This window comes from Shewanella sp. POL2, assembly GCF_000282755.1.
Classification (GTDB): Bacteria; Pseudomonadota; Gammaproteobacteria; order Enterobacterales; family Shewanellaceae; genus Shewanella; species Shewanella xiamenensis.
This window is the reverse complement of the sequence record NZ_AKZL01000019.1, coordinates 1-57671: the sequence shown is the minus strand read 5'-3', so window position 1 is coordinate 57671 and position 57671 is coordinate 1. Positions and strand designations below refer to the sequence as shown.

The following is a 57671-nucleotide window of genomic DNA, read 5'->3' as shown; positions in this document are numbered from 1 at the left end:
GTAGCCTGACGCTAAAGCAAATAGACTGAGTCCTGCCACAGGCACAAATAGCCCTGGCTTTTGATTAGATTGAGCTGACAGCATATTTTCCACAAGCGGTACCAAAATAGGTAAAAAATGAACAGGAGACGAGAATACGGGCGCGACTCTAGGTTGGATTGCTCGCGGGGTAAAGTGAGTTAGATTGACTGAGATGGTGAATAATATTTGTGTTTATTATTCATATAGATATTGAAGTTTAAATGTTATTGGTTTGGGTGAAAAAGCAACATTCAACGCGTTGTTTGGTGATCACTTACTTATCAGAACGAACAAAATCTAATCTCGAAATATTAACACGCTCTAGTGCTCATAAGCTTTGTTATTAGCGATGAAAAGTCAGTGGGATGATTATCTGGATGTTATGCAATTAATTAGCATTTTATATTGTTAAAAATTAATATTAAATTAAGGTTTTTATCACTTTGAATTACGCTGTGATTTGATCTTTGTCACAGTTTTAAATATTTATTTAGTTACAGCTTTATCAAGCTTTTGCAGTATTTTTATCCGTTTGAAAGTTTTGTTCATCACTTAAGATCAAAAATAGGTGGTTTTTATCGCGAAAATGGTTTTTTTGCGTTTTAAGTCTTAGCATTTTGTTGTTGCTACGTAGCTAAAGTACAAAATAAACTGCTTTTACTAGTGTGACCTATGCCCTAAATTTGCTAGAAAAAATAATGGTATGAAGGTAGTAGTCACCATGTCCTTAACGCAATCAACGTCGGTTCCCCCTAATCATTCGCCCGCCAATACAGGGCTTGAAAAGAAAAATATGCTGGTCCTAATGGCGGATATTGTGCTGCTATTTGCACTGTATTACGGATTACCCTTTGAGCAGGGAGTGAATACGGGGCTTGCGATTTTAGTCTTTGCGGCCATTCTGTGGTTAACCGAAGCGATTCATATCAGTATTACTGCGATTTTGGTGCCTATTTTGGCGGTATTCTTTGGGGTATTTGAAACCAAAGAGGCCATGAGTAACTTTGCTAATCCAATTATCTATCTGTTTTTCGGTGGTTTTGTGCTTGCAGCTGCATTGCACAATCAAAAGATTGATACCTTAATCGCGCAAAAATTGCTGCTGGCCTCTAAAGGCAAGCTGAGTATTGCCTGCTTAATGTTGTTTGGGGTAACTGCGCTGCTGTCGATGTGGATCAGTAATACCGCAACCACGGCTATGATGCTGCCACTGGCACTGGGAATTTTGCAGCAATTAGATCGTAAAACCTATCACAGTACCTATGTGTTCCTATTATTGGGGATTGCCTATTCCGCTAATATCGGCGGCATTGGCACTTTAGTGGGCAGTCCGCCCAACGCGATTGCCGCAGCGCAGGTGGGGTTAAGTTTTAGCGATTGGCTAAAATTTGGCATTCCAACCGTGATCTTAATGCTCCCTATGATGCTCATTGCGCTCTATTGGTACTTTAAGCCAGACTTGTCGGCTAAATGCGAGCTTGCACTTGAAGATCAAAAGCTTACGTTCCAAGGAAAACTGACGCTGGTTATTTTCCTTGCGACCGTATGTTGCTGGATTTTCAGTGTGCCCTTGGCAAAAGCACTTGGCGGAATAACCCAGTTTGATACCGTCGTTGCACTCGGTGCTGTGGTATTACTGGCGGGGCTCGGTTTAGTTGGTTGGAAGAAGATTGAATCGACTACCGACTGGGGCGTGTTGATTTTATTCGGTGGCGGTTTGACCTTGAGTGCCGTGCTCAAAACTACCGGTACCAGTGTGTTCCTCGCGCACTGGATGACGGATATTTTTGGCAGCACCCACATGTCGCTGTTTGTGTTTGCGGTGATCGCCTTTGTGGTAATGCTAACCGAATTTGCCAGTAATACCGCGAGTGCGGCGCTGTTAGTGCCTGTATTTGCGGCGATTGCCGAAGCATTGGGGGTATCCCCCGTCATGCTATCCGTGCTAATTGGTATTGCCGCATCCTGCGCCTTTATGTTGCCAGTGGCGACGCCGCCTAACGCCATTGTTTATGGCTCTGGCCATATCAAGCAGTCGGAAATGGTGCGAGTGGGCATGATAGTTAACTTCCTCAGCATGATAGTGCTGGGCATTATTGCTCACACCTTCTGGGAAGTGTAATCGCCTCTGATTCATCCAAATAAAAATACCCAGCTCAGCTGGGTATTTTTATGGGCGAAGCACACACATTAGCTATAACGTTTTAACCATTGATCGAACGCTGGCTTAGGTAAGGCGCCGGCTTGCTGCGCGAGGAGTTGTCCCTGCTTGAAAATCATTAAGGTGGGAATGGAGCGAATATTAAATTGAGCCGCAAGGGCTTGTTGTTCTTCAGTATTGATTTTACCGAAGCGGAATCTTGGCTCCCATACTTTTGCGGCCTCAGAAAATATAGGCGCAAAACTCTTACAGGGACCGCACCAGCTGGCCCAAAAATCAACAACTAAGGGCAACTCTGATTTATGGGCATGATTGATAAAATTGGCACTTGTGAGTTCAATCGGAGCCGCCGCAAACAGATTCTGTTTGCATTTGCCGCAGGTCGGCTGCTCAGTTAACCGCTCTTGGGGCACGCGGTTTAAGGTGTCACAGTGGGGGCAAGCGATAATCATAATCTGGCTCCTAAGCTCGGGGATGATCTAGATATGGGGTTGAATAAGTGGAATTTAAAGGAGGATAGGATCAAGCAAGATTGGTATAAGCCACAAAATCCCCACGGCACGCCGACAAGTAGGAGTGTCGATGTTAGAATAGACACTTTGATAAATCACTGTGTTAAGTGAAGAGTAAGAGATTAATTAAATGACTGAATTAGAAATAATCGATCTGGTTGTCGGTGATGGAAAAGAGGCTGTAAAAGGCGCGTTGATCACTACCCAATACCGCGGTTTCTTGCAGGATGGTACGCAGTTCGATTCCTCCTATGACCGTGGTCAGGCATTTCAATGTGTGATTGGGACTGGCCGAGTGATTAAAGGCTGGGACCAAGGGATTATGGGGATGAAAGTGGGCGGCAAACGCAAGTTATTGGTGCCAGCTCATTTAGCCTACGGCGAGCGCCAAGTTGGGGCTCATATCAAACCCAATTCTGATCTCACTTTTGAAATCGAATTGCTTGAAGTACTGACTCGCGACTAAGTATGACAAGATAGTAAGAGTCTGTGTAAGCTCGATAGGGCGAGTATGATCTAGGGTTTTCTCGCCCTCCTCACTATGTCACTTCGGCATTGTTTGTTTTACACTGGACGAGGTTTCCCCACGTTAAGGAAAGAGATTTTTCTGTGGCATCGGATACGGCAGCAGAACAGATTAAGCAACTTCAGGCCGAAATTGCACAGCTTAAACGTGAAAACGCTCAATTAACGGCGTTGAATCGTCGTGCCGAAGAGAAACTATTCGCCGCCCTTGATGGCAATGGTTTGTGCTTATGGGAACAGCATATTCCAAGTGGGAATTTAACCATTTTCAATATGCGCTGGGGCGAAATGCTCGGTTTTAGCCCCGATGAGTTAGCAGCCCATGTTGATATCTGGAAAAGCAAATTACACCCAGAAGATAAAGACTGGGTAATCCAAGCCTTTGAAGATCATGTGAATGGCAAGGCCGATTATTACCAGGCCGTGCACCGAATGCTGCATAAAGATGGCAGCGTTACTTGGGTGTCGGATCGGGGCCGCATTGTAGAACGTTTACCTGATGGTACACCGCTGCGGATGATGGGCAGCCATATCGATATCACCCAAGAAAAGCGTTATGAACTCGATTTAGCGCTACTAGCCCATAGCGACCCACTTACCAACCTGATGAATCGCCAAGCTATAGCCAAGGCCTTCGATGAGTGCTTGCAGCCCGGCATGAGTGGTGCGTTATTTTTTATCGATCTTGATGGTTTTAAAGCCTTAAATGACCGTTACGGCCATAAATTTGGCGACAATTTATTAGTGCACGTTGCAGATTCTTTGGTCGCTCATTCGGGGGAGCAAGCGAAGATCGCACGGTTAGGTGGTGATGAGTTTGTGATCATACTGCCATCCACCGAAATTGAATCATTAAGCATGCTTGCACAATCCTTGCTTGATGTTTATCGACAGGTTTTTTTACTTGAAGGTCATGAAGTGGCGATTGGACTGAGCATCGGCATTGATATTTTTAGTGATGGTGATAGTTTTGCTGAAAGTTGCGAACGTGCAGACGCCGCCATGTATCGCATTAAACATCAAGGGAAAAACGGCTACAGCTTCTCTCGTTAAGAGCATTATTGAGCGCTAATGGGCAGCATCGCGCCTTGCTTGCGCGTCTCTATAAAGTGATCTTTCACTGCTCACAACTCCATACCTCAACAGCGGCATCTTGCTTATTTGGAGGGCCAAGCCAATGACTCATGGCTTGGCATTGCACTTTACCAGTGGCGTTGGCGAAACACAGCTCAAAATCTCCCGCTTCGGGGATGCGACCTAAGCGTAATTTGGGCAGCACGGGCAGCTTGGGCTGATAATGCCAACTTCCATTGTTAAACACCGCATCATCAGGGATTTCCATACCCGCACCTGTGCCTTTCACTCTGGCTTCAACTAACACTAAGCCTTGCGGTGTGAGCTGATAATCTTCTTCCCAGCGGATTTTTTCGATGCTGTGGTTCCAGGCCAAAGTAAAGTGCTCTGTGGGCACTTGTGCCCACAGTGTGCCAGCTAGGCCTAAACATAGACCTAGCATGTTATTGCCTTACCTTCGCATAAAATTCCAAAACATTACCCCTGCTCGGCAAGACGTTTCAGTTTGCGGGCTCTGAGGCTGTGCTGCACGATAAACAGTAGCGCCAGTCCAAAGCCAATTTCATCACTGAGCGGGGTGGCAAGGATCAAACTGGCTCCAGCGAGGAAGCCGATAACCCGTTCCCACCAATAGAGTTTTTGCAGTAAGAAACCCGTAAAAATTACGCCCCAGATACCAATACCAACGGTTGCTTTTAGCACTACAAAACCCGTTGCCAACCAGCTATCGCTTTGCAGCATTAGTGCGGGGTCATAAACCGCCATAAAGGGGATCACAAAGCCCGCGATAGCAATACGAATCGCCCACAGACTGATTTTAAGCCCCGACTCCTTTGCAATCGGCGCGGCCGCAAAACAGGCTAAGGCAACGGGTGGTGTTAAGTCAGCCATAATCCCAAAGTAAAACACAAACATATGGGAGACGATCAGCGGCACGCCTAAATCCAGTAACGCCGGTGCGGCAATTGAGCTGGTAATAATATAGTTAGGGATGGTGGGTATTCCCATGCCTAATACCAGACAAGTGAGCATAGTTAATACTAAGGATAAGAACAGGTTATCCTGCCCGACAGCGAGAATATAGCTGGCAAAAGTGGAGGCTATTCCCGTGAGCGAGACAATACCGATGATCGCTCCCACTAAGGCGCACGCAATCCCAACTGGTACGGCATGGCGTGCACCTTCGACCAATGCATGTAAGCAAATAGTCAGAGTATCTTTACCGCCCTTGATAAACCAACAGATGGCCACGAGTATGGCAATGACTCCAAATACCACGCCAATCCCCATCTGGAAGAAGCCTGCGCACAGCACGCCAAGGGCAATCCAAAAGGCAAAACGTAAGGCATTAGAAGGCAGGCGCAGCACAATGGCTGAGCCTAAGATCACTATCGAGGTCAGCGCTAAACCGACCATGCCCGAGAACAGCGGTGTTCTGCCAGAAAACAGTAAATAAACCAAAATAAACAACGGAATAAGCAGATACCAACGCGCTTTAACCGCCGCCCAAGGATCGGGACACTGATCTTTGGGCAAGCCACAAAGATTGGCGCGTTTGGCTTCTAAATGCACCATCCAAAAAACGGAGCAAAAATACAGTAACGCTGGCAGCAAGGCGGCTTTGGCGATTTCAATAAACGGCACGTTAATGGTTTCGGCCATGATAAAGGCCACTGCGCCCATAATCGGCGGCATGATTTGGCTACCCATACTGGATGTGGCTTCAACACCACCGGCAAAGGCAGGGCGGTAACCAAAGCGTTTCATCAGAGGAATGGTAAATTGTCCAGTGGTCACCACGTTGGCGACGCCCGAGCCTGTGATTGTTCCCATCATCGCCGAGGAAACCACGGCGACTTTGGCCGGGCCACCCAGTTTATGGCCGAATAAGCCCATCGCAAAATCGGTAAACAAACGGATCATGCCTGCTTGTTCTAAAAAGGCACCAAACAAAATAAACAGGAAGATATAAGTGGCCGACACATAAGTTGGAGTGCCATAAAGCCCCTCGGTGCCAAAGGATAACTGGTTGATTATTTGATCAACGCCATAGCCGCGGTGCATTAAGTCGCCGGGGAGGTATTGGCCGAATAAGCCATAGGCTAAGAAAATACAGCAAATGATTGGTAATGCCCAACCCATCACCCGCCGTGCAGCTTCAAACACTAAGACAATCAACACCACGCCAATCACCATATCGGCATCGGTTAATTCACCCGAACGTTGGATCAAGTCGGCCTCAAAAATCCATTGATAGGCGGCCGTTGCCATGCCCGCAAGGCCAAGCAACCAAGCTAAGGGTTGCCAAGGTCGAGCTTTGCCCACGGCGGGATAACTTAAAAAAACCACTAAAAGTAAAAAACCAACGTGGGTTGCCCGTAGCACTTGGGTCGATACGGGGTGAAATGCGGCGGTAATGATTTGAAAAATGGAGAAAATAAGTGCCGTATAAAACAGCGCTTTGGGCCAGTCACTGGTGCTTGCACCTAGGCCTTGTTCGGAATCGCTCATATTTATGCCTCACAGCATTAGACAACAGAGGTCGACGCAGCACTTGGGTAAATCACCCAAGTGCTTAGTTGGAAAAGGGGCGCTCAGATTGAGGTTACACCCTTAGAGTGCGCCAACTTCTTTGAAATAACGCTCCGCACCAGGGTGCAGTGGCGCTGGTAGGTTTTTGGTCGCTTTGTCTAATTGAATCGCTTTTGCCGCTGAGTGCGCATTACCGAGACGATCTAAATGTTCAAACATCAGTTTGGTCATCTGATAGGCTAAATCGTCTGACACTCCCGCGTGAGTGACAAATAGGTTTTGAATCGCAACCGTTGAGACATCAGCAGTTTGACCTTCGTAGGTCGACGCGGGGATGACTCCATGCTGATAGGCAGGATTATTTATTTTGAGGATCACATCTTCGGGAACTTCAACAAAGTTGATTGGCATCGTCGCAGCTAAATCACGGATCGCCGCCATCCCTAAGCCCGAGGATTGTAAGGTTGCATCTAACTGACGGTTTTTAATCAGCTCAACGGATTCAGCGTAAGGTAAAAACTCAACCTTGCCCATATCCTCATAGCTTAAACCAGCCGCTTTGAAGATGGCGCGAGCATTGAGTTCAGTACCCGACTTAGGTGCACCGACAGAAATACGTTTACCTTTTAAATCAGCTAAGGTTTTGATACCTGATTCTTTACTCGCCACTATTTGAATATAGTTAGGATAAGCGGCTGCGAGCACGCGAACCTTATCTAACGGTTTTTTAAAGCCTGCATCGGCATCGCCCTGATAGGCCGCAGCCACTGAATCACCTAAGGCTAAGGCCAGCTCACCACGACCGGCTTGCAGCAAGTTAAGGTTTTCAACCGAGGCTTTAGTGGCTTGTACTGAGGTCTTCGCGTCTTCAATACCTGTACCATAAAGTTGCGACAGTGCCACACCAATCGGGTAATACACACCACTGGTACCACCGGTCAGAATATTGATAAAGGCAGGTGCGGCCGCCATCGTGGCTGCACTGAGTGAGAGAGTTAAAGCTGCGCCCACGGCGATAAAACGTTTGTTGATTTTCATGCTTAAATATCCTTATTTTTTATTGTGTTATATAGGGTAAGAACAATATATACCATTGATTATTTATTTTAGTATCAGACCTTATATACCCAAAACTGTTCAAAATACAAGCTTTGACACGCCTTTCGATACAAGCTAGACAGTGAGTTTTTACGGCTAATGTGCCGAGTTAATCGGTGTAACCATGAGTCGATAATGCGTAGATTACATCTGCATCTAGGAACATATCGGCAAGTGTGTTGCGTTCAGAATGTGTGGATTTAGGTGAATAAAACCATAGCAAAAGACTCAAGCATTGTAGATATTGCTTTAGTCTAGGTGAGGTCCTAAATAAAGGCGTTCTAGCTTATTAATGTTTAAAAAATCAGTATGTTAGCGTTTTTGTGTTTGCGAAATAAATTATCGTTAAGTGGGTGAGAATAAAAAACGGGCTAATAAAAAGGGCTAACCGTAGTTAACCCTTAATCAAGATATTGGAAGCGCACCCTAAGGTGTCACAATATTACTTAACGTTATCGAGGAGGCCTTTAGTCGCGTTTTTGGCGTGCTTTGCAGCGCGTTTTTCCTTGATCGACATTAACGGCTTTTTCTTGGCCTCTTTGCGATTTTTTTGCTCTTTACTCATAGTTAACTCCATGTACTTTCAGTGGTTGTTCATCAGGCTAATCATGTAAGCCATTTGCATAAAACCCGTTCCATGATGTCCTGATTAAAGCGAAACGTTTAAACTCGAATTACACCATTTTTAAATCACAACTATTTAAAACGATTGGTAATTTATTTGAATTTGTTTGCCTCTCTGAGCTGTACTCGCAAAATAATCTTATCACCGAAATCCTAAGGAAGATCCACTCGCTGCTTAGAATAATTCACGCTAATGCTAGTGCTAATCTGTATATAAAATATGCGGTTCAGAACACGGTATTTACACATTTCATTACCTTACCTGCGCGTCGATTTTCCGAGTATACCGCCGAGTAATCCGCGTAAAATTTGTTTTCCGAGTTGATTACCAACGGTTCTCGCCGCTTGTTTCGACAAGGTTTCGGCTAATCCTTGGCGGCGTTTATTACCAAAGATAAGCTCGCTAAACCAGCCTTGCTCAGCTGCTTTGGTCGTTGGCGTACTGGTTGTTTGCGCAGTACCGCTGCCATTCGTCTGTTCGGTATGACGTTGATTCAGTCGCTCGTAGGCGGATTCGCGATTGACTAAAGTATCGTATTTACCACCAATCGGACTCTGATGACGGATAGCGGTTAACTCCTCGGTCGTGGCTGGCCCCATCCGGCAGCGTGGTGGTGCTATTAAGGTGCGCTCAACCATAGTCGGCACACCTTTCTCGGCAAGGGTTGACACTAAGGCTTCGCCCACGGCGAGTTGTGAAATTACCTCGCTGACCACCAATTTAGGATTCGATACAAAGGTTTCGGCTGCGGTTTTAACGGCTTTTTGATCCCTTGGGGTATACGCCCTGAGGGCATGCTGAATGCGATTGCCGAGTTGACCGAGAATTTCATTGGGAATGTCGTCGGGGAATTGCGAGCAGAAATATACCCCGACGCCCTTGGAGCGGATAAGCCGCATAATTTGCTCTATGCGTTTAAGCAAACTTGCTGGGCAGCCCTCAAATAATAGGTGTGCCTCATCAATAAAGAAGACTAATTTAGGTTTATCGAGATCGCCGACTTCGGGTAAATTTTCAAACAGTTCTGATAGCAGCCAGAGTAAGAAGCTGGAATAGAGGCTAGGGGTCAAGATGAGTTTATTGGCGGCTAACAGGTTGATAATGCCGCGCCCTTGCAAATTAGTGCGCATTAAGTCTTCGAGTTGCAATGCTGGCTCGCCAAAAAAGTCTTTGCCGCCATCGCGTTCTAAACCAAGGACTGAGCGTTGAATCGCGGCAAGGGATTGGGCGCTGATAAGCCCATATTTGGCTGAGATGTCTTTGCGCTCATCGGCCACTAAGTTCAGCATGGCGCGCAAATCGTCAAGGTCGAGTAACAATAAACCTTGGTCGTCGGCCAGTTGAAACACTATGTCTAAAATGCTGCTTTGGGTGTCATTGAGTTCGAGAATTCGCCCGAGTAAGGTGGGCCCCATTTCACTCACTGTGGTGCGCAGTGGATGTCCTTGAATCCCTGCTAAGTCCCAGAACACAACAGGATTTGCCTCGGTTTGATAATCCACAATCCCGATTTCAGCGGCCCTTTTTAGTAGCTTATCGTTTGGAGTACCTGCAACCCCGAGTCCTGAAATATCGCCTTTGATATCGGTGATAAATACTGGCACCCCTTGGCGCGAGAAACCTTCGGCTAGGGTCATCAGCGAAACGGTTTTGCCTGTGCCTGTGGCGCCAGCGATAAGTCCGTGGCGGTTGGCATATTTAAGATTTAAGTGAACCTGTTGCTCACCTTTACCTAAGAGTAGAGTATTCAAGCGCAGTCCTTGTCTTCATTAATGCCGTAATGAATCGATGGAGCATCGATCGTGGCTGGATAAAAAATCATCATCCAGTGTTTGCCTTTAGCCAATTTCTGTCAATGCTGATGAATGCATAATCGATACAGCTCAAGTAAAGCTTGCCAATGTTAGTTTGGCTAAGTGTAGTTATTTTGTTGCATTTGTTGAGGCGCCGAAGATGAAAACCCCATTGATTATGTTAGTCTTGTCCACATTATTGTTGACCTCTGGCTGTGCTGAGTTGGCCTGCTCCGCAAGGACGGATGTCGACCCCTACGAGCCAATGCTAGATAAGCAGCGCTGCGTGGCTGAGGCGGATAAGCAGTTAGCTGCCCATGAAAAGGTCAAAAAGGCTGAAGAGGAACAACAGCTTAAAGAAGCTGTGGATCGGGCGATCAAACAACGTCAATAAAAGGATTGATATGAAGGGAGCGGGTGGAACACAGGGCGGTATTGGCCAGTTCTTTATTGGGCTTGCCATGATGTGTGCAGGATTTTATCTGTTATTTAATGCGATACAGGTCAGTTCCAGTTTTGGCTTGGGCTATGGCCTCTACCGCATGAATGCCTTTGGGCAGGGATTTTCGATCACCACAGGTATGGTAATGCTGCCGTTTATCCTCGGGATAGTGATGGTGTTTTTTGATGCCAAGACTAAGCTCGGTTGGCTGCTTACCTTAGGCTCCTTAGTCGCCTTAATTGTTGGCGTGATCAGCTCGATTCAGTTTCACTTTAAAGCCATGTCGGCCTTCGATTTGATCGTGATTTTAGTGTTAGCCTTTGGTGGGCTAGGGCTGTTTTTGCGCTCGTTAAAAGCGGCGCCTACTGAGCAGAATGATCCCAAATAACAGCTAAACTGAAATGTCTATTGCATACCCATAGCCGAGGAAATCCAATGCGTTGGCGTGACAGTGATCGCAGCTCCAATATCGAAGACAGACGGGACCAACAGATGGCGTCGGCGGGTGTGCCCAGCGCGCTCTTGCTTAGGTTATTGCCTTTTCTGCTGCAAACTAAAATCGGCCGAGTGGTATTGCTGCTGGGCGGGTTATATTTTGCGTTTCAATACTTTACCGGCGGATTATCCCTCGAACCGAGTAATCAAGCGGGGTTTAGTCAGTCTCAATCGGCCAGTAATACCGCGGCTCAAGATGAAAATGCCCAGTTTGTGGCGGCGATTCTTGGCACGACGGAGACCGTTTGGAATCAATTGCTACAAGGGCGATATGTCGAACCTAAGCTAGTGCTTTATCGCAATATGACCTCAACCGGATGCGGTTTGGGGCAGGCGCAATCTGGGCCTTTCTATTGCCCCGCTGACGGCAAAGTGTATATTGATTTGAGTTTTCTCGAGGAGTTGAAAAAACTCGGAGCACCGGGGGATTTCGCCTTCGCCTATGTTATCGCCCACGAGGTCGGTCACCATGTACAAAACCTACTCGGCACCAGCACTAAAGTGCGTCAGGCCCAGCAAGCTGCTGGCAAGGCGCAGGCCAATCAACTGAGTGTTGCCCTCGAATTGCAAGCCGACTGTTACGCTGGCGTGTGGGGGCATTATGTCGATAGACAGCTCAATTTGCTTGAGCCTGGCGATGTAGAAGAAGGCATTGCCGCCGCTAGTGCTGTGGGTGATGATCGCCTGCAAAAAATGGCGGGCCTAGCCGTACAACCCGAAGCCTTTACCCATGGTAGTTCGGCTGACAGAGTGAAATGGTTTAATATCGGCTTTGCCTCCGGCAAACCTGCCAGCTGTAATGCTTTTAATAGCAAATAGCGAGCTGGTAATCGCGCCAACGTAGGATGGGTAGATGGCATTTGAAGATAGGTTTCGGCTCAGTAGTCATGCAGTTATCACCAATGAATTAGGGCAAGTGCTGCTGCTCAAAGCGAACTATGGCAATTTTGCTTGGGGTTTACCCGGCGGCGCCTTAGAGCTTGGAGAGACCATTCACGAAGCGCTGCTGCGCGAATGCCAAGAGGAATTGGGATTAGAGGTGAACATTCACTATCTTAGCGGCGTTTATTATCACAGCGCCTATCAATCCCAAGCTTTTATCTTTCGTTGTGAGTTTGCATCTGCCGATGTGATGATTCGCTTAAGTCATGAACACTCAGAGTTTGCCTTCCATGATATCGACACGCTTAGCGCGGTTCAGCAGCAAAGAATCAAAGATTGCCTTAATTTTAACGGTGTCGTCGTGAGTGCAAAGTTTTAAGGCTTTGCCAGTAAGTATCTACAACAATAAAAAGAGACAGCAATGAAACTCGGTCGTAACGATCCTTGCCATTGTGGCAGTGGTAAAAAGTTTAAACGTTGTTGTATGAACAGCGTTTTCCAGCAACATGCCCAAGTGTTCGATGATGTTGAGGCCATGTTGGCAATGAACCCAAATTTGAGCCTTGATGAACTTAACGCAGCTTTACAATACAAAGTGCAAGACCGCAATAATCAACCTCATCCCGATTTTTGTGGCGTAACACCAACACAAATGGCCAATTGGCTTTATGCGCCGTTTGAGCAATTACAGTGGGTGACAATCAGCACACCAGACGATCTTTCAACCAGTCCGGTGATGCGTTATCTAGCGCTAATTCTTGATGAGGCCATGGCGCAAGAAGGCTCCTTCAAAGCCACAAGTAAAGGCAGCTTACCGACTAAGTTGGTTAAACAGGCCAGTGAGTTATTACCTGAGTTTGCCGTTGCTCAGTTTCCAATAAATATTAGCATCAGCGAGTTTGCGGGCAGTAACGAAGATAAATTTAATGCCTTGCACTACACCCGAGTGTTAGCCGACATTTGCGGTATTATTTACCTTCGTAGTGGCCGTTATCACGTTAAAAAGTCAGCGCAAAAGCAGTATCAAGCTCTAGGCATACAGGCATTTTTTAAACCTATGTTAGAGGCCGCCATCAGCCAATATAACTGGGGATATTTGGACGGTTTTGAATACGATATCGACTTGCGACCCTTTTGGCTGTTTATGCTGTGGCGCCTACAAGGTCATCACAGTGTAGAAAAGCTGGTGAAAGAGGTGATGACAGCTTTCCCCGATTTACTTCAGTCCTTGCCTACGGATGATTACTTCTCGCCAGAAAGAAGTTTAAGCATGCTCATCGAATCAAGATTTATTGAGCGATTTTTACAGTTTTGGGGATTTTTGATCATTGAGCCAAGGCGTTACAAAGGCGCTGAACCGATCGGCAGAGTTGTTAAGGTACAGCCTTTGTTAAAACAAACTTTTCAATTCACCATTAACGCATAGCAAGGCCATCGTGAGCGAATATCAATACTATAAATTCGAGCGTCTGGATGGTTACTTAGATGCTAAGGCGCGCCAAGCACTCAGAACCATTTCAAGCCGTGCGGACATCACTGCTACGTCCTTTCAGGTGTATTACACCTACAGTGACTTAAAGGCGGAACCTTCTACGCTGATGTTAAAATACTTCGATATCGGGTTTTACTATGCCGATTGGGGCTCAATCGATGTATACATCAAGTTACCTGCCGGAACGATCCCTGAAGCGTTGCTTGCCTTTTCAAGCGATGGGCTTCATGTACATCAAAGCGATGAGTGGCAACTGCTGATTTTTTCCATCGAAGAGTATGGCGAGTATTTTGACGATGAACAGGCTGACGACTTTTTCCAGCATTTAGCTGGGTTACGTAGCGAGTTAATCCACGGGAATTGGTGTCTTGTGTACTTTATGTGGCTCAAAGCGTTTGATTGTAATGAAGAACCTGAAGAAATACCGTTAATTCAATACGATTTTGAGCATCTCAGTGAAGAGGTGCAGACGTTTGCGGCGCTGTATGATATTCCGTTAGCATGGGTTAAGGCACTTGCGATGGTGCTGAACGAACAACCAAGTCACCAAGCCAAACAAGCCCAATTTCAGTTTGATGCGTGGCTGCATAATCTCACGGATGCGGAGAAAGACACGCTATTACGCACGCTGTTTGAGCAAGGCCAGCTAACCCGTCACCAAGCCTTAGCACTGACGCGAAAAGAATCGGCCAACACCGACGAAATCTATCAATACTGGTTAACCCCCGACCTGATTTCCCCTTTCATAGAGCAAGCGCAAAGCCAATTACAGCAAGAGCAAGCTGAGGCGCTCGCAAAAAAATTAGCCATCGAAAAAGCGGAAAAAGAGAAGATGTTGACGGATATCTACAATCAGCGTGAGCACAGCTGGCAGCAAGCACAAGAGCAAGCGAATCGCACCTGCGCCAGTGGCTATGATGAGGCAGCACGCTATTTGCATCAGCTGTTTGAGGCATATCAGTTTAAAGCGGATAACGTGGCGTTTGAGCAACGTTTTAAGCGCTTTGTTGTGACTAATAATGGTCGTAAAGCGCTGTTAAACCGGTTAAGTGATTTGCTTTAAATAATGGGGTTACAGACAGGCCAAGCGTTGTTAGCAAAAAATATCGTTCAGTTTTGATTGGCTGAAAGCTTGTATGCTCCTTAGGTCTACAGATTGTTACTCATAAAGTCACTTTGTGTAGACCTCGGGATGCTAAGCAAGGCTCTTTACCATCTCTGTGGTAAATACTGGGTGAAATACAAAGGCATTACAATATTGGTTTGTTCTAACGCCGATGAGCCTTGTGTGCCAGTTAACTTAAAGGTTTTACTTGGAGCACATTTTTCAACGTAGGATGCCAACGATTTAGCTCTGGTACGTTTGCCACTTTTGACTTCAACAGGGATGATATCGCCTTCATCGGTTGCCAAAATAAACTCGATTTCGGCGCGAGCGTCATTCCATGAATAGCTTGGGTCAACGCCAATAGCAGTGAGCTCTTGTTGTACAAAGTTTTCAGCCACATAGCCTTTGTATTCGTAATTTTGTTGCTTAATCTCTTTATAACTGCTGCCCAGCATATGATTGAGCAGCCCCACATCAAATAGAAACAATTTAACCATATTTTCTTTTTTATAGGCCGCCAGCGGCGATTTCGGCAGCCCTTCAATAGGGTAGTTTGGCAAGGCTAAGCGGCAGCAGTGAAGCCAATGGATCGCGGTCTCAAAATCGCTATAACGAGATTTACGCTCATGCACATGTTTAAATTTAAAGCGTTTAACGGACTCATCGCTGACAAGTGATAGCTGCGCTGGAATACTGTTAAACACAGATTCAATCAGTGTGGCATCAACCCTGCCCGCGTACTTGCCAAAATCGCGGCGATAACCTTCAACTAAATCGGCATGAATTTTTGTGACTTTTTCAACCCGCTCTAAAATGCTCGCATCTTTCAACCTATACCAAGCGGAAACGGCTTCTGGCATACCACCGGTAAAAAAGTAATCTGTAAGTTTATCCATCAATTTAGTGTGCACCGCCGGTGTGCTTGCTTGGGCTTCAAACGCTTTGATCAGTGCTTGCTCGTTGGATGCGTAAATAAATTCTTGGAAGGTCAGAGGTCGTAAATTGTATTGTTCTACCTTACCTACAGGGAAGGTGTTGAGCAAACCAATATTCGAGCCGCTTGCTGCGACAAAATAGGACGGTGCTTTTTCAGCAAAATACTTTAGTGAGGTAACGGCACGCTCACATTCGCCAATTTCATCTAATATCAGCAGATCGGTTTCTGGGTTGAACGCCTGATTGGTCAACAGCTCAATGTTAATTATTAGCTCGTCTGGTGACAGTGAGCCATCGAATGCTTGTTTGTAGGCGGGATTTTCAAGAAAGTCGATACGCAGGATGTTGGCAAAGGTGTTACCAAACAACTCTTGCAGCAGATAGGTTTTACCCGTTTGTCTTGCGCCATCGATCAATAATGGCTTGCGCACAGGTTGATTTTTCCATGCGATTAAGGCGTTGAGTAGGTTGCGCTGCATTGTCATTTCCCGTCAATTAAGATTGTTAACGGCCTATACTATAACTCATTCCGCACTTTTATGCGCATAAAAGTGCGGAATTTTACACTTTTATGCGCATAAAAAGTGATAATTCGATCTGTTTCATGCATGTTACTCTTTATTTAATTCAAAATTAACGAGTTACCGATTGTTAAATTTATAAAATTAAAGTCAAAGTCGTGGGGCTTCACCCCCTGATTTTTAATCAAGAGTCGACCAAGATGGCTGCTCGTCCTATCCTCCTTGCCTATTGTTTTCACATTAGCCAAGACGCCTATAACGGAGTTGAAAGCCCCTTTGGCATTAAGCGTTCTTGCTATCGCGTCAGACACTCAGTCCCTGATTCGACTGACGCTATCTCGGCATCTGATAGGCAGGATGCCTGAATGTCGTGAAGTGCATGGTCAATGATGTTCCATACATCATTCTGACATTTCCCATTTCCCTATGGATCAGATGCACGAGAACGGCCATGTCGAGACTCTCGCTATTTGTCTATTCGCCCTGCGGCAACTCCGAGGGGATGGCGTATTCCTTTGATTTTTGAGTTGTCTGTTGGTCACTTAAAGCATTGAAGAGCTGTGGATACCTTGTTTCACCCCTCAATAAACTCTCATAAGCTCGACATTTACCGATTTTCATTTGAGGTTGTCCATTTTTATCTATTAATTATCTAACCATGCACCGCACACCCAATCCACATGATCTGGTATCACATTGATTTCAGATGAGGCGTTAAGTACTTTCTGTGCTGCTTGCTCGACCAATTGAAACCACTGTTCATTTACGTCTCTGGTAGGAATAACGCTACTAGTCTCAGCTTCTTCTAAAAACCAGTCGCCTAGAATTTTAGGATTCTGATAAACTCGCGCTCCCTGAATAAAGAAGGCTGCAAAATCTTGCTTCATGCGTCTTCCATAAACATCTTGCCATCTCAAATTTGCGGTAATAAATGATTCGCCACTTAAATTGCGAGCACAAACGGATGCAGTCTTACCTCCGAAGCTAAAACTACATGCTGTTCGAACGAATAGTTGCATTAATGACGCATTCATATCCATCATTACCGTATTCTTGCGACTTCTTGCCATAACGCGATATATAGTAATATCGAGTGCGCTGGACCGAGTCCCTAACTCATTCATGACGTTATCTGGCAACCTCAACTGAAGTACCTTATCATCATGTATCCGTTTAATAATTTCGATATTTAACTGCTTACACATCCCTTCAATAAAGGCCAGTTGATGGGCTGTCGTTATTATTAATTCGTTTGCTAAATCTTCAGGGTTATAGCGCGAAACGTATTTAAATAAATCACGCTGTAAATTTGTCGCATTTTTTGCACGTTCAAGTGCTTCTTTAATCCTTTCCTCTGTGCGTTCAATTCCTCCAGAAGAAGCTTGCTCAAGAATTTCTTCTAGGTCCAAAAGATTAGAGACTTCACCGAGAATGTCGTCTTTTAACGCCTCATTAAATTCATCGCCTTGCACTGCTGCCATGTCACTAACAACCTGTTCAATACGCTGATACATCAAAGCGATAATTTGTTCATCAACAGTTCCCGGTGAGTTCACGTTAAGCACAACGACTTTCTTCTGCTGACCATATCGATACAAACGGCCTATCCGTTGAACAAGTCGCATTGGGTTCCATGGCAAATCATAGTTGACCATGATGTGACAATGTTGCTGCAGGTTAATACCTTCGCCACCCGCCTCAGTTGAAATTAAGAATTGCGCTTCATTATCAAACTGCCAGATGACGTCTCGTCTTTCATCATGAGACATACCACCGTGCAATAGCACAACTTTATCCTCACCAAACTGACCCGTGATAGCTTCTTTGATGTATTCTTGGGTTGCTCTGTATTCTGAGAAAATTAGAATTTTTTCATTCGGATTATCTTTGAGGAGCTGCTTTAACAACGTATCCATAAAGCGCGATAGTTTGTCATCATGATTTATTAACTGTTCAACTCGAGTGATCAGTAATTTTAGAAGCTCAATCTCACCGTCAAAAAACTCTTCACGACTATCTTGGTCAGAACTAACCGTAAACTCTTCTAATTCTCCTTGAAAACGTTCATCTTCGATAAAATTAGACTGAATTATTTCATCTAAAACATCGTTTTCTAACCGGCTAAGTCGGCGATATAGTGCCCTTCGAATAGCTGCAACACTTGACGCTGCCAGCTTTCTATACACCGTCATTACAAAGCCAATTGCATTTCCCGAATAGCCCTTATTTTTTCCCGCTTGATAGCCTTTACGTAAGTAATTTTGTAGAGCCTGATCAAAATCAATAGATTGCTGATTGACTGGCACTTCTAAAGCAATGGTCGATTTGCCATGGAATACGAAGTTTCCTTCAGAATCAGTAACATCAGCCTTGTAGTTCCGTATTACTATGTCCTGAAGCAAGACCGGTTTTAATGAAAGCAAAGCAAAATCATTCTTTCTATCTGGTCTTAGCAATTCGAGTAAAGAAATGAACTTATCCTGCATACCTTGGTGAGGTGTTGCCGTTAGTAACAGTATCGAACGAGCCTTTTTTGATCTCCTCAAACTAAGCGCCAAATTAAAACGCTCAGAAGTGTCATAGTGCAGACCATATTGCCGACGAGAAAGCCGATGCGCCTCATCAAACACCACTAGATCCCAAGCGTCCGCTTGTAGGAGTAGTTCTAGATGTGACTCTTGTTTCAACTTATCAATGGATGCAATTACATGGTCGTGCATCTTCCATTCACGAGGCTCATGAATATGAAAATGATGACCATATATTTGAAAATCCCCCAATCCGAATTTTTCGTGCATTTCCTCTTGCCACTGGCGGGTAAGACCTGCAGGAGTAATAAGTAAAATTCTTTTGGCTTGCCCTCGTTGCTGTAATGCATACAGTAACATGCCTGTTTCAATCGTTTTCCCTAAACCAACATCATCAGCAATTAGCCAATCTAGACTCCCAGAATTTAAAATTCGATGCACTAAATGAATTTGATGTGGTAATGGGTCAATCTCTAAGCTAGAAAGCGCGCCAGTGTTTTCATTCCAATTGCGCAACGCATGGGCCAAAGCTTTTAACCGCAAACGTTCTGCCACATTTCCTTCTGATTGAGAACCAACAATATATGCATGTTTTACCCCTTTGATTTGTTTCAAGGCAAAATAGGGAAGCCAGCGTCTCTCGTTGCTTTCAGGAAACTCAACCAAATGCTGTGTAGTACCATTAGCACTTCGACTTTGAATAATAACCCCTTCACCAAACGAATAAAGGTCATCAATTGCCAACATCACGTCTGTACCCAGTCTAAAACCCGAGTTAACATCCGCTGGTCGAACAAACGATCTTTCATGTTCTGGCAACCACAGTACCTTTAATGTAATAAGCTCACCATCAACGGTCTGCCTTTCTACAATGCCAGTTCGAATAGTGCCATTAGGTAATTTTTGACTAACCCAACACCCTGGAGATGGAGCGCAACTGTTCATACTCTGTGTTCCCTGTCAGTTATATCATCAGTCTAATTTCGATTTAGTTGATAATATTCATCATCATAAATAACATCTTGGCAAAAACGCATATTTCTGAATTCACAACGTTCAATTGAATAGCCGTATAATGCCAATTCTCGGATCAATTCTTGGTCATTAAAATCAATATCACCAATGTCAGAAAAATCTAACTCACGCGCAGTACACATTGAGCCAAAACCTGCATCATACTCATATAAAACATCATCTTTTTCTAACTGATCGAGCGTGGCATTAAGATATTTTGCAAATGCGCGGTAAGAACGCCTCAGTGATTGACTATTGAACCAACGGTCATAAATGCTATCTAGACTCTCTAAAAACACATCATCATCAGATAAACCGTTTTGACATTGCGAAACAATTGTCACAAAGCGCAAACTTTGCGCCCAACTGAAATTGCTGTAACTGGCGTCACTTTCCCCATTACGATAAAAACTAATCCAATATTTGGGAAGCTGCTGCCAAGCATCTCGCAAAAATTTTGCAGATCTTAATACCTCAGGTTGCATCCCTGCATCAGCATAGAAGTTAAGAAACTTCACAACCGCACCATAAGATTTCACCGAGAAGATATCAGTGAGTAAATCCAGTGTTGAATGGGGCCAGTTATGACGAGCAATAAACGCCGCGGCTAGCTGAACGGCGCGTTGTTCTATCGTTATATGGTCTTCAGCGTAAAAGTCAGCTGATTCAGCTTCGCTTTCGATTAAATCATCAGGGTCAATAAAATAGGTGTCATTTAGCCCAATAATCTCATCTAATAACAATTCTGCGGCAGGATCTGTAGTAACATCATAAATATCCGAATATCGATCTGCGTCGCTGCACATGTCGATAGTGACTACATCATTTTCCGCACTACCAGCGTCGATTTCGGCGCAATCATCAAAAGTCACTTCGTCATTTACTTCGAACGTTACTGTAGAAATTTCATTCTGAATATCATCTTCAACAGGCTGTTCACCACAGTGTGGTGATAATGCGTCCGAAGTGTTTGTTTCCTGCTGGATTGATCCGTTATTAACGTAAATTGACGATGTATGGGGCTGTTCAGTAACTAGGTCAGAACTTTCACTTGAAAAAATCGGTACTGCTTGCTCTTCCATACCGTAAAAATATTGATCATGTGTATAGTTAAGTTGCTGGTTATCAAGGTAATCGAGGTCAGCTATATGAATATATTCATCAACAATTGGTTCGAAAATGAAGTTATCACGCCGTAATTCATCACGGCGTAAAAATGCGTCTCTCGCTTTATCCAGTTTGCCAAGCTTTTTTAAAATGTTTCCGTAAAACTCCCAGATTCGAGGTGTTCCTGTTTCTTCATACAAGTATTGCTCTAATACCTTCCTAGCACGCTTAAAATCATGACCAGCGATAGCACTTTTGACTTGTCGGATTAACATCTCGTTCTTGGGGTTATCGCTCTCCATTGCGTTATATCCTTAATTCTAGTCCCGAACAGGCTCTCTCTGAACATGAATAGCTTTATCAACCTTTACCTGTGTGGACACCGTAATATGCTGCATTATTATTCACTTAGCTTGAGTAAAGCTCTTATAAGAGTTTATGTTTCGCTTGATGGACAAGATAAATAAACAATTGATCATGCTCTTTGAGAAAACCAAAAATTTAAAGCTCTCTGAGTGATGGCACCAACTCTGATCCTCAGTTTCAGCGAATTAAGTTGATCTTTAGTAGTCGAGCTCTATCACGCATATTGACTTTATTTTAATCGTTTCACGGTATCAGATTGATTCAGATAGGCAAAGGTGGAGCTAATGTTTTGAGATGATGATAACAATTTTTTAACTGATAGATTAGTTATCAGAAAACTTGAATTGATGAATAGAGCTAATCGCTAAAAAGAAAGAGCGAACAGGTTGTAATAACTGTGTCGATGATTTTTTAAATCTAAGATATCAATTAATGCGTCTTTTGAGATTGCCGCCCCAGTCTTGTTATCGTAATGCGCCATGATTTAGTTGTAAGAGCGGGAATAAAGATAGGGGGCAGTTGCTTTTTCGCATTTTATCTTTGCTGGCTAACAGAGAGATGCAAAGGTTAATAGGATTAAGCGCTGTCATGGAAGTGACCGTCCGTGACATGGTCGCTCTTTCACATCCATGTGATCGCGACATTCGTAAATCCTTTTACATCAGATGCCGTCGTCGAGCCTATAGGGACATATTCACGGCGTGTCACTGGAATGACAGTGCTTAATCGTTGAAACAGAATGATGAACACCCTTTCTATGAGTAATTAATACCGCTGTGTCTTTGTTTAATTCCAACCCAAAACAAATACAAGCTGGATTCCCGCTCACAAGCATTGCGGCAATGACAGTGCTTAAGAATGGACTGTTCCATACCGATCATCTTATGGCTACTGTCTCGTGCTTCTTGGCTTATGCCTCTTGTCTTGTGGATCAGGCGCGCAGGTGGGATTTCTTCTGTTATAATGCCCCCTCGATTTTTTGGAGGCGAGAATGGACGTATCTTCTTTACTAGACGGCCTGAATGATAAACAGCGCGAGGCTGTCGCGGCACCGCAATCTAGCATGTTAGTGCTTGCGGGGGCGGGCAGTGGTAAAACGCGGGTGTTAACCCACCGTATCGCGTGGTTAATGCAGGTTGAACAGCAGAGTCCTTACTCGATTTTAGCCGTGACGTTTACCAATAAAGCTGCGGCCGAGATGCGTGAGCGGGTTGAAAAAGTCGCTGGCACCAATATGGGGCGGATGTGGATTGGCACCTTCCACGGGCTAGCGCATCGTTTATTACGCACTCACTTCCAAGATGCGGGATTACCGCAGAGCTTCCAAATTCTTGATTCAGACGATCAGCTGCGCTTGCTGAAACGCATCCTTAAAAGTTTGAATCTGGATGAAAAACAATATCCTCCCCGTCAGGCGCAGGGTTATATCAATGGCAAGAAAGACCAAGGATTGCGGCCTAAGCATATCGATGCGGGTGGTTTTCCGATTGAGCAAAACCTGCTGAAGATTTATCAGGTTTATCAAGAGTCTTGTGATCGCGCTGGCCTTGTCGACTTTGCCGAAATCCTGCTGCGTGCCCACGAGCTTTGGCTCAATAAGCCGCATTTGCTGGCACATTATCAAGAGCGTTTTAAGCATATTCTGGTAGACGAGTTCCAAGATACCAACGCCATTCAATATGCCTGGATCCGCGTGCTTGCCGGCCAAACTGCCAATGTGATGATCGTCGGTGATGACGACCAATCGATTTACGGTTGGCGTGGTGCTCAGGTTGAAAACCTACACCGCTTCCTGAAGGATTTCCCCACGGCGACCACGATTCGTCTCGAACAAAATTATCGCTCCAAGGGCAATATTTTGAAGGCGTCGAACGCCCTTATTGCCAATAACCCCGAGCGTTTAGGTAAAGAGCTGTGGACTGACGAAGCCGATGGTGAGCCGATTTCCCTCTACTGCGCCTTTAACGAAATGGATGAGGCGCGCTTTATTGTCGGCCGGATCAATGATTGGTACGAAAAAGGCGGCAATTTAAGTGACTGCGCGATTTTATATCGCTCAAACGCCCAGTCGCGCGTGCTAGAGGAAGCCTTATTACACAAAGGCTTAGCCTATCGGATTTACGGTGGCCTGCGCTTTTTCGAACGCCAAGAGATTAAAGACGCTATGGGTTATATGCGGCTTATCAGCAATAAAAATGATGATGCCGCCTTCGAGCGAGTGGTTAATACGCCGCCCCGTGGCATTGGCGATCGCACCTTAGATATTCTGCGTTCGACCGCGCGTCAGCAAGAGCTTACGTTATGGCAGGCCTGTTTACGGCTGCTGGATGAAAAAGTGCTTGCGGGCCGCGCAGCCTCAGCGGTGAGTGGTTTTATGGATCTTATCGTCACCCTGCAGGAAGAAACTCAGGATATGGCGCTGTACCGGATGACGGACACAGTGATCCAAGCCTCTGGCCTCAAAGCCATGTACGAAGCGGAAAAGGGCGAAAAGGCCCACGCTCGTATCGAAAACTTAGAGGAACTCGTCACCGCCGCGCGCACCTTCGAAATGCCAGAGGAGCTTGAGGATATGGGCGAGCTTAACGCCTTCTTATCCCATGCGGCCTTAGAGGCGGGCGAAGGTCAGGCCGACGCCTTTACCGATGCAGTACAGCTGATGACACTGCACTCGGCCAAGGGGCTGGAGTTTACTATGGTGTTTATGGCGGGTGTCGAGGAGGGGATCTTCCCGAGTAAGATGGCGCTCGAAGAGGGTGACAGACTCGATGAGGAACGCCGCCTCTGTTACGTGGGCATGACCCGCGCGATGGAAAAACTCTATATCACCTATGCCGAGTCTCGCCGTATTTATGGCCGTGAAGATTACGCCCGTCCATCACGCTTTATTAAGGAAATTCCGCCGCAATATGTGGACGAAATTCGCTTAAAGGCGCAGGTGTCGACACCGATGGCGAATAATCGCTTCAGTGCGCAAAAGTCGGCGGTCGCCAACGATACTGGCTTTAGCGTTGGGCAAAGAGTGCATCATCCAAAGTTTGGTGACGGCAAAGTGACTAACTTTGAAGGCAGTGGCGCACAGGCGCGGGTACAGGTGAATTTTAGTGATTTTGGCAGTAAGTGGCTGGTGGTGGCTTACGCGCGCTTAGAGGCGCGTTGATTGGCATGAATGTCATGATTTTGTGACAGTTTCAGCCTATGCAAATTCGCTTAAAAGGGGGCTAGGGTATATGATGTTTACCCTAGCAACCGAGATAAAAAATTAGGTTTGGGAGTAGTTAGTTAATGAATCTAAAGCAGAAGTGGGACGTTTATTCCCGCCTGACTCGACTCGACCGTCCTATCGGCACCTTGTTATTACTCTGGCCGTGTTTGATGGCGCTGGTGCTAGCAGCAGGTGGTATGCCCGATCTTAAGGTGCTCATTATCTTCATTATTGGTGTGGTGATTATGCGTGCCTGTGGCTGCATTATTAACGACTATGCCGATCGCGATCTCGACTCCCACGTTGAACGTACCAAATCCCGCCCTCTCGCCAGCGGCGAAATCAGCACCAAAGAAGCGTTATTACTGTTTGTGATCTTAGGTTTAGCCGCTTTTGGTTTAGTCTTACTGCTCAATGGCTTAGTGGTTAAATTATCCGTTGTAGGCATTATCCTCACCATTATTTACCCCTTTACTAAGCGGGTAACAAACATGCCGCAGATGTTTTTGGGTGTGGTATGGAGCTGGTCTATCCCCATGGCCTATGCGGCGCAAACCGGTGAAGTGCCCATCGAAGCCTGGTGGTTATTTGCGGCGAATTGGTTTTGGACTGTGGCCTACGACACCATGTACGCCATGGTCGATAGGGATGATGATTTAAAAGTCGGTATCAAATCAACCGCCATTCTTTTTGGCCAATATGACCGTCAAATCATTGGATTATTTCAACTGGCTGCACTGCTGTGTTTTATCGCCGCGGGTTGGAGTGCCGACCGTGGCCTGCTTTATGGTCTAGGATTGCTGACCTTTGTTGGTTTTAGCACTTACCAACAGATGTTGATTTTTGGCCGCGAAAGAGCCCCTTGTTTTAAAGCCTTTCTCAACAATAACTGGGCAGGGTTAGCCTTATTTATTGGTCTCGGAGCCGATTACCTGTTTTAAGTTTTCCTCTCCGTTTGTATGAGTGCTATCAGGCGTGTCGCCTGATAGCCGCTCAAAACTTAGCTCAAGCCGCGACTCACTGACTCGAAGTGGTATCCTGCGTCGCATCAATCTGCGGATACTGACTGGCTGAACTTTGGATGTCAGAGCATTGGTAAGCATTACCCATCATAGTCACTGAGCCTAAAAACTTGAATGGCTGGTAGAGGTAGACGGTATCTGCACCTAAGGCTTGAGCTTTGATGCGCATCTCGTTGAGTGTACCCCACACCATATCCCTATCACTGTGCAGCCAATAATCATAGAAATGCCCCTGCGAACCAATCACTGTGCCTTTATAAGTACAGTTTTCAATAGCTACGGAGTTTTCCCATAATATTTTGACATGTGCCGATTCCTCAGTAGGAAAGGTAACACACGCTGTTACATTAAGGCCGAGTAATAACATTAATATTGTGCGAAAATTCATTTATTTATGACTCATATTCAGACTATTAATAAAAATCGGCTAGCTCAAAGAATATTATTAGCTGATTAATACTTATTGTTGATGACTTAAGTTATTTACGTCCTAATACTTTTATCCCAGCTTTACTACGATCTGAGTTTCCATATACTTCAATTTTTTTAACACAGCGGCGGGCGCCTAATGATTTCCATTCCGAGTGTTCATCTTTCTCGATATCGGTATCAAATTTGATGGTGCGGGTTTTATCATCCCCAGGTGCGGGTTTTATCATCCCCATAGGTGACGACAACACGATCGATACTCACATCTCTTTCTGCTTTGATTTTGATATATTTTGCCTGTCGGCAAATGATCAAAGGTATGGTGGCTGGATGATCGCCAATGCCGAGTAATATGGTGCGGCCAAGGGTGATTTCATCGTCATTATCATCTTTTTTTGCATAGGCAACGGATGTGGTAAACATCAAGAGTAAGCAGATAATTATTCGATTAATATTGAACGTCGAAAATAGACTAGATTTTATTAACATATGGCCTCCAAAAAATGGGGGCGAATCATAAAGTATTTAATGTAACCTAAATAGTTTTTTTATCGCTTAGTGCGGCTGATATCACGGGTTTTATTTGAATAAGGTCAATAAGCGTTTTGCATTATGATACAAATGTAATTTAAATTATGTCGATATTATTTTTACTTTTAATTAGACTTAAATATCCCTTAACGCATGACATTTTATGATCTAACCCAATTTACCGATTTTTCAATATTTGGCAAATACTACAAGTTGCGTGCAGTTTTCTGGTAGATTGTGATAAATGCCACTCAGTTTGGTGGTCATCGTTGTTTAAGCTGGCGGTCTCGGAGTGAGTAACTGCTGCGGAGTGAGTGACAGCAGGATTAAGTTCAAAGGAGGTGAAGTATGCCGTGTCGACTTACACGATTATTTGGGATTGAATTTCCGATTATTCAAGCGCCTATGGCTGGAGTGCAAGGCAGTACGCTTGCTATCGCCGTGTCTGAGGCGGGGGGTTTAGGTTCATTACCTTGCGCCATGTTATCCCTCGAGGCGCTTGAAGCTGAGTTAACCGAAATCCGCAGCAACACCACTAAACCTATCAATGTGAACTTCTTTTGCCATAGCGAGCCTCTGCCACAGGCGGCCAAGCAAGCGATTTGGCTCGAACAGTTAGCCCCCTATTTTGCGGAATTTAATCTCGACTCAAGTGTGCAGCCTGCTGGCGCCCAGCGTACACCCTACAGCAAGTCACAGGCCGAGGTGTTAGCCAAATTTAAGCCCGAGGTGGTGAGTTTTCACTTTGGTTTGCCCGATGAAGAATTGCTGCTGGAAATTAAAGCTTGGGGATCAAAAGTTATCTCTACGGCGACAACCGTCGAGGAAGCACTCTGGCTTGAGGCCCACGGTGCCGATGCGATTATTGCCCAAGGTTTAGAAGCAGGAGGCCATAGGGGACACTTTTTATCCGAGGATTTAACCGAGCAGCTCGGCACTTTTAGTCTATTACCGCAGGTGATTGCGGCGGTGGATATTCCTGTGATTGCCGCAGGTGGCATTGTCGATGTAGCCACAGTGCGCGCAGCCATGACGATGGGCGCTTCGGCCGTGCAAGTGGGGACGGCCTATTTGCTCTGCCCTGAGTGCAATACCAGTGCAATCCATCGTGAGGCGCTGCAAAGCGATGCCGCGCAGCATACAGCGCTGACTAATTTATTTTCTGGTCGACCTGCGCGCGGCATAGTAAACCGCTTTATGGCTGAAATGGGGCCGATGAATGAGGCTGTACCGGATTTCCCCTTGGCATCCTCAGCGGTTGCAGGCTTAAGGACGGCGGCGGAGCGACAAGGATGTGGCGATTTTAGTCCGCTGTGGTGCGGGCAAAATGCCAGTGGTTGCCAAAACATTCCCGCAGCCGAACTGACACGGCAATTGGCTTTAGGCTTTGGGTTTAATATCCAATAAATAGTTACAGGTGCAAAGCCTGCATCTACTGTTTACTTCCAAGGCTCAAGGCCGCGCCATAAGGATTTTCAGCCATTCGGCCTTCGAGACATTCGAATACCTTTGGGGATGCAAGCACCACTGATACACTACTCACGCTTTTGTTAAATGTCGTTGCCCATGGAAAGCACTGCGCAATAAACTGGCTAACAGAATGGGGAAGACCCAAAGGCTGGTTGTTGCTTGGCACTCTGCCGAGTTTTTCACCTTGTTGTTGGATTCTATTGTGGGAGTATGTGGATGGCACAGATTATCAGTAATGCTGCGGTGGGTCGTACCCTATTGATTTTATTGCTGTGTGCTGGTGTTTTCTTTTTTATCGATTTTTTAGTTCCCGCCTTGGCCGCCCTGATCGTCTGCTTCTCCAGTTGGCCGCTGTATCAAAAATTATTGGTTAAATGCGGTGGTCGCTCGGCGCTGTCTGCCACTATCGCGTTAGTTTTGATTATTGTCGGGCTAATTACACCGCTGATATTTGTTTTTTCCTATGCTTTACAAGAGATTAGGATATGGGCTGAATGGTTGGTGTATGCTAACCAGCATGGCGCGCCCGTTCCCCTTTGGATTAAGGATTTACCTTGGGTTGGTGCGTGGTTTACCCAGCAATGGCAACAGTTTATCGGTGAACCCCATGAACTGGGCAAGATAGTCAGTGCAATTAGCGGACAAAATTTGACAGGCATTTCCCGTTGGGTGCTGCAATTGGGCTGGAATACTTTAGGCTTGCTGCTGACCTTGTTGTTTATGCTGATCACCTTGTTTTTCTTATATAAAGATGGCGCGTCGGTGGCGAAGCAGATTGATATTGTCGGCGAGCGTATTCTACCCGCTCGCTGGTATCGCTTTTCCCGCGTGGTGCCCGCGACGGTAAGTTCAACCGTTATCGGTATGACGCTTATCGCCATCGGCGAGGGCATAGTGCTGGGGATTGCCTACTGGATTGCGGGTGTGCCTTCGGCTGTGGCCTTTGGGGTGTTGACCGCGTTTATGGCCTTAGTGCCAGGCGGCGCGCCAACCATGTTTACCCTGATCTCACTGTATTTAGTCGGCACTGGCGATATGACCGCTGGGGTCGGCTTATTCCTCTGGGGCAGTATCGAGCTGTTTATCGTCGATAAAACCCTGCGCCCTAATCTGGTTGGTGGGCCTATTAAGCTGCCTTTCTTACCGACTTTTTTCGGCTTGATTGGTGGAGTGAAAACCATGGGCTTTGTGGGTCTATTTGTCGGCCCCGTGTTGATGGCGCTGTTAGTCGCTATCTGGCGCGAATGGTTAAGGGATGACCCTGATAGTTCGGTTGTAACTGCATCCCTTGAATCACCGCAGGAACACGGTCATTCAAATTAAGGATGAGTGAGTGCTTGTTTGCGCTCCTCGGTATAAAACCACCAAGGTTGAGGATCGTCGCCCGCCATAAAGCGGGTAATCGAAATAAACACATCGAGCATACAGGGATCGTGGATTTGCCCCGTTTTGTCACACAGGGTTTGATACATTTCATAGGGATTTCTCCCAAGCAATTGCGCCGGAGTCTCTATGCCGAGCAGACGTAGATCCGCCGCGCTCGCTTTACCAATATTCGGTAAATCCGTTAATTGTTTGACCTTGGCACGCACCACTTTTGCTGGATTCATGTAGTTTTCCTAGTGATAAAAGCATTGGCCGCCAGTGCAAGAGAAGATTCACTACACGTTAGGCTTTTACTAACTGAGTTAAATCCGCTGGGCGATAGTACACCGACTTTAATACCTTGCCTTGGCGCACGACTTTACCGGCCATTTCTACATCTTTAGCACATTTGGCTATGATAAATTCGCCCTTTTTACTGCCGACGATGTCAACGCCTTGCTCGGCATAAAAAGCAATGGTTTCGGCTAGCTCTTGCTCGTTGCGGCACACTTTGCTCATATTGCTCGAATGGACTTCGTCCCAGCAGGCGATAAAGTCAATTTCACGGTTTTTGGCGACACACAGCAGCAAGTCGATAAGGTAGCTGATTTCTAATTTGTCATGCATGTGCTCGGCGCCTAAGTGCACTAAACGCCCCATCAACACATACACTGAATCGACAATCGCATCGGCTTGTTCGATACGGCTATCGGCTTCGGCAAGTTCAGTTAACTCTTCAATAATCAGCGAAGTATGTAAGGTGTCAGCCTTATCATCCAATGAGCTGGCATCGTTGACGGCGAGGTCGAAGGTACTGCGAAACTCACTGATATCACGATACAAGTGGTCATAAATAGGTTGTGTTAAACAGCTGAGTTTCATCGGAGTGCCTTAGATTTTATCAATAGGTTTTACAAATAGATTGGTGAAATCGATTTATGGATAACTGCGGCAATTCTAAAGAAAGGTGGCGCAGAATACAAAGTGTGCTGGCCTTGAAGTAAAAAATACCCGCTGCCAAATCGGGGAGCAGCGGGTTTCGGCAAAGATTAGGGTGGACACCGAATGGAGATTTGATTAACAGGCACGGACTAAGTCACTAAAGACCTCGTCATTGACCGCTGGGTTAACGGCTTATTGCGCGTATTTGGCGATCAGCTTATCCAAATAAGGGGCAACCTCTTTGTCAGACCAATCTAAATAGCCACGAACAAATCCAACAAGATTACCTTTTGCATCAAATAAATAAGTCGCAGGAACCACATTGGCAGGAATGATCTGCTCGATATTTTTGTTGGGGTCGAGCCAAGTGCTGTATTGATTAAAACCATGCTGATTAAGAAACGGGCGTACTTCTTTTATCTCTTCATCAATTGAAATTGGCACAATAGCGATTTTTTTATCGGCAAATTGCTGTTGTAATTTTTGCAGCTCGGGGATTTCCCTTAAACAAGGGACGCACCAAGTTGCCCAGAGGTTTACTAGCGTAAGCTTACCTTGATGTTGCTTGAGGCTTTGTGCTTGCCCTGCTTCATCCATAAAAGGCACTTCGGGTATCCCGCGGGCATGTTGCATCTCAATAAAGCCCGTCATGACTCGTGGTTTTGGAATTGCTTCGCCAGTGTCATAGAGTTTGTTTTGCAGAGAATGGGCCTGCACGACGCAGCTCAGCAGCAATGAAGTGCAAAGGAGGGTGAGCTTGGCTGTGGATGATTTCATGGGGTTATCCTTATATTCAAACTGAGCGAGTCGCGTTGTTAGCGTAAGGTGACTTGCGTTTTATCAGGGTAAGACCTAAGCCTAACCCTATGATTAATAACGCCAGTGGGCCTAGCCAAAGCGCCAGTGTTGAGGGTTTTAATTCCGGCTGATAACGGATTTTTTCACCGTAGCGCTGCACCATAAAATCGAGGATCTCATCCCGTTTATAGCCTTGTTCAAGCAGCGAAAAAATTTGCCCTTTGAGCTCATGGGCGATAGGTGCCTGCGACTCGAATAAGGTTTGGTTGGTCGCCATCGGGCAGCGCAGTACTTTGCTGATCGCTATTGCCTGTTGCTGATAGGATGTGCCCATATCCGAGCTTTCCTGTGCTGTAGCGAGAAAGGTTGTCCCGCCAAAACAGAGGATGAGTGACAACAACCAAAACAATAAACTCAAATAGGGGGAGCGAAATAATGGATTCATGGGGTTACAGTCTCCCTAGCTGAGGGGTACCTGCTGCCCTCAGTGCTTCTGTGTGTTCAACATGGCGAACTTGTCTGACGGGCCACGCTGCGATTGCTCCTGCGAGCATCATCAACATGGCGCCTAGCCAAATCCAAGTCGCTAATGGTTTATAGCTAATGCGGATCAGGTACTCAGTGTCGCTCAGTTGCAGTCCCATTGAGACGTAAATATCGCGCCAAAAACCGTGGTCGATGCCCGCGTGGGACATCTCCATACCATTGCTTTTAAAGGTTTGTCTTTGTGGTTGGATATAGCCCAGTACTCGATCGTCCTGCTTGGCATCGCGTACACTGATATTGGCCTGAATAGCAGTAAAACTTTGGCTCTCAACTTGCTCGGTACTCTCATACACCAGCACATAATCCGCTAACGGTTTACCTTGGCCTGGCCCCATTCGTAGCAGGGCTTCCTGCTCGAAAAAAGACACCGATGTTGCGCCGATAATCGTCACTACAACCCCGAAGTGTCCGAGCATCATGGCGACCCTTGCGCGCTTTGATGCTGACGGCTGGATTGGTCGTGCTGTGGGTAAGCGTTCTGGAGCGCTGCGTGGTAGCTTGAGTATCATCTTTAGACTCAAACCAAGGCATAACAATAAAAATAACGCGCTGGCACTGCCAAGAACGAGGAATAATGCGCCATCGCCTTTAGTTTGATAACCCAGCACTGTTGCAATAATGGCAATGGCTACAGTGGGGACGGCCAATACCTTGAGTGGTTTGTGGGTGGATTGCCCCCAATTGAGTAGCGGGGCGAGGCCCATTAAGACGACAGCGATAAAGGTCAATGGGACAAAAATCGCATTAAAATAAGGTGCGCCCACCGATAAAGTACCTAGGTTTAACAGCTCATATATCAGGGGATAAAAGGTGCCAAGTAGTACGGAAAAAGCCGCGACTACCAGCACGATCACCCCAAGCAGTAATAAGGTCTCTTTGCTTAATAGCGCATGGGTGACTTCTCGTCTCAGTGCGGGGGCTTTTATCGCAAAAATAAATAGGGCAGCACCAACAAAAAGCACTAATAAACATAGGATTGACATACCTCTGGTTGGGTCAGCAGCAAAGGCATGTACCGATTGCACGATACCGGAACGCACCAAAAAGCTGCCTAACAAACTAAGGGAGAATGCTAATAAACATAAAAACAGTGTAGTAAGAGTAAAGCCCTGTGTTTTTCGGGTGAGCACTAAAGAATGCACCAGCGCTGTCGCAACCAGCCAAGGAATAAATGATGCGTTTTCAACGGGATCCCAAAACCACCAACCGCCCCAGCCCAGTTCGTTATAAGCCCACCAAGAACCAAAGGCATTGCCCCCTGTGAGGAAAATCCACGCCAATAGCACCCAAGGGCGCATGTATTCGAGGTGGCGAGTCGGTAACTTTCCTCCCAGTAACGATGCCAGTGCTGCGGCAAAGCAAACCGTTAGCCCGACATATCCCAAAAACAGCATAGGTGGATGCAGTATTAAGCCTATGTCCTGCAATATGGGGTTAAGGTCGCGCCCTTCGACTGGAATATTTGGTAGCAAGCGGGCAAAGGGATTGGAGGTAAAGAGTAAAAACAAATTAAAGCCGAGGATCACTAAGCCCAAAATTGCGAGGACTCGACCAAAGTAAGCCTTATCAGCCTGTAAACTGGCACTATCGAGATTAACCTTATTCGTTGCTTGGCGCCAATTGATCACTGCGCCCCACAGGGCAATGGCGAATACCCAAAATAACATTGAGCCTTCATGGCTGCCCCACACGGCCGCAATTTTATAGCCCACAGCGAGTTGACTATTAGAATGGTTGGCAACATAGGCGACTGAAAAATCATCGCTAATAAAGCTAAATATTAAGCTACACAGTGCGGCAAATAAGGTAATAAATAGTGCGTAAAATAATTTATTGCCAAAGTGGATTAGGTAAACGTTATTCCGATAGCTACCAATTAAATGATTCGTTGCCGACAATAATGCAAAAACAGTACTCATGATTAGCAATATGTGCCCTATTTCTGGAATCATATTTATCATTGATATTTCCTGCATGGCATTAGTTATCGATTTACATTAATACTGAAATTAATGAGAGGTTACTTTTTAGCGGTTAATCGGTACAGACTTATTTGTTTTTATCTAGGTAAGTTAGATGTGAAGTCTTTACCCATTCCACGATTGGCTTGCAGGGTAACTGAGTTTTAACGGAAGGAATGTGATCTGTCTCGGTATTAAAATCGTCATTTGTGGCTTTGGTTCTTTTTGAAAAATCAAAGCTGTTTTTAGGTTTTTTTAGATGTAAAAAAACAGATTTAAAATCTAAAAAATCACTAATAAAATTTTATCAAATTTATGATTTATATGTATTTTTTGATTTTTTAGCTCTATTGATTTCTGAATCAAAATTTAATGTGCTCTAGCGCAGATTTTTTTGCTTCTTCTCTCATTCATTATGCCGTCACTGGTCAATTGTTTATGTCGTTCAGTGAACAGTTAGGTTCAGTGGAAAATATAAAACTAATGATAAATTAGGAGTGAATGATGAAGCGATGGAAAACCAAAACAGCCTTAGGCGTGCTGTTTTGTTTAGGTTCTGCCGTAAGCGCTACCACAATCGCATCCGATGCTAAATCGGATGGTAAAGTGGTCCCTGGTGTGGGTAATAAACAACAAACTCACTATACTCAAGATATCTTGGCTAACCCCAATTTAAATGAAAATTTAATGGAGAAATCCCGTGGTGTTAAAACACTGCAGGATTATATTGTTCAAGAGCAAGAATTGTTTGATTTTCTATTTGAAAATCACCCAGTTTTTAAATATGACGCAGAAGGTCGTTTAAAAGGCACTTATAAAGTCAGTGACCGTGGTGAAGAATATTTACACGGTGGTGACAGTGTTGCTTACAGTAAACACAGTAAAGAAGTGAACTCAACCGATGGCACCGCTGTACGTTATAGCTCTTATAATGATGGTCAGCGTCCAAAAGCACTGCAATACCGTTTAGGGGCAAAATCGATTTTAGATTTCCCTAACAAGTTTGTGGGCCCAGAAAAATGCGGTGAGTGTCATGGCCCGCAATACGAAAAATGGAGACGTTCACGTCACTCTAAGACGATTCGCTTCCCTGGCGAACATCCAGAAGTCGATAACGACCTGAAAAAAACCATGTATACCACCAAAGATACCACGATTCTGCCATCGGGTATTACGCCAGACGCTATCTACGCGACTGTGGGTACGCCACGTACTAAATATGGTTTTATCGACGCCTACCTAGTGCGCGGTACTTACCATGTGAAAGACGGTCTGTTGAAAGATGGCACTGGTACTATGGTCGCTGGTGGTAACCAATTCTCCCGCGGTTGGGCTGAGTGGTTAACTCCTGAAATGGCTGCAAAAATTAACAAAGCTATTCCAAGTTTCCCCGTCAAAATGGAAGATTTTGGTACCAGCGGTTCACACCAATGGGGCATGAGCTCATACGGTGCTAAGTATGAGAAGGAATTCCTATTCCAACCTGCTAGCTCCTATTGCGAAATGTGCCATAGCTTCAAGTTTGACTTCCAAACGAAAGATGAATTCTTCGCTGCTTTAGGTAACCCGAAAGAGCTGCAAAAACACACGATTTCTAAAGGGATTACCTGTGAAGAGTGTCATGGCGCAGGCGGCCACTTAGACGGCGGTATTGGTGGCGGTATGCCATCTAACTGTGAACGTTGTCACCAACGCTTCAACTTTGTTGAAGAGCTAGCTGAAACGCCACAGGGTAAAGAGAAGCTGGAATATGCCTTCAACGTGAAGATGAAATCTTCTTGCCCATCTTGCGGTACTGAAGGTTCACAAATGTTTGCCTCTGCTCACTATGACAAAGGTATGCGTTGTTCAACCTGTCACGATCCTCACGAAGTGACAGATGGTGATTGGAAGTCAGGCATTACTAAACCAAAAATCATCAAAGAGTGTACTGAGTGTCATACGGCTCAAGCCGAGATTGCTAAGAACACTAACACCCACAGCAACCAAACTTGTCAAAGCTGTCACATGCCAAACATGGGAAGCTGTGAAAACTTCACTGCGATCCAATTCCCAGATATGGCGGGCTTCGACAACGTGCGTAAGTCACACATGTGGAAGATTGATGTCGATCCACTGCGTAAGACCCTTAACCCACCAGAAGGTAAGTCTCGCGATGCGACGACCAAAGGTTGGACTGTGGCGAAAGATGAAAACGGCTACAACTACCTCGACTTGATGTGGACCTGTGCCCGTACTTCGGCTTCAGACCACGATGTAGTGGAAAACAAAGGTTGTCACAGCCAGTTCCAATCTGAACTTGAAGTGGGTCTGCACTTTGAAGACCAGATGGAAATCTACGGTGAAGTTCAAAAGTGGCAAAAACCAGTTAAAGAAACTTTTGCCCAAGTAGAACAAGCCCTTGCCCGTATCGACAAGCTGTTAGAAGTCACCAAGCTGTCGGTAGAAGACAAGACTCAAGTGCTGATGTTGACCGACAAAGCCCAAGATGTTGTTCGCCTGATCAAGGCTGACGGCTCATGGGGTGCGCACGGCCCAACTTACTCACTGAAACGTCTCGATGCAGCCTTAACCTATGTCACTCAAGCCCAAGCCATTATCGATGGTAAAGGTCTGAGCGCACAGAAAATCTAGTTCGACTCGAGTCTAACTTGTCCCCGGCACATCCGTGCCGGGGAATATACGAGGCCAAATAATGAATAACGTGATCCGACAAAGCCTGATAGGCGGCTTAATGGCACTGAGCTTGGGTGGCATCAGCCTTCCAGCCATTGCAGGGGGCGGTTCTGATATTTCTGAAGCACCCTATAACGAAATTCAGTTGAATCCTATTTCCATGCGGGAAGCAGAGACCTTAGTCGGTAAGCAAGGGGTTTATTTTTTCGACGTAAACACGCTGGAAATCTGGGCGGAAGGTTTTATCCCCGGGGCGGTTTTTTTCAATGTTCAAAATTGGAGAGAGTTACTTCCAAAGAATAAAGATGCGGTGATGGTGTTTTATTGCGCTAACCGCCTTTGTACCGCCAGCAACATGGCTGCACGGGAAACCATGAAGCTAGGTTACACCGGTGTACGCCATATGGCCGATGGCATTTTCGGTTGGCGCATGTCTGGAAGAACAACAGAAAAACCCTAGTAATCAAATAAATATATTAATCGGTTATGGGCAATGTCCATACGTTTTCGGCTAACGCACCAAGCCCCAGGGCTAAATTGTAGAGAACATAAAATGAAAACATCTATGCCAACGTCTTTTATCCCAAAAACCATCACAGTGGCGACCTGCGCTGCACTGTTTGTGTCTATGGCGAGCTTTGCCGCCCCAAGCCTTAAAACCGATGCAGATAAAGCGTCTTACAGTATCGGTGCCTCTGTCGGTAACTACATTTCTGGCCAGGTTTATAACCAAGTGGAACTGGGCGCAGAAGTGAATGTGGACTTAGTGGTTCAAGGTTTTGTGGACGCGCTGAAAAAACAACAGCAATTAACCGATGAAGAAGTGGTGACGTATCTCAATCAACGCGCCGAAGAATTAAATCAAGTGAGAAAAGCCAACGCTGAAAAATTAGCTGCTGAAAATACCAAGGCGGGTGAAGCCTTTCTTGCTGAAAACAAAAAGAAAGCTGGCGTGATTGTGACTGAATCTGGCCTGCAATATGAAGTGTTAACCCAAGGTACCGGTAACAAACCTAATCCTGAGGACGTGGTCACCGTTGAATACGTTGGCAAGCTTATCGATGGTACTGAATTTGAAAACACCGTTGGCCGCAAAGACCCTACGCGTTTTGCCTTAATGACGGTAATCCCTGGTTGGGAAGAAGGCTTAAAACTGATGCCTATGGGCTCTAAATACCGCTTTGTTATCCCAGCAAACTTAGCCTATGGCAATGAATTTGTGGGTGAAATTCCACCGCAATCTACCTTGATCTTTGAAATCGAACTGAAAAATATCGAAAAGCCAAGTGAGAAAAAAGAAGCCCGCATGATGGGCATGATGCCTGCTCACTAAGAGCAAACATCGGGGACTGAGCGTTCGGTTTTGTTCGCTCAGTCATAAGCTTGGAGCGGCAAGCAAAGAGGTTAGGTATGGCAAGTTTAGGGTTCACCATCGCACTCCTATTAAGCGGATTTGTTGCTTGGATATTTTGGCAACACGCACGCTTAAATCAACAGCAAACCGTTGCGGGGCTGCCTTTAGTCTCCTCTGGGTTGCCAGTGCTGTGCAGTGGTGTATTGCTTGCTATGACGCTCGCTATCTACAGCCAAACGGGGCGTTACCAGGATTGGGATAAGGGCATAGTCAATGAACATATTGACTACTTAGTGGCAGCCGATATCACCAAAGCCGTTCGCCTGGTGGACGATCAACCACAAAACCCGCTGGCATTGATGTCACTTGCCCAGGCCTATAGCGCGGGTGGTTTATATAGCGATGCGGTGCAGACCTTGGACAAGTTGCTTGCGTTGGTGGGAGAGGATGCCGAGGTGCTCGGTGCTAAAGCGAATGCACTCTATTACCGCGATGGTCGCCAAATGACGCCGCAAACCCAAGCGCTGATTGCACAGATCTTGGCATTTGCGCCCTTTGAGCCGCAGACCCGCATGTTACAGGCCACCGATGCGTATCTTCATGGGCGTTACCAAGAGGCGATAGACCATTGGCAGGCACTACTGTCACAGCCAACGGCAGAGATTAATCGTGAGGCCATTTTAAACGCCATTGGCAAGGCCCAAAGCAAATTGAATGAAAGTGGATATTAATCAAGTCGCTAGCCATTTTCAGGCATGTAGGAACGATAACGATATAAATAAAAACGTCGGTATAAAACCGATAGATGGAGGATGTTGTGAGTGAAAATATAGAGAGACGGAGGTTCCTTAAAAGCGCTGGCATGTGCTCTTTGATGTTAACACCTTTAGCGGGTTGTTCGGTCAAAGAAGATGCTGACAGCGCCCATAAGTCCCATTACGTCATGGTGTTTGACCAAAATAAATGTGTCGGTTGTGGTGATTGTAAAACCGCCTGTAACCAAGCAAACAACTTACCCGCGGGTGTTTCTCGGGTGATCCTTGAGCAGCAAAGTGGTCGTGTTGAAGGCCAAGCCTGCCCTCATTGCGGCAAGATGAGTTGCGACTGTGAGCGTAAGTTTGTGCGGGTTTCCTGCCAGCAGTGTAAAAACGCCCCCTGTGTCACTGTTTGTCCAACGGGCGCGGCGCACCGCGACGCGAAAACGGGCATCGTGACTATGGATGCGAGCAAATGTGCGGGTTGTAAGTACTGTATTGGTGCTTGCCCTTACAACGCTCGTTACATCAACAAAGAGACGGATGTGGCGGATAACTGTGACTTCTGTTTGCATAGCAAGCTGTCTAAGGGCGAGCTACCCGCCTGCGTGCAGAGCTGTAAGTACGACGCGCTGATCTTTGGTGATGCCAATGATCCTCAGTCCTATGTGAGTAAGTTATTGGCGGTAAAAGACTCAGTGCGGATTAAGCCGCAGTTTGGTACTGAGCCGAGCTTACGTTACATACCAATCGTCAAACTGGGAGTGTAAATATGGATACCAGTATGGAATTTACCCTCGGCTTATCCCAAGGCGTTGCTTGGCCTTGGCCGATTGCAGTGTATTTATTTTTCGCGGGGATTTCGGGCGGGGCGTTAACCATTGCGCTGGCGCTGCGTTTTTACCTAGGCCAGGTTGAAAATACCGCCTTCTTAAAAGCCGCGACCTTGCTGTCCTTTGTGACCATAAGCTTAGGGATGTTATGTCTGGTACTCGACTTGACTAACCCCTTATTCTTCTGGCGAATTTTGGTGTTTTATAACTTAAATTCTGTGATGTCGATTGGTGTTATTGCGCTGTCGGTATATATCCCGTTAGTGGCAGTGGTAGCACTTTTAGCCCTCGAAAAAGAGCTGATGGCCATCCCACAATTGAAGTTTTTAGCGCCGATTATTGCCAAGTTAAAAGGCTTTAGACGCCCAATGGAAGCGCTCGTTTTAATACTGGCGTTATCAGTGTGTGCTTACACAGGCTTCTTGATTTCTGCGCTGATCCGCTTCCCGCTGATCAACACCTCGGTACTCCCTGCGCTGTTTATTGCCTCGGGTCTATCCGCGGGTGGCGCTTCAGCCAAAATGCTGGCGGTGTGGTTATTTAAAGAGCCCCTGCACAGCGGCGAAATGAAGATCCTGCACGGCGCTGAGTGGCCCATTATGTTTGCCGAAGCCATGTTTATTTTCATGATCGCGACAGCACTATTAACGGGTAATGCCGGTGGTCAATTTGCTTTTGCCGCCTTCCATGAAGGTGTGTGGGCAAGCGTATTCTGGATTGGTGTTGTGGGTATCGGCTTTGCCGCGCCACTGCTACTGAACTTTGCGACGGGTAAACATTTTAGCCATTCGGCCAAAGCGTTTTATATGTCGGGAATGTGTGCGGTAGTGGGGATGATGTGTCTACGACTCTTTATCCTGTTAGCGGGCCAAAACTACGCGATTTAACGATGTACTAAGGCCTCGGCCTTTGATGAACCATTTTTTTATCAACCCTCGTCGCAAGAGGTCTGTCCCTGCAAGGTGCCTTGGCGAGGCGTTGATATTTTTCAAAGGATTAACAGTATGAAAAAGTTCTTTGGGTTGTTACTACTCGCTCCTTTGTTATTAGGCTGCAATAAGAGCGAAGCGACCGATCACCAACACAAAGCCGAGATGATCCACGAGCATGATCGTTGCCACCTATGCGGTATGGTGATCACTAAATACCCTGGACCAAAGGGGCAAGTACACCTTAAGGCCGAGAAGATGGTGCCTAAGTTTTGCTCTAGCCGCGATATGTTTAACTTTGCCTTACAGCCTGAAAATAAAAGACAAATTGCTTACATGATGGTGCATGACGCCGCGACAACCGATTGGGAACAGCCTGACGATGGCGCCTTTATCGATGCCGCCAGCGCATTTTATGTTTACGGCACCAGTAAAAAAGCCGTGATGGGGCCAGCCGTCGCACCTTTTAGTACTAAAGCCGCCGCCGAAGCCTTTGCAAAGGAATACGGTGGACGCGTATTAACCTTTGAAGATATCACTCTCGAATTACTCGCTGGCGATAAGTAGGCGATTGATCATGCTGCGTTTATTGCTCCTCTGTTGGCTCTGCACCTTATCCTTTATCGGTGTGACGCAGGAGTTAAGGGTTAAAGATACTGCCTCTTTAACCCAAGCATTGGCGCAGGCGCAGGACGGTGACACACTCGTACTTGATACCGCAGTGTATGAAGGTAATTTCAGTGTCACCCGCTCCATTCATATTAAGGCCGAAGCGGGCGCGACCCTCGATGCCCTACGCCAAGGCAGCGCCCTCACCATTACTGCACCCAAAGTGATTGTCGAAGGACTCAATATCCGCCATTGGGGGCGGGATCTTTACTATCACGATGCAGGCATTTTATTGCTGCCTGGGGCTGACGAGGTGCTAATCAAGGGCAATCGTTTCGTCGGTGATGGCTTTGGGATTTATGGCGAACAACTCGCATCGCCCCGCATTCTTGAAAATAGCATCAGTGGCAATGGCGCCATCTATGTCTTGGACAGGGGCGATGGGATTTTCCTTAAGCATGTGACCGCGCCCGATGTGCAACAAAATCATGTTATCTTTGTCCGCGATGGGGTATATCTCGAGTCGGTGACGGACAGCAAAATTCACCATAATCAATTCGCTAAGCTTCAATACGGCATCCACTACATGTATACCCGAGGTGATGAAGCCTCAAACAATCAAGCGATTAGCGTCGACGGCGGCTACGCATTGATGAATTCACAACAAATCTACCTGCACCATAATCGCGTCAGCCAAGCGCGGGACTTTGGCATTCTGCTCAATATCACCAACGACTCTCATATTCAGGCGAATATCGCTACAGACGTGAAGCATCCCCAAGGTTCGGTAGAACTCGGTAACGAAGGCAAGGGCATTTTTATCTACGCCGCGCAGAATAATCGCATTCAAGATAATGAATTTAGTCACAGTGATACTGGGATCAGCATGGCGATGGGCGGTGAAGCAAACCGCCTTTGGCATAATCGTATTTTGGCCAATCAGACCCAAGTTAAGTACGTCGGCGAGGCGCAGCTGGAGTGGAGTTATCAGGGGCAGGGCAATTACTGGTCTGAATACCGCGGCTGGGATGCTAATGGCGACGGAGTGGGGGATGTTACCCACAGACCTAACGACAATTTAGACAAGCTATTTTGGCTCTATCCCGAGGCGAAACTACTGATGGAAAGCCCGGTGGTATTGCTGCTGCGTTGGGTAGAGCGGCAGTTTCAGCCAACGAGTGTCAGCGGTGTGAGTGATAGTTTCCCCTTAATGCGACTGACCACAGAGGGAGATGGAATATGAGCCATTTTACCAACAACGCTATTAATCCACAGGCACTGACATTAATGACAAAGCAAACTGCTGCCCAAGGGCAAGTGGCTGTTAAGGCCGTGGGATTGAGTAAGCGGTATGCTGAGTTTGAAGCGGTAAAAGATCTTAATTTTGAGGTGTGTACAGGCCAAACCTTAGCGCTGCTAGGCCATAATGGTGCTGGTAAATCTACGCTGATCAAAATGATTTTAGGCTTGGTATCCCCAAGCGCGGGCCAGTTATTTGTGCAGGGGCAAGAGGTACAAGCCAAGCGGGTCAATGCGAGTTTATCTTTAGGCTATTTGCCTGAAAATGTAAGCTTTTATGACAATATGACGGCGCATGAACTCTTAAGCTACTTTGCCAAGCTTAAGGGCGTTGCACCTGTGCGAGTCAACCTTTTACTGGAAGAGTTTGGCCTGATGGCGGCTAAGGATAAACGGCTGCGCACCTTTTCCAAGGGGATGCGCCAACGTTTAGGCTTAGCCCAAGCGGTGCTTGCTGATCCTAAAGTGTTGCTGCTGGACGAACCGACAGTCGGGCTCGACCCTCTGGCATCGGCCTTTTTGTATCAAAAAATGGCGCAACTTAAGGCCCAAGGCTGTGCGATTATTATCAGTACCCACGAGTTAGGTTTAGTGCAAGATCAAATGGATAGCGCGCTGATTTTAGGCCAAGGCCAGATGCTTGCCTCAGGGAATTTGCTCAGTCTTAGGGCTGCAACCTCGCTACCCAGCCTGATTGAATTGCATCACTTTACGCCGCTGCAATATCAGCAGTTGCTAAGCCAAGCGTTGTTCGCCTCACTGTCAGAACCCTCAGCCTCAGACCGAGTGTGCTTAAGGGTGCCTGATGCGCTAAAAGCCAAGGTGATACAGCAATTACACTCCCTGAAGATCCATGAGTTTTCTATTGTGCCGCCGAGTTTACAGGATATTTTTCATTGTTATATGGCGAATCTTCACCCCCAGAGCGCGTCCAGTTGCAACACCTTTGCTGGTACAGAAAACCTTAATTCGGAGTTAGTGGCATGAGCCAAATCTGTCAGTTAGAAAAGCAGCAAGGCTTGTCGAGTTTTCGTCCTCCTATGGCGCTGACATTGATTCAAGCCGTTGCGGTAAAAGAATTTAAAGACAATCTGCGTAACCGTTGGTTATGGCTTATGGCGGGTATGTTATTGATTCTTTCGCTGTGTGTGAGTTTTATGGGCAGCGCAGTATCGGGCAGTTTAGTGGTATTTGAGAGCGCGCAAATTTTTTCTGGTTTAGTCACGCTCGCGGTGTTTATTTTACCTTTGGGTGCCATTTTACTGAGCTACGATAGCTTTGTTGGTGAGCGGGAATCGGGCACCTTGCTGTTGTTGCTGACTTACCCCTTGGCTCGTTGGCATTTGGTTTGTGGCAAATTACTCGGCCACGCCTATGTGATGGCCACTGCCTGTTTATTGGGATTTGGCTTAACGGCCTTGTTGCTGCTTGTCCTTGGAGCCGAACACGCACGGCTGGCCTTAGTGATTGGCTTTATTCATCTGATGGGTAGCGGAATTTTATTGTCCTTAGTGTTTGTACTCTTAGGTTACTGCGTGAGCCTGTGTGTGCGGGAAAAAGCCAAAGCTTTAGGTGTATTACTGCTGCTTTGGTTTGTGTTGGTGTTGGTCTACGATTTGGTACTATTAACAGCCCTCGTCAGTATGGCTGAAGTACTGAATCGTCAACTATTTAACCTATTGATTTTAATCAATCCTACCGATCTTTTCCGGGCTTTAAACTTACTCGCAAACCCTGCCGATACCTTATCGGCAAAGAGTACTCTCGCCCTAATTTCCCAAACGGGTATGGGCTTGCCCTTAATGTATGGTGTATTTGTGGGCTGGTTGACTGTTTTGCTACTGGTTTGTTGCGTTATTTTTAATCGCCAAGAAGTTTAGATACCCCTGCATTAGTTTAAATTTACGCTTAAAAAACAATAGGTAAACTGAGTGTAGAGTCACAGTATTTTATGTTGTTAAAAGGTAAAATAAGCCATCTTGATTTGGTAGCCACAAGTCACGGTTGCTCTCGGGTGAAACTGAGTTTCACTGTGTTTGCCCGTTGTTAGCGCAATCATAGTCTATTGTTTTGGCTTAGTTTTGGGCGCTTAACATGCATAAAATTACTTCATACCTCATGCTAGATGAACAGGCCAAGCTGCTGGTTGACCATGTTCATGGAACCGAGATCGGCCTGACTTTTTCAGAAGCCGCCGTACTCGTGTTGCTGCTGTCATCGCCGAATGCCATTTTTACCAAGGAAGAATTGCTGCAAGTAGGCTGGCCAGATCGCGTGGTCGCACCAACCTCTTTGACCCAATGCATCAGCACATTACGTAAAAAATTAGAGCCTTATACCGAGGTACAGCTCAAAACTGTGGCGCGCCGCGGTTATCAATTACATGTCTCAGAACAGTCCCATGTAAAAATGTTGGCGATTAACGATGCCGATGCTATCCGCGATGCGATTGTGGGTGTCTCTGCTTGGACTAAGGTTGCTGGTATCGTCATGCTGGGGATGATCCTCACCTTGATCTGGTACTGGAGCGATCACCATGCTGTGGTGAAGCATGTCGCGAAATGGAATGCCGATAAATATATCAGCCTGAATATTGGTGGCACCTTAGGTACGGCGCAGGTGTTGTATATCGATGATGAAGAGCATTTACACCCCTCGTGGTGGCAAAAACATTTAGCCCCAGAAGGCAATCATATCGATGGCTTACCTTATTTCAGTGCCTTTGCGTCAACGGATGGTAAAAACTATTCGATGGCAATATGCCCTGCGTTAGATGCCAAGGATTGTACTGGCAAAGGCATCATCAATATCACTTCGATTGATGCTAAACCCGCTGGCCTGAGTATGGCGGAATTTATTCCACTTAGTAAAAAGATGGAAGAGCGGATCCGCTATAACCGCGTAGTCTTACCTGTTGATGATAAAGGGGTTGGGGAGCTACTGGAGCATAACTACCATGCGGATATTTATTTTCCGGTGGCGGGTGAGTTATTGGTTCGCACGGATCTCAGCATGTCGCTGGTGTACGAGGGGCAAAGTCGAGGCAAGTTTTACTCCACCTCATGCATTACCGATCAGGACTGTTTAACCACACCGATTAAGTACACCATTCGGGGCGATTTTGAGCAATATCAAACCCAGATAGGTGATCTCAATGTGGATGTTTTTCATGTCAAAGTATCACAAAAAGAGCTGACCAAACCCGATGAGGTGAGTCACTCGGCCATGCAATTTTACCGCGCGATTCGTAAGCACGATATTCGCGATGAAGATCTGTTCTATTATCGGGTTTATCAAAATAAGGACACTGCCGTTTGGATAGTCCCGCAAATGGGGCAACTGCTGGCGTGGACTCAGTACACTCAAGTTAAGCTCTAACTGCTCATGTTACTCAAACAGCCGATAGTCATCGGCTGTTTTGTTTTGGGCTCGCCGCTCAAAAGCGTGTATTAAAGACTTTGCATTAACTTTCTATCATAAAGTGTGAGTTTCTTTTACATCCCACCATATCGCCAGTTACACTGCCAGACCATGCTAGCAAGCATCTAGATTAGCCAAAATACCAAAAATACAAGAATAACAACGGAAGGAGTCTCTTATGTCGGACCGCCTGATCCCCGCCTTATTACTGTCAACAACAGTACTGACGGGATTAACTGCCTGTGGTGATAACACCAATCAAACCGTCGCCAGCGACAATGCTGCAAAAGTACAAACCAGTGCTGTGCCCGACGCCAGCGAACCCGCTATGCCGATTGGCATTAACCTCGCGGCCATGTCGCCCAAGGTGAAACCCGGTGATGACTTTTATACCTACGCCAATGGCGAATGGATGAAAACCACAGAGATCCCCGCCGATCGCTCAAGCACGGGCGCCTTTTTAGTGGCTTTCCAAGAGACGGAAAAGCATAAGACCAGCCTGATCGCCGACTTAGTCAAGGCCGAACACGCCGCTGGCAGCGATGATGCGCGCATTGCCGATTTCTACAAGGCGTACACTAACACTGCGGCAATCGATGCGGCGGGCATAAAGCCAATGGAAGCCGATTTAGCCCGTTATCAAGCCATTGCGGACAAAAAAGACCTGTCGGCGGCGCTCGGGGCCAATCTGCGCGCCGATGTGGACCCGCTCAATGCCACCGACTTTTTCACCGAAAACCTCTTCGGTATTTTCGTCACCCAAGGTCTGGCGACTCCGGGTGAAGTATTACCTTATTTTCTCCAAGGCGGTTTAGGTTTACCCGAGCGCGAATACTATCTGTCGGACGATCCTAAAATGGTCGAGATCCGCACCGCTTACCGCGCTTATATCGAAACCCTGCTGACCGATGCGGGTATTAGCGATGCTGCTAGCCGTGCAGATCGTATTTTTGCTCTCGAACACAAGATCGCTAGTGCCCACGCCAGCCGTGAAGACAGTGAAGATTTCACTAAGGCATCGGGTGTGTGGAGCCGCGCCGACTTTGACGCTAAAGCCCCGGGTATAGACTGGGCCGCCTTTTTAGATGCCGCCCAGCTTGGCAAGCAAGACAGATTTGCCGCTTACCATGCCAGTGCCATTACTGGCCTGTCGGCGTTGGTGGCCTCTGAGCCGTTGGATGCGTGGAAAGACTGGCTGGTGTTCCACCATATCAACAGCCACGCCGATGTATTGCCATCTGCTATCGATAACGCTTCTTTTGCCTTTAATGGCACTAAGCTGTCAGGCACACCCGAGCAGCGCAGCCGTGATAAACGCGCATTGAGCGCCTTGGATCAATACCTTGGAGATGCCGTGGGCCGCGCCTACGCCGAGCATTATTTCCCGGCCTCGGCCAAGGCCGAAGTCAGCACTATGGTGGATAACATCGTCAGTGCCTTTGGTAAGCGGGTCGAAAAACTCGAATGGATGGACCCTTCAACCAAGAAGGAAGCCTTAGCTAAGGTCGCGACCATCGCCGTTGGCGTGGGTTACCCTGATAAATGGCGTAATTATGATGCTTATGCCGTATCGCCAACCAATGCCTACGCCAATGCCATCAATGGTGAAAAGGTGGAATATGCCCATCAACTCGCCAAAATCGGCAAACCAATGGACAAGGGCGAGTGGTGGATGACGCCGCAAGTGGTTAACGCAGTTAACCTGCCGGTGCAGAATGCGCTTAACTTCCCTGCGGGGATTTTACAGCCGCCATTCTTCGATGCTAAGGCCGATACCGCCTACAACTATGGTGCGATTGGTGCTGTGATTGGCCATGAAATCAGCCATAGCTTCGATAACAATGGTGCGGCGTTCGACTCGACGGGCGCGATGCGTAACTGGTGGACGCCAGCGGACTTTGCTCAGTTTGCCAAACAAGGTGAGGCACTGGCTAAGCAGTTTGATGCCTATGCGCCATTCCCAGATTTGCATGTAAACGGCAAGCTGACCTTAGGTGAAAACATTGCCGACGTGGCGGGCTTAGCGGCCGCACTCGATGCTTACCATGCTTCACTTAATGGCAAACCCGCGCCGGTTATCGATGGCTTTACCGGCGACCAACGCTTCTTTATCGGCTTCGCCCAGACTTGGGCAACCAAGATGCGTGACGAAGCCCTGCGTGCCCGCGTGGCGACCGATGGTCATGCCCCTGGCATGTACCGCGCGCTGACCGTGCGTAACTTAGACGCTTGGTACACCGCATTCGATGTGAAGCCCGGCGATAAGTTGTACTTAGTGCCAGAGGATCGTGTGAAGATCTGGTAAGTTCATCGTCTTAAACAGCATCAACTAAGGGGAACATATTGTTCCCCTTATACTTTGCGCTATTCAGCTATTAGAATATTTAGCGGTTCGCCGAAGTCCTGTAAGATGATGCTTGAGTATTTACATTGTGATTAAGGGATGAGGCATGAGTGTAGAAAACCGCTATTTTTACGAGCCGAGTAAGGGACATGGGTTATCGCACGATCCCTTAAATGCCATTATAGCCCCCAGGCCCATAGGTTGGATCTCCTCCCGCAATGCACAGGGGCAGCGTAATCTCGCGCCCTATAGTTTTTTTAATTGTTTCAACTACAAACCACCGATCATTGGCTTCGCTAGTACGGGCTGGAAAGACAGTGTTGCTAATATCGTCGAGACAGGGGAGTTTGTGTGGAACCTCACTACCCGCAGCCTTGCCGAGAAAATGAATCAAACTTCCGCCATGTTACCCCGTGGGGAGGACGAGTTTGCCTTTGCCGGACTCACCCCAAAGGCTGGCACTATCGTTCAAGCCGAGCTGGTGGCCGAAAGCCCAGTGAATTTTGAGTGTAAGCTTTCTCAATGTATTCAATTAACTGCCGCCAATGGCGACAAGATTGATACTTGGCTAGTCTTAGGTGAAGTGGTTGCCGTACATATCGCCAAGCATTTACTCGATAGTGAAGGGGTGTATCAAACCGCCCTCGCCGAACCCGTACTGCGCGCCGGCGGCCCATCCGCCTACTATGGGATTTCGGAAGAATTAAGGTTTGATTTGCATAGACCTAAGGTGTAAGGGTTGCTCTGGTGCCGCAGGGCTGTGGGTGTTCAAACTTCATTTGAGTTTTAGGCATTAGTTTAACTGTTAACTTTTTAAATCAAAATCTAAGTCAAAGTCGTGGGGCTTCACCCCACACCCGACCAAGGAGGACTGCTCGTCCTATCCTCCTTGGATGCTCCAAGACGCCCCTAGCGAAGTTACATGCATTGATTAGTGGCTTCGTGCTTATTCGAAAATCGCTAACGCTTCCGATGGGTCCGCTTTACATCCCTGTAAAGCACTCCAGTTCGGCAGTCCCTGCCTCTCGCTCATAAGCTCGAAAATCACTGATTTTCATTCGCCCCTTCCCCGAAAGCTACGCAGACTTCCTGTCTGCGTTACGCGATTTTCTTCAACGCCCTTCAGCAACTTCGCAGGGGAAGGTGAACTTCTGTAACCTTGGTGTATTGTTCATCTCCAAAGAGTTATGCCAGTCCTATCTTTTTTCTGTTAGATCCTCTCGACCCATCCAATCAAGAGGGGATGCCAACTCGACAAAGTCTTTATATTCATCCATACCGATATCTTCGAACTGATTTCTAATATAGAGAAAATTAGCCCACAGAATAGCTGACGTTTGGAATAGATTATCATCGTATTTAGAACTACGACTTTTCTCAATAAGGGCCCTACAAGATTTCTGTAACGGAGTGTCTTCTCTTTCTGTATGTCGGGACGTATCGTTTATAAAAAAAACAGAAAGATGTCTAGTTGTTGAGCCAAAGTGAGAAGAGAAAATTTCTTTCAGGTATTCAAGTAAATTAAAACTATATGAGCCTGAGTGATAAGGTATATTCATCGACTGACGATGTGAACCATATGTAAACAGATTATCCGCATATTGCTGTGGGTCGAAGTTCATTTCAATAAGGCGGTTATGAGAACTTGTTGGTATGTAACTTTCTATCCACTCAGCTAAATAGATAGTTTTAGTACCATCACCTTTCTGGATAACTTTTTCAAACTTGCCATTTACGATTTCTTCAAAAAGTTTATTGTCCTTTTCTTTAATACAAAGCAAAGTCGTCAACATCAATATATCGAGCTTGGAACCTCTGGGCATGTTTGATATGGTCGCCAGTATTCTATCTGTGATTTGAATTGCTGTGCGCGGAGAGGCATTAAAGGCCTCAAGAACAATTGATATATTTTTAAGTGTTATTTTAGCATCAATATTAGGAGGGAATATTTCAATGTTGACTCTCTTTAAATAATCCTCTGAAAGCTTGTTGGCATCGCTGTGTACGTCTAAAAAATTTTCTAAATTAGGTGACTTGAGGCTATAACGACTATTGAAAAAGCGGCCTAGGTAAATTTTGGCGTCAAAACCCTCGCCGTATACCGCTTTAACGGCATGCTGAAGCTGCTCTGTGTCTGTTGCAACGACAAATACAACCCCTTCAATATCAAAAATATGTTTAATGGTTTCTAGCATTTCAACAGCATAGCTAGGCCTGCAACGGTCTAGTTCATCAATAAAAATGAAAGCGGGATAGCTATTTTGTTTATGGCCTACAACAGCTCCAACCCATTCAGATACACTTTTTTTAAGGCTATCAATCGCTTTGGATTTTGCATCATGTTCATCAATTAGATACTTAACCGCTTCTGAAGCGGCAAAGCTCATATCAATTGGGTTACTATTCGTATCTAATAGATCTTGGCCATTTTCCCCCTTGATGTGACCAATATTTTCATTATCGTCATCTGCATTCATAATTTCGACAGGATCTATGCCGACATATCGCTTAAATAATCCTCGACCAATACCAGGGGCCGCTGCCTTTAATAAGCCGATCAACTTACGAGGAGCTTTGAATTCTGGAGAATCTTTATCTTTTCCTGCTTGCTTTCTTAATTGGTCAATAATGGATGAAATGACTGTCATCAAAGGGTCATCTGAGTAGTCCTTTTTCCATGCATCTACATATACGACAGGATAATGCTCTTTTAGGTCTTCGGACCAGCGTTTGAGAAAGTAGGTTTTGCCTGCACCCCACTCAGCATTGAGATTAAGCACATAATTCCGTTTTTTGTCACCATCAGTTCTCTGGTCATCATAACCTTGAGAGGCTAGCAGTTTAGTTAGAAAAGTAGCGTACTTTTCTCTTCCTAGCTTATCTTCTGGAAAGAATTCATCATCAATAATTTTTCCTTGAGTCCAATCCAAGATAACTTGCTTAACCATTTAATTATCCGAGTGTTATTATTTAATAAGTTCGGAGTTTATGACTATTTATAACAGGCTGCAAAATATATTTTTGGGTAGTTGATTGATACTCTTTGATATTAAATTTCGCGCATATATTAAAATGGTTTCGTTCAAAGAAATATCGGACTTGCACAACTCTTTTGAGATTGAGGGCCAATGCCGAGATCACAGAAGTTCACCTTCCCCTCGGGATGCCGCAGGTACTGGTCCTGCTGCATTTAAAACAACCCTACTGCGAAAAACGGTATATCTGCAATCTTCTTTAGTGAAATGTTGTGTTGGGTATTATTTCATATGAAAGATGTTGTGTTAGCGCTATGGCACATACCTAGTTTACAGATAAATGCTTCCACGACTTTCTAATCGCTAAAATCTAGGTTATTACTATTCTATCAGTAAGATAAAGTGCTGAACCCGTTTGATAAAGTGAGTTCTGTTGTCACTGTTTGAGTCGTCGATACGGGCTGCCTTGTCGTGTCCACTGTGGAAGGCTGTTGGTTGGAATACTACCTAGGAGAAGGCCCGCTTATCGCGGTGTTCATCCTAAAAACAAATTATTAATCAGTGCAGGAGCAAATATGAAAAAAGTGGTAATGATTGCCATGGCGACGGTCTTACTGGGGATGGGTGGATGCTCGGTAAAGGAAAGGGCGATGAGTGGGTTTCAAGTTGTGCCCTTTGATGCGTTCAAAACGAGTGAAACTAATCCCAATCAGCGTATTTATAAGGAGCAGGGTGTAGATCTGCGCCAGTACAATCAAGTGTTGCTCGATCCATTACAGTTTATTCGTCAAGAGAATGGCCAGTGGTATCTATTAACGGCTAATGAGCAGAATGAGATTGGCCGTTATTATCATACGAAGTTTAAAAATGAATTGACGAAAAATGGAGTCAAGATTGCGACTGAGTCGGGCCCAGGCGTGATTAGAGTTCAGGCTGCGGTGACAAATTTCGATTTAACTCGACCAGAGCTTAAATTACGCGATCTATTACCCGCGAAGATTGCCATTGATGTGACAAAAGAGGCAATAGGTATGGAGCCTTACTTGCTCAAGGTTGGCAGCATGTCGCAATTGCTCGACTCACAAAGCGGTAAGTTATTAGTGCGAGTTTTAGATGCTCGCGAGAGTGAAGACACTACCCAAAAAGATACCCCAATTAGTGCAAGCGAGCTGGAAAAGATGATTGACCAGTGGGCTGCGAGTCGCGCTAAACAGTTAGCTGATAATTTGGGAAAATAAGCGTACAAGTCTATTCCTAGCCATCAGTGATACTTGTCGTTGTTGATCAATTAATATAAACCCCAGTAAAAACTGGGGTTTATATTTTATCGATAGGATAATACTCGAGCCGTGACAACAAAAAAAGCATGCAGTGGATAACCTGCCTTTAGTGATGCTCACAGATATTGAGCGTTAGGTTGCTGGGTAAGGCGAGCCAGCGTATTGCGGAGCATAAAACGTCCTTGTTTAATGCTTGTGCAAGACACTTCGGAGATTAGCAAGTAGCAGTATGAAGGTGTGTTTATGCCTCTTCCTCTATTTTAGGGCGCTGGGCACTGCAACATTGATCCTGTAAAAAATGTACGAGTCCTTGTAATAATTGATAATCGGGTACGCAGTACAATACTCTTCCTTCACGTCGCTGCGAGATAATCCCCGCTGATACTAAGGCGCTAATATGATGCGAGAGTGTAGAACCCGGGATCTGCAACTCTTCTTGTAGTTGCCCCACGGCAACGCCTTCGTAGCCACCCTTAACCAATATCCTGAACAGGGCAAGACGAGTAGGATGTCCGAGTTCTTTCAATACTTTAGCTGCATTTTCAATATTCATATTGATACTGTTGTTTTCGTTCATGCCATCAATTTATTCGATAATACCAGAATTATCTATCTTTAAGCGGCTTCAAAAAGCACTGCCATCCCCAATGAGTATGAACTTTATCTGTTGTTGATACTGTGTTCACACTATATTTCTGCATTTATGGAAATTTAGTGTTGAAAATTGTCGTTATCATAACTATTATTCTAGAAAATTCGAAATGTTTTAAGGGTAGAAATGAATCCACAGCTCATCACTATGCTAAAAGAAACGGTAAATATGTTTGCGTTTCTTGCGCTTGAGTTAACCTTGTTATTCCTTGTGATTAGCTATCTCGTTGGTATGCTTCAAGAGTTTGTTACCCCTCAAAAAGTGCAATCCATTTTGAGTTCGCGTAATGGCAAAGGATATTTGATTGCTGCTTTACTTGGATCTATTACGCCATTTTGCTCTTGCTCAACGATCCCATTCTTAAAAGGTTTACTCAGGGCTCGTGCTGGCTTTGGTCCTATGATGGTGTTTCTATTTGCTAGCCCATTACTAAACCCTATCATTGTGGGATTATTCGTGGTCACTTTCGGAGTGAAAGTCGCGGTATTTTACTTTGTCATGGCAATGGGAGTATCGGTCATTGCGGGCTATACCCTTGAAAAACTAGGATTCGAACGATATGTGCGTAAAGAGGCTTATGGTCAAGAAAATGTAGAGCACTCAAGTTGCTGCGATACAAAAGCAGCACCAGCCTTATCTTCATGCGTTGAAACCACTAAATTAGCGCCGATTGTATCCCTGTGTAGTGATGTAAAGTCTTCACCTAAGATGTTCCTTTATGCTGATGTTAAGCCTACTTCAGCACTATCTTCCTGCTGTGAAACCAAACCTGCACCGTTAGCATCTTCCTGCTGCGAAACCAAGCCTGCACCGTTAGCATCTTCCTGCTGTGGGACAACATCGGCGTCGGTTACTCCTGGTGCTGATATCCCGACTGTACCGCCTAAACTCGATATTGTGAGTCGTTCATTGCGGGTTTGGCGCACCACGTGGAAGGACTTTAAGCATGTATTACCCTATCTTTTTGTCGGGGTGTTACTCGGCTCATTTATCTATGGCTTTATTCCCACTGAATTTATCGTGAACTATGCCGGCGAGGCCACTTGGTATGCCATTCCTGTTGCTGCGGTTATTGGCATTCCCCTTTATATTCGTGCCGAAGCCGTCATCCCTCTCACTGCGGCATTAGTTCAAAAAGGTATGGCAATGGGCTCTGTGATGGCATTTATCATCGGCAGTGCTGGCGCGAGTATCACTGAAGTGATTTTGTTAAAAGCAATCTTTAAAAATCAAATGATTGCTGCCTTTCTCGGCGTTATTTTAGGTATGGCTATCGCATCAGGATTTCTTTATGGTTTAGTCTTTTAAATTAAGCCTTCTATCCACAGTAAACCTAATACGCTTTTGATGTGTCTTTAAGTGGTGCGAATGGAGAGGCTTGGGGAGTAACCAAGTCGTTAGATATGGGCGTTGTTCGACAAGGACTCTCGTTCGTGAGTCGGTTAAAAAAGCGATCAAACCTAAAAGCAAAACCCCAGTTTTCACTGGGGTTTATTGTTTGAGCCTAGGTTGGCAAAGGTTATCCTGCCAAGCTAATCAATGCGTTATTTGATAAACGCGAAGGCATCGCCGTAGAGATGGGCTTCTTCAACACCCATTTCGCGGAAGATTTCGCGGGCGGCACCGACCATATCGAAACGACCTGCGATATAGATGTCATAGCCATTGAGGCTAATAAAATCCTGTTTGATTTGCGCGAGCAGATTGGCGGTTTTGCCTTGCCAGTTTGCTGGGGCCTCTTCAATAACGGGCACAAAATGCAACCAAGGGTGAGCGTCGTGCCATGCGCGGGCGATGCTTTCGTAGTACATCGCATCTTGGGTGCGGCAACCCCAATACAAGGTTGTTTCGACCTGTTGGCCGAGGGCGATTTGTTGCTCGACAATACTCTTGATGTAAGAGAAGCCTGTGCCACCGGCGATCAATAAACGTGGGCGCAGGCTGTCGTGGCGTAGGTGAGCGTCGCCACCTGGCGCTTCGATGTCGATATGCGTGTTATTACGCAATCTTTCAACTACTTGCATTGGATAACTTTCGCTGACGGCCGCACCAATATGAAGCTCAATCACTTCGGCATTAGGGGCGGACGCGATAGAGAAGGGACGTTTATCTTTTTCACCCATCACAACACACAGGTATTGTCCCGCTTGAAACTCCAAGGGGGTATCAGGCTTTAACCACACCTGATATACGGCGTCGTTAAAGGGGGTTACTTTCTCTATCTTACAACGTATGGTTTTCATCAAACTTCCTTTGCACCTTTTTATCTAGTTAGAGGTGTCACATTAAGGCCATTCGCGGCCAATTCTCTTGGCTTAAGTGGGTACGTCGTGCTTAAGCTGAATTATAGGGTTGGGCTGTCGTCTATGCCTAACTCATCCCAGATTGAGTCGATCTTTTGCTTAACCTTAGGGTCCATCACAATCGGCGTACCCCATTCGCGGGTGGTTTCGCCTTCCCACTTATTGGTGGCATCGAGACCCATTTTGGAGCCGAGGCCCGCTACGGGAGAGGCAAAGTCGAGGTAATCGATAGGGGTATTATCGATCATCACGGTGTCGCGTTTCGGGTCCATACGGGTGGTAATGGCCCAAATCACATCGTTCCAGTCGCGGCAATTCACATCGTCATCGACCACCACAATAAATTTGGTATACATAAACTGGCGCAGGAAGGACCACGCGCCCATCATCACCCGTTTCGCATGGCCGGGGTATTGTTTGCGAATCGAGATCACCGCCATCCGGTAAGAACAACCTTCAGGAGGCAGATAAAAATCAATAATTTCAGGATATTGCTTACGCAAAATCGGCACAAACACTTCGTTGAGTGCCACGCCTAACATGGCGGGTTCATCCGGTGGACGGCCAGTGTAGGTGCTGTGGTAAATCGGATCTTTACGGTGAGTAATATGGGTCACAGTAAAGACGGGGAATTTATCCGTCTCGTTGTAGTAACCCGTGTGGTCGCCGTAGGGGCCTTCTTCGGCCATTTCGTCAGGATCGATATAGCCTTCAAGGATAATCTCGCTGCTGGCGGGCACTTCTAAATCGCAGCTTAAGGCTTTGCAGACTTCGGTGCGTTCACCGCGCAACAATCCCGCAAAGGCGTATTCGCTCATCGCATCAGGTACTGGGGTTACCGCGCCTAAAATAGTCACTGGATCTGAGCCTAAGGCTACAACTACAGGGTAACGCTCACCGGGGAATTGCTCTTTAAAATCAGCAAAATCAAGCGCGCCACCACGGTGGGATAGCCAGCGCATAATGAGTTTATTCTTACCTAGCAATTGTTGGCGATAGATCCCAAGGTTTTGGCGATTCTTACGCGGGCCTTTAGTAATGGTTAAGCCCCAAGTGACCAGTGGCGCGACATCGCCCGGCCAACAATGCTGAATCGGTAACTGGGTTAAATCGACTTCATCGCCAGTTTTTACCACTTGCTGACAGGCGGGATTACGCACCGTCTTGGGCGGCATATTCAAGGCTTGCTTGAACATAGGGATTTTTGAAATCGCGTCTTTAAAGCCGCGTGGTGGCTCAGGTTCTTTTAAAAACGCTAATAGCTCACCGACTTCGCGCAGCGCTAACGGGTCGTCTTTACCCAGCGCCATGGCGACACGTTTTGGAGTACCAAAGAGGTTAGCCAGCACTGGCATGGAATGATTGGTTGGATTTTCGAACAGAAGTGCAGGGCCTTTGGCACGCAGAACGCGATCGGCGATCTCTGTCATTTCTAAATGAGGATCAACGGGGTAGCTAATGCGTTTGAGTTCGCCATTGGCTTCCAGATGATCGATAAAGCTGCGTAAATCCTTAAAACTCATGTGGAAATAGCCTCTGCAGTGGAAATCCGTGTGGCGCGCACTATAGCATTTTTCTGTTTTAGGGTTAACCTATTCAGTGATCTTCCAGCTTTGGAAGCGTAAAATACTTGTCCTAGGTCGGTGTTTATTTGACCAACGCCCGGTATATCGAGGTTTATATGAGATTCTATTCATTCCTTGCTAAAGATAAATGCCTTAAACATCAATCGGTTTGCTTAAGTAAGCACGCGGAGCCTTGGCATAAAACAGGCTTGGCTTTGTCTTTACTCGGCGCCTTGTTGATCGGTGGTCTTGCCGCGCCAGATTGGGCGATTGCGGGGGATCGAGGCACAAATGATCGCTATAGCGAGAGTTATGGGCGCCAAGATAATCACTATAAAAAGCATCATAAACATAGTGATAGCCATCGTTACTATCGCCCATATTACCGTCCCTATTATCCTTGGGGATTGGGTTTAGGAGTTGGCTTAGCGACGGGCTGGAACCTTGGCTATGGCTGGAATGATGGGATATGGAATGACGACTGGCGTTGGAATCGCGAGCGTTACTGGCATTCGCCTTATTCGGGCATCGGTTTGTCGATCCCGACGGGCTATGATGATACGCCAGTGGCCATTTCTGCGCCTGTGCGTGTTACCACCAGCATGCAATATTCGCCGAGCGAAGGTCGGATGGTGTCGAATATGCCAACCAATAGCGCAACTGTAATGTCGGCGGCCTCGACGGCGAGAGCTTCAACAGTCTCAGCGGAGCCAACTGCCGCAGTTCCCCGGGCGCGGGCGGCGCGCAGTGTATCTAGCCTGCCGAGCAATGCCAGAATAGTGCAGCAAGATGGCCGTACCTTATATGAATGGCAAGGCACGCTTTATGCCTTTGATTGGAATAGCCAAACCTATCAAGAACAGTTAGTTAAGTAATCCTTTTTTATCAACGCTTCTATAACTGGAGCCCCGAGTGGGCTCCTGTTTTTTTCTTAGCCAGTTGTCGTTTTACAGAATCGCGGAGAAATCGTTTGCAAGCAGTTCAACCCAACTCTCAACCCCCAGCCCAAAGCAGCGCGCTTTGGGTGTTGTTAGCCTTGGCATTAGGCACTTTTGCCCTAGGCACCACAGAATTTGCCGCCATGACCTTAGTGCCTTATATCGCCAGCGATTTAAGTGTCGATGTCGCCCATGTGAGTTATGCCATCAGTGCCTATGCCCTTGGGGTGGTGGTGGG

General features: G+C 46.2%; 50 protein-coding genes and 1 pseudogene (1 of these 51 running past the window's edge). 30 read left to right on the top strand and 21 right to left on the bottom strand.

Annotated features, from left to right (window positions below; all coding sequences use genetic code 11):
• Positions 1-84, bottom strand: partial view of an MFS transporter gene (locus tag SHEWPOL2_RS07245; RefSeq protein WP_037427383.1) — the 5' end (the start) only. 1080 nt of this gene lie to the left of the window's left edge; 84 of the gene's 1164 nt are visible here — the first part of the coding sequence; its start codon is at positions 82-84; its stop codon lies beyond the left edge, outside the window.
• Positions 85-742: 658 nt separating this feature from the next.
• Here SHEWPOL2_RS07245 and SHEWPOL2_RS07240 point away from each other — a divergent pair.
• On the top strand, positions 743-2143 hold the full coding sequence (locus SHEWPOL2_RS07240; RefSeq protein WP_037413570.1) for a DASS family sodium-coupled anion symporter: 1401 nt from the start codon (positions 743-745) through the stop codon (positions 2141-2143).
• A 68-nt stretch (positions 2144-2211) separates the two neighbouring features.
• Here SHEWPOL2_RS07240 and trxC read toward each other — a convergent pair whose 3' ends face one another.
• Entirely contained in the window at positions 2212-2634 is a 423-nt protein-coding gene (gene trxC, locus SHEWPOL2_RS07235; protein WP_037413568.1) for a thioredoxin TrxC, read from the bottom strand.
• 190 nt (positions 2635-2824) lie between these two features.
• Here trxC and SHEWPOL2_RS07225 point away from each other — a divergent pair, with 190 nt between their 5' ends.
• Complete coding sequence (locus tag SHEWPOL2_RS07225; protein ID WP_011070807.1) at positions 2825-3160, top strand: FKBP-type peptidyl-prolyl cis-trans isomerase; 336 nt, start codon at positions 2825-2827, stop codon at positions 3158-3160.
• A 143-nt stretch (positions 3161-3303) separates the two neighbouring features.
• Positions 3304-4272 carry a sensor domain-containing diguanylate cyclase gene (locus tag SHEWPOL2_RS07220; protein WP_037427374.1) on the top strand — a complete coding sequence of 323 codons (969 nt, stop codon included), beginning with the start codon at positions 3304-3306 and terminating at the stop codon, positions 4270-4272.
• Positions 4273-4336: 64 nt separating this feature from the next.
• Here SHEWPOL2_RS07220 and SHEWPOL2_RS07215 read toward each other — a convergent pair whose 3' ends face one another.
• The 5 genes from SHEWPOL2_RS07215 to SHEWPOL2_RS07195 all read right to left on the bottom strand — a co-directional run bounded on the left by SHEWPOL2_RS07215 (position 4337) and on the right by SHEWPOL2_RS07195 (position 10299).
• A complete protein-coding gene (locus SHEWPOL2_RS07215; protein WP_037427372.1) occupies positions 4337-4735 on the bottom strand; it encodes a DUF1850 domain-containing protein in 399 nt (132 codons plus the stop codon).
• Between the two features lie 35 nt (positions 4736-4770).
• Positions 4771-6804, bottom strand: a complete 2034-nt coding sequence (locus SHEWPOL2_RS07210; RefSeq protein WP_037427370.1) for a TRAP transporter permease — start codon at positions 6802-6804, stop codon at positions 4771-4773.
• A 102-nt stretch (positions 6805-6906) separates the two neighbouring features.
• Positions 6907-7863: a TAXI family TRAP transporter solute-binding subunit gene (locus SHEWPOL2_RS07205; RefSeq protein ID WP_037427369.1), complete on the bottom strand. Its 957-nt coding sequence runs from the start codon at positions 7861-7863 to the stop codon at positions 6907-6909.
• 502 nt (positions 7864-8365) lie between these two features.
• A complete protein-coding gene (locus tag SHEWPOL2_RS23335) occupies positions 8366-8488 on the bottom strand; it encodes a hypothetical protein (RefSeq protein ID WP_037413559.1) in 123 nt (40 codons plus the stop codon).
• A 317-nt stretch (positions 8489-8805) separates the two neighbouring features.
• Positions 8806-10299 carry a helicase HerA-like domain-containing protein gene (locus tag SHEWPOL2_RS07195; RefSeq protein ID WP_037427367.1) on the bottom strand — a complete coding sequence of 498 codons (1494 nt, stop codon included), beginning with the start codon at positions 10297-10299 and terminating at the stop codon, positions 8806-8808.
• Positions 10300-10501: 202 nt separating this feature from the next.
• Between SHEWPOL2_RS07195 and SHEWPOL2_RS07190 the strand changes: the two genes are divergently transcribed.
• The 6 genes from SHEWPOL2_RS07190 to SHEWPOL2_RS07165 are packed head-to-tail and all read left to right on the top strand — an operon-like array spanning position 10502 to position 14715.
• On the top strand, positions 10502-10735 hold the full coding sequence (locus SHEWPOL2_RS07190) for a hypothetical protein (RefSeq protein WP_037427366.1): 234 nt from the start codon (positions 10502-10504) through the stop codon (positions 10733-10735).
• A 10-nt stretch (positions 10736-10745) separates the two neighbouring features.
• A complete protein-coding gene (locus SHEWPOL2_RS07185; protein WP_037427364.1) occupies positions 10746-11171 on the top strand; it encodes a hypothetical protein in 426 nt (141 codons plus the stop codon).
• Positions 11172-11218: 47 nt separating this feature from the next.
• Positions 11219-12097 carry a neutral zinc metallopeptidase gene (locus SHEWPOL2_RS07180; protein ID WP_037427362.1) on the top strand — a complete coding sequence of 293 codons (879 nt, stop codon included), beginning with the start codon at positions 11219-11221 and terminating at the stop codon, positions 12095-12097.
• Between the two features lie 34 nt (positions 12098-12131).
• Positions 12132-12539: an NUDIX domain-containing protein gene (locus SHEWPOL2_RS07175; protein WP_037427360.1), complete on the top strand. Its 408-nt coding sequence runs from the start codon at positions 12132-12134 to the stop codon at positions 12537-12539.
• Between the two features lie 42 nt (positions 12540-12581).
• On the top strand, positions 12582-13586 hold the full coding sequence (locus SHEWPOL2_RS07170; protein ID WP_037427358.1) for an SEC-C domain-containing protein: 1005 nt from the start codon (positions 12582-12584) through the stop codon (positions 13584-13586).
• Between the two features lie 10 nt (positions 13587-13596).
• Positions 13597-14715 (top strand): hypothetical protein, encoded by a 1119-nt coding sequence (locus SHEWPOL2_RS07165; protein WP_037413538.1) that lies wholly within the window; start codon positions 13597-13599, stop codon positions 14713-14715.
• Between the two features lie 146 nt (positions 14716-14861).
• On the opposite strand, the gene SHEWPOL2_RS07160 is transcribed toward SHEWPOL2_RS07165, so the two are convergent.
• The 3 genes from SHEWPOL2_RS07160 to SHEWPOL2_RS07145 all read right to left on the bottom strand — a co-directional run bounded on the left by SHEWPOL2_RS07160 (position 14862) and on the right by SHEWPOL2_RS07145 (position 21168).
• Positions 14862-16175 carry an AAA family ATPase gene (locus tag SHEWPOL2_RS07160; protein ID WP_037427357.1) on the bottom strand — a complete coding sequence of 438 codons (1314 nt, stop codon included), beginning with the start codon at positions 16173-16175 and terminating at the stop codon, positions 14862-14864.
• A gap of 686 nt (positions 16176-16861) precedes the next feature.
• Entirely contained in the window at positions 16862-19690 is a 2829-nt protein-coding gene (locus tag SHEWPOL2_RS07150) for a helicase-related protein (RefSeq protein ID WP_037427353.1), read from the bottom strand.
• A 32-nt stretch (positions 19691-19722) separates the two neighbouring features.
• Complete coding sequence (locus SHEWPOL2_RS07145) at positions 19723-21168, bottom strand: hypothetical protein (protein ID WP_037427351.1); 1446 nt, start codon at positions 21166-21168, stop codon at positions 19723-19725.
• A 1055-nt stretch (positions 21169-22223) separates the two neighbouring features.
• Between SHEWPOL2_RS07145 and uvrD the strand changes: the two genes are divergently transcribed.
• Entirely contained in the window at positions 22224-24392 is a 2169-nt protein-coding gene (gene uvrD / locus SHEWPOL2_RS07140; RefSeq protein WP_037427350.1) for a DNA helicase II, read from the top strand.
• A 125-nt stretch (positions 24393-24517) separates the two neighbouring features.
• Positions 24518-25378 (top strand): 4-hydroxybenzoate octaprenyltransferase, encoded by an 861-nt coding sequence (gene ubiA / locus SHEWPOL2_RS07135; RefSeq protein ID WP_037413866.1) that lies wholly within the window; start codon positions 24518-24520, stop codon positions 25376-25378.
• Positions 25379-25454: 76 nt separating this feature from the next.
• Here ubiA and SHEWPOL2_RS07130 read toward each other — a convergent pair whose 3' ends face one another.
• Positions 25455-25847 carry a DUF4156 domain-containing protein gene (locus SHEWPOL2_RS07130; RefSeq protein WP_037413868.1) on the bottom strand — a complete coding sequence of 131 codons (393 nt, stop codon included), beginning with the start codon at positions 25845-25847 and terminating at the stop codon, positions 25455-25457.
• 245 nt (positions 25848-26092) lie between these two features.
• The gene (locus SHEWPOL2_RS23170; RefSeq protein ID WP_239642746.1) at positions 26093-26377 is read right to left on the bottom strand and encodes a hypothetical protein; all 285 of its coding nucleotides are present in this window, start codon (positions 26375-26377) and stop codon (positions 26093-26095) included.
• 390 nt (positions 26378-26767) lie between these two features.
• Here SHEWPOL2_RS23170 and SHEWPOL2_RS07120 point away from each other — a divergent pair, with 390 nt between their 5' ends.
• Positions 26768-27826 carry a nitronate monooxygenase gene (locus SHEWPOL2_RS07120; RefSeq protein ID WP_037427349.1) on the top strand — a complete coding sequence of 353 codons (1059 nt, stop codon included), beginning with the start codon at positions 26768-26770 and terminating at the stop codon, positions 27824-27826.
• 279 nt (positions 27827-28105) lie between these two features.
• Positions 28106-29212, top strand: a complete 1107-nt coding sequence (locus tag SHEWPOL2_RS07115; protein WP_037413874.1) for an AI-2E family transporter — start codon at positions 28106-28108, stop codon at positions 29210-29212.
• On the opposite strand, the gene SHEWPOL2_RS07110 is transcribed toward SHEWPOL2_RS07115, so the two are convergent.
• The 5 genes from SHEWPOL2_RS07110 to SHEWPOL2_RS07090 form a co-directional block, all read right to left on the bottom strand.
• Complete coding sequence (locus SHEWPOL2_RS07110; RefSeq protein WP_037427347.1) at positions 29209-29499, bottom strand: helix-hairpin-helix domain-containing protein; 291 nt, start codon at positions 29497-29499, stop codon at positions 29209-29211. The two genes, SHEWPOL2_RS07115 and SHEWPOL2_RS07110, sit on opposite strands and share 4 nt — an antisense overlap.
• A gap of 58 nt (positions 29500-29557) precedes the next feature.
• A complete protein-coding gene (locus SHEWPOL2_RS07105; protein ID WP_037413877.1) occupies positions 29558-30136 on the bottom strand; it encodes a nucleoside triphosphate pyrophosphohydrolase family protein in 579 nt (192 codons plus the stop codon).
• A 252-nt stretch (positions 30137-30388) separates the two neighbouring features.
• Entirely contained in the window at positions 30389-30973 is a 585-nt protein-coding gene (locus SHEWPOL2_RS07100) for a TlpA disulfide reductase family protein (protein WP_037413878.1), read from the bottom strand.
• A 16-nt stretch (positions 30974-30989) separates the two neighbouring features.
• The gene (locus SHEWPOL2_RS07095; RefSeq protein ID WP_037427345.1) at positions 30990-31439 is read right to left on the bottom strand and encodes a cytochrome c-type biogenesis protein; all 450 of its coding nucleotides are present in this window, start codon (positions 31437-31439) and stop codon (positions 30990-30992) included.
• A gap of 4 nt (positions 31440-31443) precedes the next feature.
• Positions 31444-33501, bottom strand: a complete 2058-nt coding sequence (locus SHEWPOL2_RS07090; protein ID WP_037427343.1) for a heme lyase CcmF/NrfE family subunit — start codon at positions 33499-33501, stop codon at positions 31444-31446.
• Between the two features lie 504 nt (positions 33502-34005).
• On the opposite strand from SHEWPOL2_RS07090, the gene sirA reads away from it, so the two are divergent.
• The 13 genes from sirA (at position 34006) to SHEWPOL2_RS07025 (ending at position 48456) form a co-directional block, all read left to right on the top strand.
• A complete protein-coding gene (sirA, locus tag SHEWPOL2_RS07085) occupies positions 34006-36135 on the top strand; it encodes a dissimilatory sulfite reductase SirA (protein ID WP_037413884.1) in 2130 nt (709 codons plus the stop codon).
• Positions 36136-36196: 61 nt separating this feature from the next.
• A complete protein-coding gene (locus SHEWPOL2_RS07080; RefSeq protein ID WP_037427342.1) occupies positions 36197-36637 on the top strand; it encodes a rhodanese-like domain-containing protein in 441 nt (146 codons plus the stop codon).
• Positions 36638-36730: 93 nt separating this feature from the next.
• A complete protein-coding gene (locus SHEWPOL2_RS07075) occupies positions 36731-37510 on the top strand; it encodes an FKBP-type peptidyl-prolyl cis-trans isomerase (protein ID WP_037413888.1) in 780 nt (259 codons plus the stop codon).
• A gap of 77 nt (positions 37511-37587) precedes the next feature.
• Complete coding sequence (locus tag SHEWPOL2_RS07070; RefSeq protein WP_037427341.1) at positions 37588-38262, top strand: tetratricopeptide repeat protein; 675 nt, start codon at positions 37588-37590, stop codon at positions 38260-38262.
• A gap of 86 nt (positions 38263-38348) precedes the next feature.
• Positions 38349-39056 (top strand): 4Fe-4S dicluster domain-containing protein, encoded by a 708-nt coding sequence (locus SHEWPOL2_RS07065; protein WP_037427340.1) that lies wholly within the window; start codon positions 38349-38351, stop codon positions 39054-39056.
• Positions 39057-39058: 2 nt separating this feature from the next.
• Positions 39059-40006 (top strand): NrfD/PsrC family molybdoenzyme membrane anchor subunit, encoded by a 948-nt coding sequence (gene nrfD, locus SHEWPOL2_RS07060; protein ID WP_037427338.1) that lies wholly within the window; start codon positions 39059-39061, stop codon positions 40004-40006.
• A 117-nt stretch (positions 40007-40123) separates the two neighbouring features.
• The gene (locus SHEWPOL2_RS07055) at positions 40124-40615 is read left to right on the top strand and encodes a nitrous oxide reductase accessory protein NosL (protein ID WP_037413896.1); all 492 of its coding nucleotides are present in this window, start codon (positions 40124-40126) and stop codon (positions 40613-40615) included.
• Positions 40616-40625: 10 nt separating this feature from the next.
• Entirely contained in the window at positions 40626-41900 is a 1275-nt protein-coding gene (gene nosD / locus SHEWPOL2_RS07050) for a nitrous oxide reductase family maturation protein NosD (protein ID WP_037427336.1), read from the top strand.
• Entirely contained in the window at positions 41897-42943 is a 1047-nt protein-coding gene (locus SHEWPOL2_RS07045) for an ABC transporter ATP-binding protein (RefSeq protein ID WP_037427334.1), read from the top strand. The genes nosD and SHEWPOL2_RS07045 overlap by 4 nt, the downstream gene beginning before the upstream one ends.
• The gene (locus SHEWPOL2_RS07040; protein WP_037427332.1) at positions 42940-43836 is read left to right on the top strand and encodes an ABC transporter permease subunit; all 897 of its coding nucleotides are present in this window, start codon (positions 42940-42942) and stop codon (positions 43834-43836) included. The genes SHEWPOL2_RS07045 and SHEWPOL2_RS07040 overlap by 4 nt, the downstream gene beginning before the upstream one ends.
• A 214-nt stretch (positions 43837-44050) precedes the next feature.
• Positions 44051-45334: a helix-turn-helix domain-containing protein gene (locus tag SHEWPOL2_RS07035; protein ID WP_037413903.1), complete on the top strand. Its 1284-nt coding sequence runs from the start codon at positions 44051-44053 to the stop codon at positions 45332-45334.
• A gap of 220 nt (positions 45335-45554) precedes the next feature.
• The gene (locus SHEWPOL2_RS07030) at positions 45555-47681 is read left to right on the top strand and encodes a M13 family metallopeptidase (protein ID WP_037427330.1); all 2127 of its coding nucleotides are present in this window, start codon (positions 45555-45557) and stop codon (positions 47679-47681) included.
• 145 nt (positions 47682-47826) lie between these two features.
• Complete coding sequence (locus SHEWPOL2_RS07025; RefSeq protein WP_037427329.1) at positions 47827-48456, top strand: flavin reductase family protein; 630 nt, start codon at positions 47827-47829, stop codon at positions 48454-48456.
• 460 nt (positions 48457-48916) lie between these two features.
• Here the strand turns inward: SHEWPOL2_RS07025 and SHEWPOL2_RS07020 are convergent, their stop codons facing one another.
• A complete protein-coding gene (locus SHEWPOL2_RS07020) occupies positions 48917-50668 on the bottom strand; it encodes a P-loop NTPase fold protein (RefSeq protein ID WP_037427328.1) in 1752 nt (583 codons plus the stop codon).
• Positions 50669-51270: 602 nt separating this feature from the next.
• On the opposite strand from SHEWPOL2_RS07020, the gene SHEWPOL2_RS07015 reads away from it, so the two are divergent.
• A complete protein-coding gene (locus tag SHEWPOL2_RS07015; RefSeq protein ID WP_037413939.1) occupies positions 51271-51933 on the top strand; it encodes a DUF3313 domain-containing protein in 663 nt (220 codons plus the stop codon).
• A gap of 283 nt (positions 51934-52216) precedes the next feature.
• Here SHEWPOL2_RS07015 and SHEWPOL2_RS07010 read toward each other — a convergent pair whose 3' ends face one another.
• Entirely contained in the window at positions 52217-52528 is a 312-nt protein-coding gene (locus SHEWPOL2_RS07010; protein WP_037414026.1) for a metalloregulator ArsR/SmtB family transcription factor, read from the bottom strand.
• A gap of 225 nt (positions 52529-52753) precedes the next feature.
• Between SHEWPOL2_RS07010 and SHEWPOL2_RS07005 the strand changes: the two genes are divergently transcribed.
• Positions 52754-53935: a permease gene (locus tag SHEWPOL2_RS07005; RefSeq protein WP_037427326.1), complete on the top strand. Its 1182-nt coding sequence runs from the start codon at positions 52754-52756 to the stop codon at positions 53933-53935.
• A gap of 236 nt (positions 53936-54171) precedes the next feature.
• Here the strand turns inward: SHEWPOL2_RS07005 and fre are convergent, their stop codons facing one another.
• Together fre and ubiD are read right to left on the bottom strand one after the other, a co-directional pair.
• A complete protein-coding gene (fre, locus tag SHEWPOL2_RS07000; RefSeq protein WP_037427324.1) occupies positions 54172-54870 on the bottom strand; it encodes an NAD(P)H-flavin reductase in 699 nt (232 codons plus the stop codon).
• Between the two features lie 101 nt (positions 54871-54971).
• Positions 54972-56453 (bottom strand): 4-hydroxy-3-polyprenylbenzoate decarboxylase, encoded by a 1482-nt coding sequence (ubiD, locus tag SHEWPOL2_RS06995; protein ID WP_037427322.1) that lies wholly within the window; start codon positions 56451-56453, stop codon positions 54972-54974.
• A 158-nt stretch (positions 56454-56611) separates the two neighbouring features.
• Here ubiD and SHEWPOL2_RS06990 point away from each other — a divergent pair, with 158 nt between their 5' ends.
• Both SHEWPOL2_RS06990 and SHEWPOL2_RS06985 read left to right on the top strand, forming a co-directional pair.
• Positions 56612-57370, top strand: a complete 759-nt coding sequence (locus SHEWPOL2_RS06990; RefSeq protein WP_037427320.1) for a hypothetical protein — start codon at positions 56612-56614, stop codon at positions 57368-57370.
• 95 nt (positions 57371-57465) lie between these two features.
• A pseudogene (locus SHEWPOL2_RS06985) lies at positions 57466-57671 on the top strand (MFS transporter); the annotation flags it as partial.

Excerpts from the sequence above, each read along its gene's own strand:
- sirA (WP_037413884.1), top strand. The coding sequence starts at position 34,006 with ATGAAGCGATGGAAAACCAAAACAGCCTTAGGCGTGCTGTTTTGTTTA.
- SHEWPOL2_RS07110 (WP_037427347.1), bottom strand. The coding sequence starts at position 29,499 with ATGAATCCAGCAAAAGTGGTGCGTGCCAAGGTCAAACAATTAACGGAT.
- SHEWPOL2_RS07055 (WP_037413896.1), top strand. The coding sequence starts at position 40,124 with ATGAAAAAGTTCTTTGGGTTGTTACTACTCGCTCCTTTGTTATTAGGC.
- trxC (WP_037413568.1), bottom strand. The coding sequence starts at position 2,634 with ATGATTATCGCTTGCCCCCACTGTGACACCTTAAACCGCGTGCCCCAA.
- SHEWPOL2_RS07090 (WP_037427343.1), bottom strand. The coding sequence starts at position 33,501 with ATGATAAATATGATTCCAGAAATAGGGCACATATTGCTAATCATGAGT.
- SHEWPOL2_RS07070 (WP_037427341.1), top strand. The coding sequence starts at position 37,588 with ATGGCAAGTTTAGGGTTCACCATCGCACTCCTATTAAGCGGATTTGTT.
- nrfD (WP_037427338.1), top strand. The coding sequence starts at position 39,059 with ATGGATACCAGTATGGAATTTACCCTCGGCTTATCCCAAGGCGTTGCT.
- SHEWPOL2_RS07035 (WP_037413903.1), top strand. The coding sequence starts at position 44,051 with ATGCATAAAATTACTTCATACCTCATGCTAGATGAACAGGCCAAGCTG.
- SHEWPOL2_RS07145 (WP_037427351.1), bottom strand. The coding sequence starts at position 21,168 with ATGGAGAGCGATAACCCCAAGAACGAGATGTTAATCCGACAAGTCAAA.
- SHEWPOL2_RS07215 (WP_037427372.1), bottom strand. The coding sequence starts at position 4,735 with ATGCTAGGTCTATGTTTAGGCCTAGCTGGCACACTGTGGGCACAAGTG.
- SHEWPOL2_RS23170 (WP_239642746.1), bottom strand. The coding sequence starts at position 26,377 with ATGTTAATAAAATCTAGTCTATTTTCGACGTTCAATATTAATCGAATA.
- SHEWPOL2_RS07020 (WP_037427328.1), bottom strand. The coding sequence starts at position 50,668 with ATGGTTAAGCAAGTTATCTTGGATTGGACTCAAGGAAAAATTATTGAT.
- SHEWPOL2_RS07175 (WP_037427360.1), top strand. The coding sequence starts at position 12,132 with ATGGCATTTGAAGATAGGTTTCGGCTCAGTAGTCATGCAGTTATCACC.
- SHEWPOL2_RS07010 (WP_037414026.1), bottom strand. The coding sequence starts at position 52,528 with ATGAATATTGAAAATGCAGCTAAAGTATTGAAAGAACTCGGACATCCT.
- uvrD (WP_037427350.1), top strand. The coding sequence starts at position 22,224 with ATGGACGTATCTTCTTTACTAGACGGCCTGAATGATAAACAGCGCGAG.
- nosD (WP_037427336.1), top strand. The coding sequence starts at position 40,626 with ATGCTGCGTTTATTGCTCCTCTGTTGGCTCTGCACCTTATCCTTTATC.
- ubiD (WP_037427322.1), bottom strand. The coding sequence starts at position 56,453 with ATGAGTTTTAAGGATTTACGCAGCTTTATCGATCATCTGGAAGCCAAT.
- SHEWPOL2_RS07030 (WP_037427330.1), top strand. The coding sequence starts at position 45,555 with ATGTCGGACCGCCTGATCCCCGCCTTATTACTGTCAACAACAGTACTG.
- SHEWPOL2_RS07105 (WP_037413877.1), bottom strand. The coding sequence starts at position 30,136 with ATGAAACTCAGCTGTTTAACACAACCTATTTATGACCACTTGTATCGT.
- SHEWPOL2_RS07095 (WP_037427345.1), bottom strand. The coding sequence starts at position 31,439 with ATGAATCCATTATTTCGCTCCCCCTATTTGAGTTTATTGTTTTGGTTG.
- SHEWPOL2_RS06990 (WP_037427320.1), top strand. The coding sequence starts at position 56,612 with ATGAGATTCTATTCATTCCTTGCTAAAGATAAATGCCTTAAACATCAA.
- SHEWPOL2_RS07240 (WP_037413570.1), top strand. The coding sequence starts at position 743 with ATGTCCTTAACGCAATCAACGTCGGTTCCCCCTAATCATTCGCCCGCC.
- ubiA (WP_037413866.1), top strand. The coding sequence starts at position 24,518 with ATGAATCTAAAGCAGAAGTGGGACGTTTATTCCCGCCTGACTCGACTC.
- SHEWPOL2_RS07025 (WP_037427329.1), top strand. The coding sequence starts at position 47,827 with ATGAGTGTAGAAAACCGCTATTTTTACGAGCCGAGTAAGGGACATGGG.
- SHEWPOL2_RS07170 (WP_037427358.1), top strand. The coding sequence starts at position 12,582 with ATGAAACTCGGTCGTAACGATCCTTGCCATTGTGGCAGTGGTAAAAAG.
- SHEWPOL2_RS07015 (WP_037413939.1), top strand. The coding sequence starts at position 51,271 with ATGAAAAAAGTGGTAATGATTGCCATGGCGACGGTCTTACTGGGGATG.
- SHEWPOL2_RS07040 (WP_037427332.1), top strand. The coding sequence starts at position 42,940 with ATGAGCCAAATCTGTCAGTTAGAAAAGCAGCAAGGCTTGTCGAGTTTT.
- SHEWPOL2_RS07045 (WP_037427334.1), top strand. The coding sequence starts at position 41,897 with ATGAGCCATTTTACCAACAACGCTATTAATCCACAGGCACTGACATTA.
- SHEWPOL2_RS07115 (WP_037413874.1), top strand. The coding sequence starts at position 28,106 with ATGGCACAGATTATCAGTAATGCTGCGGTGGGTCGTACCCTATTGATT.
- SHEWPOL2_RS07080 (WP_037427342.1), top strand. The coding sequence starts at position 36,197 with ATGAATAACGTGATCCGACAAAGCCTGATAGGCGGCTTAATGGCACTG.
- SHEWPOL2_RS07205 (WP_037427369.1), bottom strand. The coding sequence starts at position 7,863 with ATGAAAATCAACAAACGTTTTATCGCCGTGGGCGCAGCTTTAACTCTC.
- SHEWPOL2_RS07190 (WP_037427366.1), top strand. The coding sequence starts at position 10,502 with ATGAAAACCCCATTGATTATGTTAGTCTTGTCCACATTATTGTTGACC.
- fre (WP_037427324.1), bottom strand. The coding sequence starts at position 54,870 with ATGAAAACCATACGTTGTAAGATAGAGAAAGTAACCCCCTTTAACGAC.
- SHEWPOL2_RS07130 (WP_037413868.1), bottom strand. The coding sequence starts at position 25,847 with ATGAATTTTCGCACAATATTAATGTTATTACTCGGCCTTAATGTAACA.
- SHEWPOL2_RS07160 (WP_037427357.1), bottom strand. The coding sequence starts at position 16,175 with ATGCAGCGCAACCTACTCAACGCCTTAATCGCATGGAAAAATCAACCT.
- SHEWPOL2_RS07150 (WP_037427353.1), bottom strand. The coding sequence starts at position 19,690 with ATGAACAGTTGCGCTCCATCTCCAGGGTGTTGGGTTAGTCAAAAATTA.
- SHEWPOL2_RS07180 (WP_037427362.1), top strand. The coding sequence starts at position 11,219 with ATGCGTTGGCGTGACAGTGATCGCAGCTCCAATATCGAAGACAGACGG.
- SHEWPOL2_RS07120 (WP_037427349.1), top strand. The coding sequence starts at position 26,768 with ATGCCGTGTCGACTTACACGATTATTTGGGATTGAATTTCCGATTATT.
- SHEWPOL2_RS07185 (WP_037427364.1), top strand. The coding sequence starts at position 10,746 with ATGAAGGGAGCGGGTGGAACACAGGGCGGTATTGGCCAGTTCTTTATT.
- SHEWPOL2_RS07100 (WP_037413878.1), bottom strand. The coding sequence starts at position 30,973 with ATGAAATCATCCACAGCCAAGCTCACCCTCCTTTGCACTTCATTGCTG.
- SHEWPOL2_RS07225 (WP_011070807.1), top strand. The coding sequence starts at position 2,825 with ATGACTGAATTAGAAATAATCGATCTGGTTGTCGGTGATGGAAAAGAG.
- SHEWPOL2_RS07075 (WP_037413888.1), top strand. The coding sequence starts at position 36,731 with ATGAAAACATCTATGCCAACGTCTTTTATCCCAAAAACCATCACAGTG.
- SHEWPOL2_RS07210 (WP_037427370.1), bottom strand. The coding sequence starts at position 6,804 with ATGAGCGATTCCGAACAAGGCCTAGGTGCAAGCACCAGTGACTGGCCC.
- SHEWPOL2_RS07005 (WP_037427326.1), top strand. The coding sequence starts at position 52,754 with ATGAATCCACAGCTCATCACTATGCTAAAAGAAACGGTAAATATGTTT.
- SHEWPOL2_RS23335 (WP_037413559.1), bottom strand. The coding sequence starts at position 8,488 with ATGAGTAAAGAGCAAAAAAATCGCAAAGAGGCCAAGAAAAAGCCGTTA.